The sequence below is a fragment of the Nocardia sp. CDC160 genome (genome assembly GCF_035818795.1).
Taxonomy (GTDB): domain Bacteria; phylum Actinomycetota; class Actinomycetes; order Mycobacteriales; family Mycobacteriaceae; genus Nocardia.
The window spans coordinates 344,760-399,830 of the sequence record NZ_JAYKYT010000003.1 but is presented as its reverse complement, the minus strand read 5'-3'; the positions used below and the strand labels follow the sequence as shown (position 1 = coordinate 399,830).

59 protein-coding genes (2 of these 59 running past the window's edge) are annotated in these 55,071 nt (G+C 68.5%); 35 read left to right on the top strand and 24 right to left on the bottom strand.

Translation table 11 applies throughout. From position 1 onward, the window contains the following. A protein-coding gene (locus VMT40_RS16465) for an SAM-dependent methyltransferase (protein WP_326359067.1) crosses the window boundary here: on the bottom strand, positions 1-392 show its start. 400 nt of this gene lie to the left of the window's left edge; 392 of the gene's 792 nt are visible here — the first part of the coding sequence; its start codon is at positions 390-392; the stop codon falls past the left edge of the window. A gap of 121 nt (positions 393-513) precedes the next feature. Beyond that, a complete protein-coding gene (locus VMT40_RS16460; protein WP_326359066.1) occupies positions 514-1,356 on the bottom strand; it encodes an IclR family transcriptional regulator in 843 nt (280 codons plus the stop codon). A 74-nt stretch (positions 1,357-1,430) separates the two neighbouring features. On the opposite strand from VMT40_RS16460, the gene hutH reads away from it, so the two are divergent. Genes hutH through hutI form a run of 5 tightly spaced genes read left to right on the top strand, consistent with a single transcriptional unit; the run spans position 1,431 to position 8,313 of the window. After that, entirely contained in the window at positions 1,431-2,975 is a 1,545-nt protein-coding gene (gene hutH / locus VMT40_RS16455) for a histidine ammonia-lyase (RefSeq protein WP_326359065.1), read from the top strand. After that, positions 2,972-4,621 carry a urocanate hydratase gene (gene hutU / locus VMT40_RS16450; protein ID WP_326359063.1) on the top strand — a complete coding sequence of 550 codons (1,650 nt, stop codon included), beginning with the start codon at positions 2,972-2,974 and terminating at the stop codon, positions 4,619-4,621. The genes hutH and hutU overlap by 4 nt, the downstream gene beginning before the upstream one ends. 4 nt (positions 4,622-4,625) lie before the next feature. Beyond that, positions 4,626-5,840: an allantoate amidohydrolase gene (locus VMT40_RS16445; RefSeq protein WP_326359062.1), complete on the top strand. Its 1,215-nt coding sequence runs from the start codon at positions 4,626-4,628 to the stop codon at positions 5,838-5,840. Further along, positions 5,837-7,132 (top strand): formimidoylglutamate deiminase, encoded by a 1,296-nt coding sequence (locus VMT40_RS16440; protein ID WP_326359061.1) that lies wholly within the window; start codon positions 5,837-5,839, stop codon positions 7,130-7,132. The genes VMT40_RS16445 and VMT40_RS16440 overlap by 4 nt, the downstream gene beginning before the upstream one ends. Further along, a complete protein-coding gene (gene hutI / locus VMT40_RS16435) occupies positions 7,123-8,313 on the top strand; it encodes an imidazolonepropionase (RefSeq protein ID WP_326359059.1) in 1,191 nt (396 codons plus the stop codon). The genes VMT40_RS16440 and hutI overlap by 10 nt, the downstream gene beginning before the upstream one ends. A gap of 14 nt (positions 8,314-8,327) precedes the next feature. Here the strand turns inward: hutI and VMT40_RS16430 are convergent, their stop codons facing one another. Continuing rightward, complete coding sequence (locus tag VMT40_RS16430; protein ID WP_326359057.1) at positions 8,328-9,221, bottom strand: NAD(P)H-binding protein; 894 nt, start codon at positions 9,219-9,221, stop codon at positions 8,328-8,330. 67 nt (positions 9,222-9,288) lie between these two features. Here VMT40_RS16430 and VMT40_RS16425 point away from each other — a divergent pair, with 67 nt between their 5' ends. Beyond that, complete coding sequence (locus VMT40_RS16425; RefSeq protein WP_326359055.1) at positions 9,289-10,095, top strand: LysR family transcriptional regulator; 807 nt, start codon at positions 9,289-9,291, stop codon at positions 10,093-10,095. 21 nt (positions 10,096-10,116) lie between these two features. Here VMT40_RS16425 and VMT40_RS16420 read toward each other — a convergent pair whose 3' ends face one another. From VMT40_RS16420 to VMT40_RS16410, 3 genes are read right to left on the bottom strand one after another with little or no spacing between them, the layout of a single operon-like run. Continuing rightward, complete coding sequence (locus tag VMT40_RS16420; RefSeq protein WP_326359054.1) at positions 10,117-11,274, bottom strand: alpha/beta hydrolase family protein; 1,158 nt, start codon at positions 11,272-11,274, stop codon at positions 10,117-10,119. A 44-nt stretch (positions 11,275-11,318) separates the two neighbouring features. Beyond that, positions 11,319-12,743, bottom strand: a complete 1,425-nt coding sequence (locus VMT40_RS16415) for a HEAT repeat domain-containing protein (RefSeq protein ID WP_326359053.1) — start codon at positions 12,741-12,743, stop codon at positions 11,319-11,321. Continuing rightward, positions 12,740-13,174 carry a T6SS immunity protein Tdi1 domain-containing protein gene (locus tag VMT40_RS16410; protein ID WP_326359052.1) on the bottom strand — a complete coding sequence of 145 codons (435 nt, stop codon included), beginning with the start codon at positions 13,172-13,174 and terminating at the stop codon, positions 12,740-12,742. The genes VMT40_RS16415 and VMT40_RS16410 overlap by 4 nt, the downstream gene beginning before the upstream one ends. Positions 13,175-13,282: 108 nt before the next feature. Between VMT40_RS16410 and VMT40_RS16405 the strand changes: the two genes are divergently transcribed. Next, entirely contained in the window at positions 13,283-14,266 is a 984-nt protein-coding gene (locus VMT40_RS16405) for a cyclase family protein (protein ID WP_326359050.1), read from the top strand. A 42-nt stretch (positions 14,267-14,308) separates the two neighbouring features. On the opposite strand, the gene VMT40_RS16400 is transcribed toward VMT40_RS16405, so the two are convergent. After that, positions 14,309-14,743, bottom strand: coding sequence for a DoxX family protein (locus VMT40_RS16400; RefSeq protein WP_326359048.1), 435 nt, complete (start codon positions 14,741-14,743; stop codon positions 14,309-14,311). A gap of 94 nt (positions 14,744-14,837) precedes the next feature. Here VMT40_RS16400 and VMT40_RS16395 point away from each other — a divergent pair, with 94 nt between their 5' ends. Next, the gene (locus VMT40_RS16395; RefSeq protein WP_326359047.1) at positions 14,838-15,410 is read left to right on the top strand and encodes a TetR/AcrR family transcriptional regulator; all 573 of its coding nucleotides are present in this window, start codon (positions 14,838-14,840) and stop codon (positions 15,408-15,410) included. Here the strand turns inward: VMT40_RS16395 and VMT40_RS16390 are convergent. Further along, a complete protein-coding gene (locus tag VMT40_RS16390; protein ID WP_326359045.1) occupies positions 15,388-16,194 on the bottom strand; it encodes an alpha/beta fold hydrolase in 807 nt (268 codons plus the stop codon). The genes VMT40_RS16395 and VMT40_RS16390 overlap by 23 nt on opposite strands. A 55-nt stretch (positions 16,195-16,249) precedes the next feature. On the opposite strand from VMT40_RS16390, the gene VMT40_RS16385 reads away from it, so the two are divergent. Next, positions 16,250-17,101 (top strand): helix-turn-helix domain-containing protein, encoded by an 852-nt coding sequence (locus VMT40_RS16385; protein ID WP_326359043.1) that lies wholly within the window; start codon positions 16,250-16,252, stop codon positions 17,099-17,101. On the opposite strand, the gene VMT40_RS16380 is transcribed toward VMT40_RS16385, so the two are convergent. Then, positions 17,069-17,728 carry a TMEM175 family protein gene (locus tag VMT40_RS16380; protein ID WP_326359041.1) on the bottom strand — a complete coding sequence of 220 codons (660 nt, stop codon included), beginning with the start codon at positions 17,726-17,728 and terminating at the stop codon, positions 17,069-17,071. The two genes, VMT40_RS16385 and VMT40_RS16380, sit on opposite strands and share 33 nt — an antisense overlap. 40 nt (positions 17,729-17,768) lie before the next feature. Next, a complete protein-coding gene (locus tag VMT40_RS16375) occupies positions 17,769-18,089 on the bottom strand; it encodes a hypothetical protein (RefSeq protein ID WP_326359040.1) in 321 nt (106 codons plus the stop codon). 210 nt (positions 18,090-18,299) lie between these two features. Here VMT40_RS16375 and VMT40_RS16370 point away from each other — a divergent pair, with 210 nt between their 5' ends. The 3 genes from VMT40_RS16370 (at position 18,300) to VMT40_RS16360 (ending at position 20,706) form a co-directional block, all read left to right on the top strand. Continuing rightward, a complete protein-coding gene (locus tag VMT40_RS16370; RefSeq protein WP_326359039.1) occupies positions 18,300-19,130 on the top strand; it encodes a GNAT family N-acetyltransferase in 831 nt (276 codons plus the stop codon). Positions 19,131-19,233: 103 nt separating this feature from the next. Then, complete coding sequence (locus VMT40_RS16365; protein WP_326359037.1) at positions 19,234-20,112, top strand: alpha/beta hydrolase family esterase; 879 nt, start codon at positions 19,234-19,236, stop codon at positions 20,110-20,112. 27 nt (positions 20,113-20,139) lie between these two features. Continuing rightward, positions 20,140-20,706, top strand: coding sequence for a YbhB/YbcL family Raf kinase inhibitor-like protein (locus tag VMT40_RS16360; RefSeq protein ID WP_326359036.1), 567 nt, complete (start codon positions 20,140-20,142; stop codon positions 20,704-20,706). A gap of 59 nt (positions 20,707-20,765) precedes the next feature. Here the strand turns inward: VMT40_RS16360 and VMT40_RS16355 are convergent, their stop codons facing one another. Continuing rightward, on the bottom strand, positions 20,766-21,560 hold the full coding sequence (locus VMT40_RS16355; RefSeq protein ID WP_326359035.1) for a hypothetical protein: 795 nt from the start codon (positions 21,558-21,560) through the stop codon (positions 20,766-20,768). Between the two features lie 79 nt (positions 21,561-21,639). Next, the gene (locus VMT40_RS16350) at positions 21,640-22,203 is read right to left on the bottom strand and encodes a lipoprotein LpqH (protein ID WP_326359034.1); all 564 of its coding nucleotides are present in this window, start codon (positions 22,201-22,203) and stop codon (positions 21,640-21,642) included. Positions 22,204-22,332: 129 nt separating this feature from the next. On the opposite strand from VMT40_RS16350, the gene VMT40_RS16345 reads away from it, so the two are divergent. From VMT40_RS16345 to VMT40_RS16325, 5 genes are all read left to right on the top strand, one after another. Continuing rightward, the gene (locus VMT40_RS16345) at positions 22,333-23,979 is read left to right on the top strand and encodes a hypothetical protein (protein WP_442789992.1); all 1,647 of its coding nucleotides are present in this window, start codon (positions 22,333-22,335) and stop codon (positions 23,977-23,979) included. Continuing rightward, positions 23,976-25,046 (top strand): hypothetical protein, encoded by a 1,071-nt coding sequence (locus VMT40_RS16340; RefSeq protein ID WP_326359033.1) that lies wholly within the window; start codon positions 23,976-23,978, stop codon positions 25,044-25,046. The genes VMT40_RS16345 and VMT40_RS16340 overlap by 4 nt, the downstream gene beginning before the upstream one ends. 1 nt (position 25,047) lies before the next feature. Further along, positions 25,048-26,724 (top strand): tetratricopeptide repeat protein, encoded by a 1,677-nt coding sequence (locus tag VMT40_RS16335; protein WP_326359031.1) that lies wholly within the window; start codon positions 25,048-25,050, stop codon positions 26,722-26,724. Positions 26,725-26,771: 47 nt separating this feature from the next. Further along, positions 26,772-28,055 carry a hypothetical protein gene (locus tag VMT40_RS16330; RefSeq protein ID WP_326360210.1) on the top strand — a complete coding sequence of 428 codons (1,284 nt, stop codon included), beginning with the start codon at positions 26,772-26,774 and terminating at the stop codon, positions 28,053-28,055. 93 nt (positions 28,056-28,148) lie between these two features. Continuing rightward, complete coding sequence (locus VMT40_RS16325) at positions 28,149-29,471, top strand: serine hydrolase domain-containing protein (protein ID WP_326359030.1); 1,323 nt, start codon at positions 28,149-28,151, stop codon at positions 29,469-29,471. Positions 29,472-29,474: 3 nt separating this feature from the next. Here the strand turns inward: VMT40_RS16325 and VMT40_RS16320 are convergent, their stop codons facing one another. Next, on the bottom strand, positions 29,475-30,125 hold the full coding sequence (locus VMT40_RS16320; RefSeq protein WP_326359029.1) for a double zinc ribbon domain-containing protein: 651 nt from the start codon (positions 30,123-30,125) through the stop codon (positions 29,475-29,477). Between the two features lie 132 nt (positions 30,126-30,257). Then, positions 30,258-30,980, bottom strand: coding sequence for an SDR family NAD(P)-dependent oxidoreductase (locus VMT40_RS16315; RefSeq protein WP_326359028.1), 723 nt, complete (start codon positions 30,978-30,980; stop codon positions 30,258-30,260). Between the two features lie 108 nt (positions 30,981-31,088). On the opposite strand from VMT40_RS16315, the gene VMT40_RS16310 reads away from it, so the two are divergent. From VMT40_RS16310 to VMT40_RS16290, 5 genes are all read left to right on the top strand, one after another. After that, positions 31,089-31,730: a TetR/AcrR family transcriptional regulator gene (locus VMT40_RS16310; RefSeq protein ID WP_326359027.1), complete on the top strand. Its 642-nt coding sequence runs from the start codon at positions 31,089-31,091 to the stop codon at positions 31,728-31,730. 82 nt (positions 31,731-31,812) lie between these two features. After that, on the top strand, positions 31,813-32,124 hold the full coding sequence (locus tag VMT40_RS16305) for a hypothetical protein (protein WP_326359025.1): 312 nt from the start codon (positions 31,813-31,815) through the stop codon (positions 32,122-32,124). Between the two features lie 46 nt (positions 32,125-32,170). Next, complete coding sequence (locus VMT40_RS16300) at positions 32,171-32,638, top strand: hypothetical protein (protein WP_326359024.1); 468 nt, start codon at positions 32,171-32,173, stop codon at positions 32,636-32,638. A 91-nt stretch (positions 32,639-32,729) separates the two neighbouring features. Continuing rightward, on the top strand, positions 32,730-33,074 hold the full coding sequence (locus VMT40_RS16295; protein ID WP_326359023.1) for a hypothetical protein: 345 nt from the start codon (positions 32,730-32,732) through the stop codon (positions 33,072-33,074). A 67-nt stretch (positions 33,075-33,141) separates the two neighbouring features. Next, positions 33,142-34,074 (top strand): DMT family transporter, encoded by a 933-nt coding sequence (locus VMT40_RS16290; protein ID WP_326359022.1) that lies wholly within the window; start codon positions 33,142-33,144, stop codon positions 34,072-34,074. Here the strand turns inward: VMT40_RS16290 and VMT40_RS16285 are convergent. Continuing rightward, the gene (locus tag VMT40_RS16285) at positions 34,060-34,707 is read right to left on the bottom strand and encodes a TetR family transcriptional regulator (protein WP_326359021.1); all 648 of its coding nucleotides are present in this window, start codon (positions 34,705-34,707) and stop codon (positions 34,060-34,062) included. The genes VMT40_RS16290 and VMT40_RS16285 overlap by 15 nt on opposite strands. A gap of 98 nt (positions 34,708-34,805) precedes the next feature. On the opposite strand from VMT40_RS16285, the gene VMT40_RS16280 reads away from it, so the two are divergent. Further along, on the top strand, positions 34,806-36,251 hold the full coding sequence (locus VMT40_RS16280) for an MDR family MFS transporter (protein WP_326359020.1): 1,446 nt from the start codon (positions 34,806-34,808) through the stop codon (positions 36,249-36,251). Here VMT40_RS16280 and VMT40_RS16275 read toward each other — a convergent pair. Both VMT40_RS16275 and VMT40_RS16270 read right to left on the bottom strand, forming a co-directional pair. Next, positions 36,220-37,455, bottom strand: coding sequence for an RNA polymerase sigma factor (locus VMT40_RS16275; protein WP_326359019.1), 1,236 nt, complete (start codon positions 37,453-37,455; stop codon positions 36,220-36,222). The two genes, VMT40_RS16280 and VMT40_RS16275, sit on opposite strands and share 32 nt — an antisense overlap. After that, positions 37,452-37,805 carry a YciI family protein gene (locus VMT40_RS16270; protein WP_326359018.1) on the bottom strand — a complete coding sequence of 118 codons (354 nt, stop codon included), beginning with the start codon at positions 37,803-37,805 and terminating at the stop codon, positions 37,452-37,454. The genes VMT40_RS16275 and VMT40_RS16270 overlap by 4 nt, the downstream gene beginning before the upstream one ends. Positions 37,806-38,012: 207 nt before the next feature. On the opposite strand from VMT40_RS16270, the gene VMT40_RS16265 reads away from it, so the two are divergent. Next, complete coding sequence (locus VMT40_RS16265; protein ID WP_326359017.1) at positions 38,013-38,303, top strand: hypothetical protein; 291 nt, start codon at positions 38,013-38,015, stop codon at positions 38,301-38,303. Between the two features lie 381 nt (positions 38,304-38,684). Next, the gene (locus tag VMT40_RS16260; protein ID WP_326359016.1) at positions 38,685-39,809 is read left to right on the top strand and encodes an alkaline phosphatase family protein; all 1,125 of its coding nucleotides are present in this window, start codon (positions 38,685-38,687) and stop codon (positions 39,807-39,809) included. A gap of 12 nt (positions 39,810-39,821) precedes the next feature. On the opposite strand, the gene VMT40_RS16255 is transcribed toward VMT40_RS16260, so the two are convergent. Next, a complete protein-coding gene (locus VMT40_RS16255; protein ID WP_326359015.1) occupies positions 39,822-40,406 on the bottom strand; it encodes a QsdR family transcriptional regulator in 585 nt (194 codons plus the stop codon). Continuing rightward, entirely contained in the window at positions 40,403-41,356 is a 954-nt protein-coding gene (locus tag VMT40_RS16250) for a patatin-like phospholipase family protein (protein ID WP_326359013.1), read from the bottom strand. The genes VMT40_RS16255 and VMT40_RS16250 overlap by 4 nt, the downstream gene beginning before the upstream one ends. A gap of 116 nt (positions 41,357-41,472) precedes the next feature. On the opposite strand from VMT40_RS16250, the gene VMT40_RS16245 reads away from it, so the two are divergent. The 5 genes from VMT40_RS16245 to VMT40_RS16225 all read left to right on the top strand — a co-directional run bounded on the left by VMT40_RS16245 (position 41,473) and on the right by VMT40_RS16225 (position 46,647). After that, positions 41,473-42,639 (top strand): acyl-CoA dehydrogenase family protein, encoded by a 1,167-nt coding sequence (locus VMT40_RS16245; RefSeq protein WP_326359011.1) that lies wholly within the window; start codon positions 41,473-41,475, stop codon positions 42,637-42,639. 9 nt (positions 42,640-42,648) lie between these two features. Further along, complete coding sequence (locus VMT40_RS16240; protein ID WP_326359010.1) at positions 42,649-43,773, top strand: acyl-CoA dehydrogenase family protein; 1,125 nt, start codon at positions 42,649-42,651, stop codon at positions 43,771-43,773. A 122-nt stretch (positions 43,774-43,895) separates the two neighbouring features. Beyond that, positions 43,896-45,413, top strand: a complete 1,518-nt coding sequence (locus VMT40_RS16235) for a hypothetical protein (protein ID WP_326359009.1) — start codon at positions 43,896-43,898, stop codon at positions 45,411-45,413. Continuing rightward, entirely contained in the window at positions 45,410-45,703 is a 294-nt protein-coding gene (locus VMT40_RS16230) for a hypothetical protein (protein ID WP_326359008.1), read from the top strand. The genes VMT40_RS16235 and VMT40_RS16230 overlap by 4 nt, the downstream gene beginning before the upstream one ends. After that, entirely contained in the window at positions 45,700-46,647 is a 948-nt protein-coding gene (locus VMT40_RS16225; protein ID WP_326359007.1) for an ARPP-1 family domain-containing protein, read from the top strand. The genes VMT40_RS16230 and VMT40_RS16225 overlap by 4 nt, the downstream gene beginning before the upstream one ends. A gap of 209 nt (positions 46,648-46,856) precedes the next feature. On the opposite strand, the gene VMT40_RS16220 is transcribed toward VMT40_RS16225, so the two are convergent. Together VMT40_RS16220 and VMT40_RS16215 are read right to left on the bottom strand one after the other, a co-directional pair. Continuing rightward, positions 46,857-47,462, bottom strand: coding sequence for a maleylpyruvate isomerase family mycothiol-dependent enzyme (locus VMT40_RS16220; RefSeq protein WP_326359005.1), 606 nt, complete (start codon positions 47,460-47,462; stop codon positions 46,857-46,859). Positions 47,463-47,585: 123 nt separating this feature from the next. Then, complete coding sequence (locus tag VMT40_RS16215; RefSeq protein ID WP_326359004.1) at positions 47,586-47,948, bottom strand: hypothetical protein; 363 nt, start codon at positions 47,946-47,948, stop codon at positions 47,586-47,588. 306 nt (positions 47,949-48,254) lie between these two features. On the opposite strand from VMT40_RS16215, the gene VMT40_RS16210 reads away from it, so the two are divergent. The 4 genes from VMT40_RS16210 (at position 48,255) to VMT40_RS16195 (ending at position 52,575) form a co-directional block, all read left to right on the top strand. Beyond that, positions 48,255-49,388, top strand: coding sequence for an LLM class flavin-dependent oxidoreductase (locus VMT40_RS16210; protein WP_326359002.1), 1,134 nt, complete (start codon positions 48,255-48,257; stop codon positions 49,386-49,388). 8 nt (positions 49,389-49,396) lie between these two features. After that, positions 49,397-50,050: an FMN reductase gene (locus VMT40_RS16205; RefSeq protein WP_326359001.1), complete on the top strand. Its 654-nt coding sequence runs from the start codon at positions 49,397-49,399 to the stop codon at positions 50,048-50,050. Between the two features lie 29 nt (positions 50,051-50,079). Continuing rightward, positions 50,080-51,066, top strand: a complete 987-nt coding sequence (locus tag VMT40_RS16200) for a DUF5996 family protein (RefSeq protein WP_326359000.1) — start codon at positions 50,080-50,082, stop codon at positions 51,064-51,066. A gap of 135 nt (positions 51,067-51,201) precedes the next feature. Then, positions 51,202-52,575 (top strand): bifunctional lysylphosphatidylglycerol flippase/synthetase MprF, encoded by a 1,374-nt coding sequence (locus VMT40_RS16195; protein ID WP_326358999.1) that lies wholly within the window; start codon positions 51,202-51,204, stop codon positions 52,573-52,575. 22 nt (positions 52,576-52,597) lie between these two features. Here the strand turns inward: VMT40_RS16195 and VMT40_RS16190 are convergent, their stop codons facing one another. Genes VMT40_RS16190 through VMT40_RS16180 form a run of 3 tightly spaced genes read right to left on the bottom strand, consistent with a single transcriptional unit; the run spans position 52,598 to position 54,548 of the window. Beyond that, complete coding sequence (locus VMT40_RS16190; protein ID WP_326358998.1) at positions 52,598-53,350, bottom strand: alpha/beta fold hydrolase; 753 nt, start codon at positions 53,348-53,350, stop codon at positions 52,598-52,600. A gap of 21 nt (positions 53,351-53,371) precedes the next feature. After that, the gene (locus tag VMT40_RS16185) at positions 53,372-54,121 is read right to left on the bottom strand and encodes an SDR family oxidoreductase (RefSeq protein ID WP_326358996.1); all 750 of its coding nucleotides are present in this window, start codon (positions 54,119-54,121) and stop codon (positions 53,372-53,374) included. Between the two features lie 46 nt (positions 54,122-54,167). Further along, positions 54,168-54,548 carry a hypothetical protein gene (locus tag VMT40_RS16180; RefSeq protein WP_326358995.1) on the bottom strand — a complete coding sequence of 127 codons (381 nt, stop codon included), beginning with the start codon at positions 54,546-54,548 and terminating at the stop codon, positions 54,168-54,170. A 206-nt stretch (positions 54,549-54,754) separates the two neighbouring features. On the opposite strand from VMT40_RS16180, the gene VMT40_RS16175 reads away from it, so the two are divergent. Continuing rightward, on the top strand, positions 54,755-55,071 hold the 5' portion of the coding sequence (locus VMT40_RS16175; RefSeq protein WP_326358994.1) for a sigma-70 family RNA polymerase sigma factor. It continues 244 nt past the right edge of the window; the window shows 317 of its 561 coding nt (coding positions 1-317); it begins with the start codon at positions 54,755-54,757; its stop codon lies off the right edge, out of view.

The following is a 55,071-nucleotide window of genomic DNA, read 5'->3' as shown; positions in this document are numbered from 1 at the left end:
ATGTCGGCCAGGATGGGCGTGACCCCCGGCGCGCTGGACAGCAGCGCGTTGCTGTGCGCGAAGACCACCGGATCGAAATCGATGGAGGCCACGATCGCCGAGGGCTCGATCGACTGTGCGATCTCGTGCACATTGGGTGAGAAGGGGATGCCCGCACCGATATCGACGAACTGGCGGATACCGGCCTCGGCCGCGATGCGCACCGCCTCCATCAGGAAACGCCGACTGTGCCAGGCGGTGTCCTTGGTATCCGGGGCGACCTGAAGCATCCGATCGCCGACCAGACGATCCGCGTCGTAATTGTCCTTGCCGCCGAGCATGTAGTTGTACACACGAGCAGGGTTGGGCCGGAACGGGTCCACGCCAACCGGTGCTCGATTGCCTTCAGACACCGCACCTCCTCGACATCCCCGCCGATCGTAACAATCCGGGGCGCTCGCCAGAGGAAAACGCGCAGCTTGACGGCAACCTCCCAGGGATTGCCGCGCTACACAATTCGACCGTTCGGTCGCCTCAGGTGATTCGGCGCGGCCGACCGGTCGGGATGGGTGGACGCCCGCCGAGGGTGGCGGTGAGCGCCGCGGCCGTCGCCCGAACCGGCACCGCCAGCTCCGACCAGATCCGCCCGCATTCGGCGGGTTCGTCGCTCGATTGGCGAGGATCTCTGCCCGGGTCGGGGCAGTGGTGGCGAATGGTGACGCCGATGGCGGCGATCGGGCGGCTGCCGTGATCGAAGACCGGGGCGGCGACGGTGGCGAAACCGGCTGTGACATAGCCGTCTTCGACCGCCCAGCCGCGCTCGCGCTCGGTCTTCAGGAGCCGTCGCAGGTGACGCAGGTCGCGGGGGCCGCGGGCGGTGCGCATGGGGAACGCGGCCGGGCCGGGGAACAGGGCGCGCACGTGCGTCGGTTCCAGCCGGGCCAGCATGGCGCGGCCGGTGGCGGTCAGATGCGCGGGCAGCCGCACCCCGACATCGGTGACCAGCGTCTGCGGGCGCGCGGGACGCTGTTCGATCAGGTACAGCGACTCGTTGCCGTGCAGGATCCCCAGATGCCCGGTGCCGCCGACGGTGTCGACGAGTCCGCGCAGCAGCGGCGCGGCCACCCGTTCGAGAGGATCGCCCCGCCGATACGCCGCGCCGAGTTCGAAGGCGGCCAGACCGAGTCCGTACTTGCGTTCGGCGGCCAGATAGGTCACGTATCCGGCGGCGCGCAGCTCGCCCAGCAGCTGGTAGGTGGAGGATCGGGGCAGGTCCAGTTCGCGGGCGATGAGCGCGGCGGGGACCGGGTGCGGACGCTGGGCCAGCAGGTCCAGCACCCGCAGACCGCGCCGCAACGCGGGAATGTCACCACCCATACTGTCTGAAATACCAGACGAAACCCGGCCGTGGGTGCTCGATCCGGACGGCCCGAGGCGCTGGAATGGTGCCCATGACGCGAATCGGAACCGAGCGGGTGCCGGTCGGCACGGGACCGCTGAGCCGCGCGGCGGTGGTGGCGGTGGCCCGCTTCGGCGCGGGGGTGGAACTGGCCCCGGACGCGCTGGCCGAACTGGCCCGGGTGCGGCGGCATATCGACGAGCTCGCCCACAGCGACCGACCGGTATATGGAGTGTCGACCGGCTTCGGCGCGCTGGCCCTGCGCCACATCCCGCCGGATCGGCGAATCGACCTGCAGCGCTCCCTGATTCGCTCGCACGCCGCCGGGTCGGGCGCGCCGGTGGAGCCCGAGGTGGTGCGCGCCATGATGCTGCTGCGCCTGCGCACCCTGATGTCCGGGTACACCGGGGTGCGGCCCGAGACCGCGCGGGCGCTGGCCGGACTGCTGGACAGCGGGCTGATTCCGGTTGTGCCGGAATACGGTTCGCTGGGTTGCTCGGGTGATCTGGCCCCGCTCGCCGCGGTGGCGCTGGCGCTCATGGGGGAGGGCTCGGTGCTCGGGCCGAACGGTCCGCGACCCATCGCGCCGCTGCTGGCCGAGCACGGGCTCACGCCGATCACCCTGGCGGAGAAGGAGGGGCTGGCGCTCACCAATGGCACCGACGGCATGCTCGGCATGCTGGTGCTGGCTCTCGAGGATCTGCGCAGGCTCTTCGATCTGGCCGATCTCACCGCCGCCATGAGCGTGGAGGCGCAGTTGGGCACCGATCGGGTGTTCGCGGCGGACCTGCAGGAGCTGCGGCCGCATCCCGGGCAGGCGGCGGCCGCAGCGCGCATGCGGGCGGCGCTGGCCGGATCGGAGATCGTGGCCAGCCATCGCGGGGACGACTGCCCGCGCGTGCAGGACGCGTATTCGCTGCGGTGCGCGCCGCAGGTGCACGGGGCGGCCCGGGACACGCTGGCGTACGCCGAAACCGTCGCGGAGCGTGAATTGTGCTCGGCCATCGACAATCCCGTGGTGCTGTCGGACGGTCGGGTGGAGTCCAACGGCAACTTCCACGGCGCGCCCGTGGGATACGTGCTGGACTTCCTGGCCATTGCCATCGCGGATGTGGCCAGCATTGCCGAGCGGCGCACCGATCGCATGCTGGACGTGCACCGCTCGCACGGGCTGCCCGCGTTCCTGGCCGCCGATCCGGGCGTGGACTCCGGGTACATGATCGCGCAGTACACGCAGGCCGGGGTGGTGTCGGAGCTGAAGCGGTGCGCGGTACCGGCCTCGGTGGATTCGATTCCGTCCAGTGCCATGCAGGAGGACCACGTGTCCATGGGCTGGGCGGCGGCCCGCAAGCTGCGACGCGCGGTGGACGGGCTGACGACCGTGCTGGCCATCGAATTGCTCACCGCGGCACGGGCATTGGATTTCCGGGCACCGCTGCGGCCCGCCGCGGCGACGGGCGCGCTGCGGGATCTGGTGCGCGAGCGGGTGCCCGGGCCCGAACCGGATCGGCATCTCGCGCCCGATATCGCCGCCGTCGTCGACCTGGTGCGGTCGGGGGCGGCGGATCACCTTCTCGAACTGGGGGTTTCGTCATGACTCGAACCGTCCGCGCCGCACGGGGCACCGTGCTCACCGCGCGCAACTGGCAGACCGAGGCGGCCTGGCGGATGCTGCACAACAATCTGGATCCCGAGGTCGCCGAGCGGCCCGAGGATCTGGTCGTCTACGGCGGCACCGGCAAGGCGGCCCGCGACTGGCCCAGCTTCGACGCCATCTCCCGCACCCTGCTGGACCTGCGGGAGGACGAGACGATGCTGGTGCAGTCCGGCAGACCGGTCGGGGTGCTGCGCACCCACGAGTGGGCTCCGCGCGTGCTGTTGGCGAACTCGAATCTCGTTCCGGACTGGGCGAATTGGCCGGAGTTCCGGCGGCTGGAGGCGGCCGGGCTCACCATGTACGGGCAGATGACCGCCGGATCTTGGATCTATATCGGGACGCAGGGGATTCTGCAGGGGACCTACGAGACGTTCGCGGCGGTGGCGGCCAAGCGATTCGGCGGCAGTCTGGCCGGAACCCTCACGGTCACAGCGGGTCTCGGCGGAATGGGCGGGGCGCAGCCGCTGGCCGTCACTATGAACGGCGGTGTGGCGCTGTGCATCGAATGCAATCCGCGGCATGCGCGCAGGCGGGTCGAGACGCGGTATCTGGACGAGATCGCCGACGATCTCGACGACGCGCTGCGGCGTGTGCTCGCGGCCAGGGCGGAGCAGCGGGCGTTGTCGGTGGGATTGATCGGCAATGCCGCCGAGGTGCTGCCGGAGCTCCTGCGCCGCGAGGTCGAGGTCGATATCGTCACCGACCAGACCTCGGCCCACGATCCGCTGACGTACCTGCCGATCGGCGTGGCGCTCGAGGATTGGGACGACTACGCGAGCAAGAAGCCGGACGAATTCACCCGGCGGGCACGGGATTCCATGGCCATCCACGTCGGGGCCATGGTGGGATTCATGGATCGCGGGGCCGAGGTCTTCGACTACGGGAATTCCCTGCGCGGTGAGGCGAAGCTCGCGGGCTACGAGCGCGCCTTCGACTTCCCCGGCTTCGTCCCCGCCTACATTCGCCCGCTCTTCTGCGAGGGCAAAGGGCCGTTCCGCTGGGTCGCGCTCTCCGGAGACCCCGCCGATATCGCCGCCACCGACCGCGCCATGCTCGACCTGTTCCCCGAGAACGAATCCCTCGCCCGCTGGATTCGATTGGCGGGCGAGCGCGTCGCCTTCCAGGGCCTGCCCGCGCGCATCTGCTGGCTCGGCTACGGCGAACGACAGGCGGCCGGACTGCGCTTCAACGAAATGGTCTCCCGCGGTGAGATTTCCGCCCCGATCGTGATCGGCCGTGACCACCTCGACTGCGGCTCGGTCGCCTCGCCCTACCGCGAAACCGAGTCCATGGCAGACGGTTCCGACGCCATCGCCGACTGGCCACTGCTCAATGCCCTCGTCAACACCGCGTCGGGAGCCAGCTGGGTATCCATCCACCACGGTGGCGGCGTGGGCATGGGACGTTCCATCCACGCCGGTCAGGTCACCGTAGCCGACGGCACACCGCTGGCCGCCCAGAAGATCGAACGCGTCCTCACCAACGACCCGGCCATGGGCGTGCTGCGCCACGTCGACGCCGGGTACCCCGAGGCGGAGTCCGTCGCACGGGATACCGGTGTCCGTATACCACTGTGGGAGGGGTGAATTCATGATCGATGGGCCGACAAGCGCCAATGCGCTGTTGGACGAGCTTGCGCGGGTGGGGGTGGATCGGGCGCGCGGGGGATATTCGCGGCATGTGTTCACTTCCGCCGAAGGGGAATTGCGGGAGTGGTTCGCGGCGGCGGCGCGGGCGCGGGGGCTCGAGGTGCAGGTGGATCGGAATGCCAATGTGTGGGCGTGGTTCGGTCGGCCGGGGCCGGATGCCGTGGTGACCGGGAGTCATCTGGATTCGGTGCCCGGTGGTGGGGCCTATGACGGGCCGTTGGGGGTGGTGAGTGCGCTGGCGGCGTTCGATCTGTTGCGGGCGCAAGGGTTTACGCCTCGGCGGCCGCTGGCGATCGTGGTTTTCGCCGAGGAGGAGGGTGGGCGGTTCGGGGTGCCGTGTCTGGGGTCGCGGCTGCTGACCGGGACGATCGCGCCGGAGCGGGTGCTCGCGCTACGGGACGGGAACGGGGACACCTTCGCCGAGGTCGCGGGCGCGGCCGGATATGACCCCGGGTATTTCGGGCGGGACGACGAAACTCTGGATCGGATAGGGACTTTCGTCGAGTTGCATGTCGAGCAGGGGCGGGGACTGGTGCACTTGGACGCGCCGCTGGCCGTGGGCAGCGGGATCATTCCGCACGGCCGCTGGCGGTTCACCTTTGCCGGGCAGGGCAATCACGCGGGCACGACGCTCATGGCGGATCGGCGCGATCCGATGGTGCCCGCGGCCGAAATGATCGGTGCGGTCCGGCGTGCGGCCATGGCACTGCCGGAGGCGCGCGCCACGGTGGGGCGGCTGGTACCGACGCCGGGGGGCACGAATGTGATCGCCTCGCAAGTCGATGTATGGCTCGACGCGCGGCTCCCCGAACCCGGGGACGTGCGAGAACTGGTCGCCGAAATCACCGAAAGGGCGGGCGTGGCAGCGGAACTCGAGGGATGCACGGTCGAGGTTCGGGAGGAGTCCTACGAGGGGGCGGCGGCGTTCGACGCCGCCCTGCGCGATCGACTCGTCGCGCTGCTCGGCAATGCGCCGGTGCTGCCCACCGGGGCCGGGCACGACGCGGCCGTGCTGGCCCGATTCGTACCGACCGCCATGCTCTACGTCCGCAACCCCAGCGGGATCAGCCACGCGCCCGAGGAATTCGCCGAACCGGACGATATCGACCACGGCACCGCGGAATTGGCGCGGGTACTGCGGAGCCTCGCCGCATGAGCACCTACTGGTGCGCGCGGGCGTGGCTGCCCGACGGCGTCGCCGAGGGTGTGCGGATCGATATCGCCGAGGGCGTGATCACGGGCGTGATGTCGGGTGAGAAATCCTGCGGAACAATCCTTTCCGGCATGGTGGTGCCGGGCTTCGCCAATGCGCACTCGCATGCCTTCCACCGGGCGTTGCGCGGGCGCACCCATACCGATCGCGGCAGCTTCTGGACCTGGCGGGAGCGCATGTACGCGGCAGCGCGGCGACTGGAGCCGGACTCCTACTATCGGCTGGCCCGGGCGGTGTACGCGGAAATGGTGTCGGCGGGGTACACCAGCGTGGCGGAGTTCCACTACCTGCATCACCCCGGGCACGGGCAGCGGTACGCCGATCCCAACGAGTTCTCCCACGCGCTGGTCGCGGCGGCCGCGGATGCCGGAATCCGGCTGACGCTGCTCGATGTGTGTTATTTGGCCGGGGGCTTTGGGCAGCCCACTTCCGGAGTGCAGGAGCGCTTCGATGACGGAGACGCGGAGGCTTGGGCGCGGCGGGTCGAATCCTTCGATCCGGCAGGTGAATTGGTGATCACCGGTGCGGCCATCCACTCGGTTCGCGCGGTACCCGTCCAGCAGATGCCCGTGGTGGTCCGGGCCGCAGAGGAGCGACCGCTGCACGTGCATGTCTCCGAGCAGCCGCTGGAGAACACGGAATGCCTGGCCGAGCACGGCTGTACACCCACTCAATTGCTCTCGGCGGCAGGCGCTCTCACTCCTCGCACCGTGGCCGTGCACGCGACGCACCTGACCTCCGGTGACATCGCGGAGCTGTCCGGAGGCTGGGTCTGTCTGTGCCCCAGTACCGAAGCCGATCTCGGCGATGGAATCGGCCCGGCCCGGGCTCTCGCCGACGCGGGAACCCGACTGGCCCTGGGCAGTGACGGCCAGTCCATTATCGATCCCTGGTTCGAGGCGCGGGCGTTGGAATTCCACGAACGGCTCGCCAGCGGGCAGCGGGGACGCTTCGAGACCGGCGAACTGCTCACCGCGGCAACGGCTCACGCCGCTTCCGGATGGCCGAACCTGGGTGAGATAGCGCCCGGAAGAGACGCGGATCTGGTGTGTGTGGACACGGATTCCGTGCGCACGGCCGGAGTGGACGGCGCTGGAATCCTCTTCGCGGCAACGGCAGCCGATGTCACCGACGTGATGGTCGCGGGCCGCTGGATCGTCCGTGACCGCACCCACCGCATCATCCCCGAGGTGGCCACCGCCCTCGACACCGAGATCGGAGCGCTATGGCAGTGAATCCAACCGCGACTGTCATCACGGGCATAGGCGAACTCACCACCAACACAGCGGAATTCGGTGTCCTGCATGGCGCCGCACTGGTGCTCGAGGGTGACCGCGTGCGCTGGATCGGCCCGTCCGCATCCGCCCCCGACGCCGACCACCGCATCGATATCGGTGGCCGAGCCGTCCTTCCCGGCTGGGTCGACAGCCATACACACCTGGTATTCGCCGGTGACCGCACCGAGGAGTTCGGGGCCCGCATGAGCGGAAAGCCCTACTCCGCCGGAGGCATTCGTACAACGGTCGACGCCACCCGCGCGGCGACCGACGCCGCCCTCACCACCAATCTCGTGCGTCTTCGCCACGAAGCCCTCCGCCAGGGCACCACGTATCTGGAAACCAAGACCGGGTACGGGCTCACCGTCGCCGACGAAAAGCGCTGCGCCCGCATCGCCTCCGAGGTCGCAGACGAGGTCACCTTCCTGGGTGCCCACATAATCCCGCCCGACTACTCCGCCGACACCTACCTCGACCTGGTCTGCGGCCCCATGCTCGACGCCGTCGCCGACCGCGTCCGCTGGATCGACGTCTTCTGTGAGACAGGCGCTTTCGACGCCGCCCAATCCGCCCGCGTCCTCGAGGCGGGGAAATCCCGAGGACTGGGTCTGCGAGTGCACGGCAATCAACTCGCCCCCGGCCCCGGCGTCCAACTGGCGATCGAGCACGGTGCCGCCAGCGTCGACCACTGCACCTACCTGACCGACGACGACATCGAGGCCCTCGCGGCCGCCACGACCGTCGCCACTCTGCTCCCCGCCTGCGACCTCTCCACCCGCCAGCCCTTGGCCCCCGCCCGCCGCCTACTCGACGCCGGTGCCCGAATAGCGTTGGCCACCAACGCCAACCCCGGCAGCTCCTACACCACCTCCATGGCCTACTGCGTGACCACCGCGGTCCTGCAAATGGGCCTGTCCATCGGCGAGGCCATTCACGCCGCCACCGCCGGGGCCGCCCTCGCCCTCTCCCACGACCTCACCGCCCCGGGTGCGGTGGGAGTCCTGCGCCCCGACGCCACCGCCGACCTCCACATCCTCGACGCCCCCTCCGCCATTCATCTCGCCTACCGGCCGGGCGTCCCCCTGACCTGGTCCGTCTGGCATCGAGGCCGCCCGGTCCACGGACCGATCGAATCCTGACCCGGTGGGCTCGGTTATGCGCGCACGGCCGGAGCGAGGCTTTGTTCGCACCACCGGCGGAAGGTGGTGGGCGTGGAGTTGGCGGGGGTGCGGGGGACGGCGTTGTCGAGCCCGTGGTTCTTGGCGTTCATCATGTCGATGTAGCCGTCTGCGATGGCGGTGGTGACGCCTCGCGCGGTCAGGCTGGCGCGGAGGTCGTCCAGGGACTGGTGCCGGTAGTGGATGGTGCGGCCGAGAACCTCGGACATGATGTGGGCCATCGCGTTCGGCGTGAGGTCCTCCGGGCCGAGCAGGGGGACCTCGGCGGTGCCGGTCCAGGACCGGTCGAGGAGGAGGTGGGCGGCGGCCGCGGTGATGTCCCGGGTGGCGACGGTGGGAGCCGCGTAGTCGGGGGGTGTGGTTCCGGTGAAGACGCCGGTGTCGCGGATCGAGGCCGCCTGCCAGAGCAGGTTGTCCATGAATGTCGGGTTGGTCAGGGCGCGATAGGCGACGCCGGTGCTGGCGATCAGGTCGTCCATGGCCAGCGAGGCCGTGATGTGTCCGGCGCGGGCGGCAACGGGGGTGCCGCGACCCAGGGCGGAGACAGAGACCACGTGGCCGATGCCGCGGTTGGTGAAGGCTTTCGCGGCGGCGCGGGTGAAGCCGGAGTAGGCGGCGTCCAGGCTGGGGGCCTGAAAGTCGGGCGGGACCAGCCAGAAGACTGCGTCCGCGCCGGTGAAGGCACGGTCCACCACATCGGGGTCGCCGTGGGATCCGGTGACGATGTCCACTCGGGAGCGAACCGCATCCGGAAGACGCGCGGGATCGCGCACGATGACGCGCAATTCCTCACTGCGAGTGGAAGTTTCGAGCAGCCGCGCGAGCAGCTGACTGCCGATCTGGCCGGTGGGGGAGGTAATGACGATCATGCTTCGAGTCTCGTGACGGGCGGGCGCGACGTCCAAGACCCTTTCCGACGATTGATACCGTGAAGGTATGGATCTGGATTTGCGCAAGCTCCGCTACTTCGCCGCGGTAGCGGAGCATCGGCACTTCGGGCGGGCGGCGGAGAAGCTCTATATCGCCCAGCCCGTGCTGAGCCGTCAGATCAAGGCGTTCGAGCAGGAGCTGGAGTGCTCGCTGTTCGTGCGAACCACCCGGACCGTGGAGCTGACCGCTGCCGGGCAGCAACTGTACGAGGAGGCGCAGGGGATTCTCGCCGCCATCGACGCGGCCCTGCGGCGCGTGCGCGATGCCGACAGCGGGGCCCGGCGTTTGGTGGTCGCCTTCTCACCCGGACTGCGGGTTTCGGAGGCTATTCGGGAATTCGGGGCACGCCATCCCGAGGTCGAGACCGATGTGATTCCGGCGCAATGGCGGGAGCGGGACACGCCACTGCGTGATGGACGCGCCCAGATCGGTTACCTGCGTAGGCCTTTCGATGACACCGGAATGCGCACCATTCCCGTCGGGTACGAGCCGCGCGTGCTCTGCATGCCGGTGACACACCCGCTGGCGGCGCGCCCGAAGCTCACCCTGGCCGACCTCGAGGGCGAGCCGATACTGGATTTCGCGAACCGGCGCACCGCCACATTGGAAGAGAAGTTCGAGCTCATCGCGTCCGGCCACGGCTTGGCTCTCGTTCCCCTCAGCGTCGCGCGCGCCTACCTGCGCCCCGACGTCGTCCACCTGCCCGTCGTGGATGCTCCGGGGGCCGAGACCTGCCTGGTCGTCGCCGCGGACAATCGCGACAAACTCCTGCGCGAATTCCTCGACATCGCCATGACGACGCTGCGGCAATGACTTTCGCGCCAGGGTCCTCGCTCAGGGCAGATGGGTGTGGAGGAAGTCGAGGGCGTCGGGGAGGGAGGCCAGGAACGCTCCGCTGTGGTCCTTGCCCGTATACGCGGTGACGCTGACGTGCACCCACGGGTTGTGGGACTGCAGCGTCGGACCGTAGGCGGGAGTGTCGGCTGGCGGGACATCGATGTCGGCCGTGCCGTAGCCGATCATGACATCGGCTGGCACGAGGCTTTCCTGGTAGCCGACCAGGGACCTGATGTCCGACTCGAAGGTGGGCGTGGGGTTGTCCGGATCGGCGACCAGCGCAGCGGGGCGGCGACCCTGAGCATCGGCGACCAGGTCCGAAAGGCATTCGGTCGCAGCCTTTTCCACGTACTGCCGACCGAACTCGGACAGGTACGGGGTGACGGACCCGGGGTGCAGCTCCTCCAGCGCGGCGAGGTAGTAACCCGCGTACCCAACCTGGTTGTCGGACCCCGTCGAACTCGCCCGGAACATCTCACGCAAACTCTTCGGCGGATTCGTACGCAACCCCGTGGCGACGACGCCGGTGAGTCCGGCCGCATACCTGGGGTTTTGGGCATACAGCGCGGCGGCACTCATCACCGCGTGCGCACCCTCGGACTGCCCGATCAGCACCCAGTGCCTCGACAGCGGAACCGGAAGTCCCCGAACGGCAGTCACCGCATCGAGCACCGACCGACTCTCCACAGCGGTGTTGTAGTAGCTGAAATTCCCCCCGGTCCCCAACCCCTGGTAGTCGGGAGCCAACACCGCGTACCCATTGTCCAGAATCTGGTTGAAGTAACTGCGATTTCGTTCCGATTGCGGCCGATGCGACGGCGCACAGTCATTCCCGATCCCGATCGTCCCATGCGCCCACACCACCAACGGCCACCCACCGGCCGGAGGCAACCCGGCGGGCAAATAAAGCCCCGCCGTCGCGCGAGCCTGATTGTCCCGCTGATCCGTGGTCGTATACGTAAGCCCGAGCGACACGGCAGCCTTGTCGAAAGACCATGCCCCATTGAGCAATTCGACATTCTCGAGCCGACCGAGATCCGTGCTGTCGGCCACGGCCGGTGTGGCCGTCGCGATGAGAACGGCACACGCGCTCACCGCGCCCGCGGCCAACGCGGCGTGCCGAACGACGGATGCGAACCTGCGACGAACAACCATGGCGTGACCATACCGTCCGCCCGGCGCCGACGCCCGGCGCTTGATCACGATTGGTGAGCCAGGTAATTGGTCACGGACTGCTGCAGATAGAGGTTGTCGACGGCGGCGAGATGCGCCGGGACGGGCACTGCGATACCGAGTTCGCGCGAACCGTCCAGGAGAGCGGAATGGACCACCCAGGTGACCCTGGGAGGCTCGGTCAGCAGGTCGGCGAGGCTCCGAATCTCCTCGACCGCACGCAGCTTCACGAGGTTGCGTACGGCCTCGTGGCGAACATCTTCGCGGCGATCGGACCTGACAAGTTCGACGAGCCGTTCCGTCGCCGCACCGCCCGCGTGGACGACATAGGTCCGCAAGGCCTCCTGCGCCGCCGTCGAGGACTTGGCGGGCAGGCGATGCCAGACCAATTCGGCGATCGCCGGATCGGCGGGGAGGTCGCCCAGGTCATAGATGGCGGACTTGCGGACGGCGAGGTCGGGATCATCGGCCAGCCGTACCAAGTCCGCGGCGCGACCCCAGTCCGCCAGGGGGCGACAGGCGATCTCGCGGATCAACGGGTTCGGATGACCCGTGAACCGGGCGGCCAGTCGTGTCCGAGCCTCGCGCCCATAACAGGTCCAATCGACGCAATTCAGTCTCTGCCTGAGCTCGCCCGGTTCGACTTCGGGATCGTCGATCAGCGCCAGCACGGTGGATTCGGGAACTGCGTCGAGCGCGCCACGTGCGTCGATCGGGTACCGGACGGTGATCGGTGGCGGTGTGCCGGGCGCGATCTCGGCGGGCCACGGCACCAGGTCGTGTACCGGCAGCATCCATTCGCGCAGCCGCACAATCGCTTTCGAATATCCAGAGGTAACCGTCGATTCGAAGTTCTCACGCAGATCCTCGAAAGTGACCGTGGCGGCGGCCCTTCGACGCTCGTCCGGATTTTCCCGAAGCGCCGCGACCTCGCGCAGTACTCGTTGCGTCGGGTAGAACCGCAAGGTATCGAGGGCTCCGGCGGCCACCTCGAATACGTCGTCGTGCGCGGCCGCGAGGAGCCCTTCCTCGGCTGCGACCGGTTCGGCCCAGATCAATACCAGTGCGGCTGTCTCGCGGACCTTGGGATCGCGATGCGTCAGCGCGCGGAGGATTACCGGGACGTACTCGGGCGCATCGAACCCGAAACCCATGACGTTCAAGGCCATTGCCTGCAAGGGGCTCGTATCGTCCTCGGCGACCGGCACGACAATGTCGGCCTCGGAGCGGTGCATGAGGCGCAGCGCATGGCGCATGACCACGGGATCCCCACTGGCCCACCAGGTTCGGCACTGTTCGGCGGTGACAGTGCCATCGATTCCGGCGAGCACATCCGAGGCGCGCTTGCGCACCGACTCGGGCAACTCGGTATCGAACACCATGGCCGTGAGTCGTGGAATGGCCCGGTAGTCCTCCGTCCGTTCCAGCTCGTCGAACTCCTCGGGCGTCATTCGAATTCGTGCTCCTGGGCTACCAGGTCGAAGAAGACCCAGACGCCGCCCTTCTGATAGGCGTCGGGGGTCTCGGAGCCGCCGAGGAAGGGGTAGGGGGTGGCGATGTAGACCTCGTTGTCGCCGAGGGGGCCGAGTCGTTGCCGGATCTCGGCGACATGCTGGGGCTGTAGCACGTAGGTGATGACGTCGGGGTCGAAGAGGACCTGGGTGACGAAGTCGGTGACCTCGGTGAAGACGCCGTAGTCCTTGACGCCCGGACTGTAGGGGTCGAGGATGCCGTACTCGCCGGTGCGGGTGCTCATCAGGAACGCGTGACCGAGGTCCGAGTAGCCGACGACCATGTCGTAGCGGGGGTAGTGGTCGGCCCAGGCGGGCATTACCCGGTCCAGGCGCTGCTCGGGGATCAAACGGAAGGGGGCGCTGGTCACCGAATCATCCAACCAGACCCATGGCGGACCGGCCGGTGGGACTGTGTCTCGACAGCCGTTGGCCGAGCGGGTAAAGATCGAACGGACCTGTCGGAGTGGAGGGGTTCGGTGACCGAGGAATGGCGTAAAGCCGCTGAGCGCGTGCGCAACTGGGGTCGGTGGGGCGAGGACGATCAGCTCGGGACGCTGAACCTGCTGACCCCGGATCGGATTGCCCACGCGGCCACGCGCGCTCGCCAGGGGCGCAGCATCTCGCTCGGGGTGCCGTTCGATGCGGACGGGCCGCAGGGCTCCAGCGGTTTCCGGCGCAATCCCATTCACCTGATGGCCGTCGACGGCGGCGACGCCGATCTCGCGGCCAATCTGTCCGGGTGGGGCGGTTCGGCCGAGACCCAGGTCACGGGCATGTATGCCGGCGGCCCGATGCGCTTCAACGACGACTACCTCATGATGCCGCTGCAGGCCGCGACGCAGTGGGACGCGCTCTCGCACGTGTATTACGACGGGCTGCTGTACAACGGCTATCCGGCCGCCGCGGTGACCAGCCGTGGCGCGAGCAAGCTCGGCATCGAGCACGTCGCCGAGCGCGGCGGCGTGGTGGGGCGGGGCGTGCTGGTGGATGTGGCACGACACCGCAATGTGGCGCGACTCGACGCCGGTACCGTCATCGGGCCGCATGACCTGGACGCGGTCATCCAGGCACAGGGCGTCGACCTCGAACCCGGCGATGTCCTGGTGGTGCGCATCGGCTGGTGGACCCGCTTCCTCGAGACCCGAAAATCCAGCGAATGGTTCGGCGGCAGTCCGGGATTGAGCTGGCGGTGCGCGGAATGGCTGCACGCGCACGACATCTCGGCGGTGGCGGTGGACAATCCGGCCGTCGAGGTGATGCGGCCCGAGGACGGGGTGATGCTGCCGCTGCACATGCTCGCGCTGCGCGATATGGGTATGCCGCTCGGCGAGATCTGGGATCTGGAGGCGCTGGGGCGCGACTGCGCCGAGGACGGCGTGTACGACTTCCTGCTGTGCGCGCCCGCCCTGCGAATACCCGGCGCGGTCGGCACCCCGATCAGCCCGGTGGCGATCAAGTAATCACGCGGGGCCGAGGGCACTTCCCTTGGCCCCGAGCGCTTTTCAGAATGCCGCCAGCACGCAGGCGGCGATGAACAGTACCTGGACCAGTCCGCGCGCGGGCAGCGGCATTGTCTGGATATCGCTGCCCGTGCGCGCGGCTCGGACATTCGCCGGGAACAGGAAGACCAGCATGACCGCCAGGCAGATCGCGGCCAGCGGCGCCGCCCACGGGATGAGAAGGCCGATGGCTCCGGCCAATTCGAGAAACCCGGTCAGGGTGACGAGTGCCGCCGGGTTGGGCAGGCGCGGCGGGACCATGGCGATCAGGCCGTCGCGTCGGGGCTGGAGGAAATGCGCCGAAGCGGTCAGGGCGAACATGGCGGCCAGGCCGATGCGCACCGCGTGTGGCCAGGAATCGAGCCAATCGGTGGCGTGGAGCCAACCGGCGATTCTCGCCAGGCCGGTGACGACTATGAGAACGATGAGCGGTGCCATCGCGGACTCCTCTGAGTGAGCAATCTAGACAGTGACAAGATATGCGCGAGCTGCGGAACTTGTCAATGTCTAGATTCTGGGTGACGATCGAGGAGTGACGAAGAGCGCGTATCACCACGGAGACCTGCGAGCCACGCTGCTGCACGCCGCCGCCGAGCAGATCGCCGCCGAGGGGGTCGATTCGGTGTCGCTGCGGGCGCTGGCGCAGCGGGCGGGGGTGTCGCACGCGGCACCCGCGCATCACTTCGGGAATCGGCAGGGGCTGCTGACCGCCCTGGCCATCGAGGGTTTCGAGCTGCTCGACGCCGCATTACGCGCCGCTTCGGGCGATTTCCGGGAGGTCGCGGTGGCCTACATACGGTTCGCCCGCAACCATCCCGGGCATTTCGATGTGATGTTCCGGCACGATCTGCTGCGTGCGGACGACGAGCGACTCATCGCCGCCCGCAACCGGTCCGGGCACGAATTGCGGTCCGGGATAGCGGAACTGGGGATTCCCGCGGCGGATGGCTCGGCCGCCGAACTGGCGGCCTGGTCCCTGGTGCACGGGTTCGCCACCCTGTGGCGCGAAGGCGCACTGAACGACTCACCGCTCGGCGACGATCCGGAGCGCCTGGCCCGCGCCACGGTCGCCGCCATCGACTTCACCGGGGCAGCGGGGAGATAGGCGTCAGCTCGGCGAGCGCGACACGAACGGCCTCGGCCAGCGCACCCGGATTCTCCAGCGGCGAAAGATGTCCCGTGTCCGGAACGACCCGCATGGTCGCGGTCGGGACATGGGGCAGCAGATGGTCCGCGAGCAGCTGCGGCGGCTCGACCAGATCGTGTTCACCCGCCAACACCACCACCGGGACCTCGATCCGCGGTGTGACCGCGGAGATGTCGCGGGCGATCGAATCCAGGGCCCAGGCCTCGTGGGTGGCCGTCGAACCCGCGAGACTGTCCTGAATCACCTGCTCACGCAGGGCATCCGAAAGACGACGATGCGTGAGCACGTGCTCGAGCGCCCCGGCCACGGTCTCGGCGGAATCGTAGGCGTGCACGAGCTGGCGCTGAGCTTCCGGGGTGACGGCCGGGCGCGCGGGTGCCGGGCCGATGAGCACCACGCCCGCCAACCCGGGCAGGCGGCGCGCGGCGAGCAACTGCGCGACCTTGCCGCCCATCGAGTGCCCGATCAGCACGAAACGCTCCGGCGCGAGCTCGGTGAGCACGGCGTGGGCGTCGGCGGCCAGCTGGGTGATGTCGTACGGTCCGGGCAGGCCGCGGGATTCGCCCCATCCGCGATGGTCATAAGTGACCACCGTTCCCGGGTACTCGAGCTGCTCGAGCAATGGCGTGAACGTCCGGTGCGACCCGCCCCAGTAGTGCAGGAAGACCAGCATTGGTGCGTCGGAGTCTGCTTCGTGCAGGTGAATCGGCAGTGAGCCGCCCGCCACGGCGATTTTTCTCATACCTGAACGGTACGGTGACCGAACCCCTCGCGGCCAGGTAGATTCGAGACCGCTCATGGTAAAAAATGGACAACCGATTCGAACCCTGCGGTACGCGCTGAAGACCGGGTCCGCCACCGGTCTCGAAGTGCTGAGCTTCGAGCAACTGCGGCCCATGCCGGTCGCCGGACGCGAGGTGATTCGCGGCGACTTCCACGTCCTCGCCCGCTGCCGCAGCGGAACCGGCAGCATGACGGTCGATTTCGTCAGCCATCGGCTCACCGCGGGCTCGATCGCCTGGATTCGTCCCGGCTGGACCCACCGCTGGGACGACATCACCGGCATGGACGGCTGCGTGATCCTCTGTCGCTCCGAACTCATTCCGGCCGCCGCCCTCGGCCATCCACCGTCGCCGTCCACGCCGCCGGTGCTGTCCGGTACCTCGCTCACCGACGCCGCCTTCGACCACCTGACGACCGAATATGCCGCCGCCCCACCCGATCCGGCCATCCTCCGCCACCTGCTCAGCGCCCTCACCCTGCGCCTGAGCACCGCCCTCCCCGCCCTCCCGGACCCCACCGACCTGTTCGATCGCTTCGCCCGCCTGGCCGAGCGTCACCACGCCGAGACTCGCGAAGTCTCCTGGTACGCAGCCCAACTCGGCTACTCCCCGCGCACGCTCTCACGGGCCGTGCAAGCCGCCACGGGCACCACGGCCAAGCAGTACCTCAACGCCCGCGTCACCCTCGAAGCCAAACGCCTGCTCGCCCACGAACCCATCACCACCGCGGAATGCGCCCGCCGCCTGGGTTTCGACGATCCGGCGAACTTCACGAAGTTCTTCCGCACCCAGACGGCCACCACTCCTACCCGCTTCCGTCTGGATCTGTTCCCGTCAGAAGCGATTCAAGGGCCGAATCTGGGGTGACACAGCGGAATTCACCTGCAACGCGATGATCAGGGCAATACTCAGATAGGTGCTGAGCGGGCACAGCGCGACACTGACCGCGTACAGCACCTGCACCACGACGATCCGCTGCCGAATCGCCCGAACATCCTGCGGCGTAGTGTTTTCCGCCAACAGACCCGCGCGTCGGGCGTACCGCAGGCTCGCGAGCTGGATCAGCCCCAGGTACAACAGGTCGACCCAGTAGACCAGCAGCGCCAGCCGCGACTGCGGGAAGGCCGCCAGCAGTGCCGTGGCGAAGGGGACCATGGCCACGCCGAACAGGAACATCAGGTGAATCCACGCCAGGGACCGGTCGGCCCGGGCCAGGAGATTCAGCTGGGTCTGCTGGCCGATCCAGAACATTCCGAGGGTCAGGAAACCCAGGAAACAGATGAGGAATTGGGGTCCGACGTGGGTGAGGGCATGCCAGACCGGTGCCTCGGCGGACACCGAGCCATCCGACCACAGCAGCCGCTCGTGCCAGGCCTCGGCAGCCGGGACATGCAGTTCCAGCACGAGCAGCGTCATGGCGACGGCGAAGATGCCGTCGCTCAACGCGCCCAGGCGGCCGAGATCCTGTGCGGCGATGCGGTGATAACGCGTCATGAGGCGCAACCCTAACGGCGTTGCGCCCCATGGTGTCCGGTCAGGCCGGTGGCGGGTTGGGCTGCCAACAGGCCAAAGGCGGGCCGGGCGGGTAGAGCAGTGACCATCCGATCAGCGCGCCGATACCCGCGCCGATCGCAGCGCCCGGCAGCGCGCTCAAGGTGCCGCCGATGAGGCCGCCGGTGAGCGCACCGAGAATGGCATTGCACTGATGCATGGTGACGTCCGGCTGCTCCTCGACCTGCTGCGGGGCCGCCGGTGCCGTGGCACTCGGCGCGGGATCGACATCGATCCCGGAGGGCTGAGCCTGATCCGCTGCGGCCACACCGGCCGACAGCGCCGTGATACCTACCGCTAGCACAGCGGTTGCTGCCAATCGTTGGACTAACATCGCTCCTTCTTCCGTACTGGTAGAAGTGCTATCGCGAAGGGAACTGGGCAACCATGTAGCCAATTCATCCGTACCACCCGGCGCTAGGGTTATGCGTGTTTCCCATAATTTGTAACCGCCGAGCTATCCAGTCGTGATCATGGAGTCGCCCTTTCACTCGATCGCCCATACCGTGGGCTCATGAGGATCGACATCACCGATGATCCGGTCGCGTTCCGGGGGCGGGTGGCAGGGTTTCTGAACCGAGAGCCGTTGCGTCACACCATCATGTGCACCGTCGTGGAGAATCTGATCGGCGGCCTCGCGCCCAGCGAGCAGCCCTCGTACTTCGCGTCGGTACATGAGACAGAGGTGGTCGGCGTGGCCATGTGCACCGCCGGGCGCGGCGTCTGGCTGGGCGAGCTGCCCGACGAGGTCGTGCCGGAACTGGCCGGGCGGTTCGCCGAGGTTCTGCCCGATATACCCGATGTCGTCGGCTCCGCGTCGTCGGCGGCCGCTTTCGCGGCGGAGTGGGACAAGCTACGCGGCACCACGGCGCGCAACGGCCCGGTGGTGGAGCGGCTCTACCGGCTCGGGCGTCTGCACAATCCACCCGCGCCCGGTGCTCCGCGCCCGGCCACCGAGGCCGATATCGAGCTCTGCCGACGGTGGACCGCCGCCATGAGTCGTGAAATACGGGAACCCACCGTGGAATTGAGCGAATCGGCGCTGCGCGCCCGAATTGCCAAGGGGCGCTGGTGGTTATGGAAGATCGAGGATCGACCGGTGAGCCTGACCGCCCACCAGGTCCCCGCATACGGCTGGACTCGAATCGGCCCGGTCTACACACCGCCCGAACACCGAGCCCACGGATATGCCTCCGCCCTGGTCGCCCACGTATCGCGGATCTTGCTCGACACCGGAACGGGCGTCTGCCTCTACGCGGACCTCGCCAATCCGACGTCCAACAAGGTGTACCGCGCCCTCGGCTTCGAGCCCGTCTTCGACCAGGTCCACTACGTTTTCGGCTGATTTCATCCTGTTCGCGCCGCAAAACCGCAGCATATGCGCGGACGGTTCGCGCTGCCTACAGTGGGTGCGGTTTCGGGAAGTGACCTGCGAGGAGGGAAGGTTCGTGACCGTTGACCTGGTCGAGGCGGAAGTGGCGATCGATGGGCTGGAGCGACGCTTCGCGGTGCGGCCGCCCAATCGAACGGGCGCGCCGATCGTGCTGGTGTTGCACGGAAATCAGAGTGGAATGGCGGAGACTCCGACGGAACCGCTGATGTACGGGTGGACCAGTTTCGCGCGGCATGCCGACGAGTGGGGTATCGGGATCGCGTATCCGCACGGTGTCGGCGGATGTTGGGCGGACGGGCGGGGTGTGACGACCGCCGATGCGGACCGCGTGGACGACGTGTCGTTCCTGAGCGCGGTGATCGACTGGTGCGCAGCACGATTCGAGACGCCCGGTGATCGCGCCGTGGTGGCGGGGATCTCCAATGGGGCGTTCATGGCGCATCGAATGGCGGTGGAGGCCGGGGACCGGGTAGCGGTGATCGCGGCCGTGGCCGGGGGATTTCCGGAGGCACTGGCCGGAATTCGGCCCGGGTACGCGGTGTCGGCCCTGCTCATGAACGGCGATGCGGATCCCGTGGTGCCGATCACGGGCGGGTACTCGCGGCACCGTGGTCCGAATGGCGAACTACGCGGTAGCACTCGGGGTTTGGCGGAGTCCGCGCGGTACTGGCGGGACATCGACGGGTGTACCGGGCCGGGCGAGACGGTCGAGACCGCCGGATCGACCCGCACCACCGTGAGCCACGGGACCGGCGGCACCGTGGTCTCGGCGTGGACGGTTTTCGGTGGTGGTCACACCTGGCCCGGGACGCCGGTGCCGGAGCAGTGGGCCGGGTCGCCGGGATCGGCCGTGTCACTGGAATTCGATGCCGCCGAGGAGATCTGGCGGTTCGCTGAGCCGCTGCTCATCCCGGCGGACGCACGCAAGCTCTGAAAAGCACTACCGGCCAAGGAGAATGGAATGGCGATCATCGGCAAGCTGCTGCGGAACCGACGGGCCGCCGCCGCGGATCTGGCCTGGTACCGGCCGAATCTGGGTGAGGGCGGGGTGTTCGAGGTGACCAGTGCCGACTTCGACCATGAAGCGCGACTGGACATCCGCCACGCCAACAAGCGGGCCGGAGGCTCGGACGTGTCACCGGCGCTGGCCTGGTCCGGAGTGCCCGCGGGGACCGCGCAGCAGATGCTGATCGTGGAGGATCAGGACGCGCCCTTCGGCGGTCCGTTCGTGCACGCGCTGGCCCTGCTCGACGCCGACCTGCGGGAATTGCCCAGCGGCGCACTGGCTTCGGATTCCGCGCGGGAGGGGGTCACGGTGCTGCGATCGAGCTGGGGCCGCGGCTATATGGGCCCGGCTCCGGTGCGGGGACACGGCCCGCACCGCTATGTGTTCCAGGTGTTCGCGCTGACCGAACCGGTCGCGCTGACCGGGGGCCGGTCGCTCACCTCGGCCAAGCCGCGGGAGGTGCTCGCCGCCGCCCGGGCGCATGGGCGCGGCCGCATCGACGGCTTCTACGAACGCGACTGACCCGACCATGACGAAGAGCCGCGGGCGGAATCTGCCTGCGGCTCTGAGTTTCTCGGAGATCACGACTGGTTGGCGGAATTGACCGGCAGCGACAGCACCACCTCCTGCTCGTTCTCCGGCAGGTAGTGCACCGCCACCACGCGGCCGACCTGGACCAGCGAGACCATGGCCGGGGCCAGGAACTTCTCGGTGCGGGTCTCGAAGGTGCTGCCGTCGGGGCGGGTCACCACCAGCACCAGGTCCAGGCGCGAGTGGCCGTCGCGGATCTCACCCGGCACGCTCAGCGAGCGCACCACCGCCTGGGCCGCGATGCCGCGCCGGGCAATATCGATCTTGGCCGGGGTGGTGAAACCCTTGCGAATCATGGCCGCGTTCATGGCATCCTGCGCGGCGGCGGTATCGCCGGACAGATCCACTTCGACCTTGTCGAGGCGGTCCGGCAGGTAGCGGACCGGCAGCACCACGCCGGGGCGCAACAGCGCCAGCTGGGTCAGCGGCACGATCATCTTGGCGTGCGAGGGAAAGACCTTCCCATCGGAGCCCTCGACGCGGAAGTCGATGCGCACCTGCGGCTGTTCGTTGAGGTAGACGCCGGTCTGCCGGACACCCTCGACGGTGCCCAGGCCCACCAGGCCATGGCGGAACTCGGAGCTGTTGTTGCCGGTGAGAGCCGACAGGATCCCGTCGCCGGTGAAGGCGAAGGCGATGGGGACGACGGTCAGGGCGATGATCGGCAGCGCCATCTGCGGGCCGACCCAGCCGAAGACATCGTGGGAGGTGAGGCCGTGCCACAGGTAGTAGCCGATGGCGAGGACGCCGAAAGCGAGAGCGGCGTAACGGATCTGGTTCTTCATGTACTTTCCCGATCTTGGAGACGTGAGTGATGAACCCGCTCATGCCCGATGGCACGAGCGGGGTGAAACAGGGGGTTGGTCAGCCGCCGACGACGGTCGAGCAGGCGAAGACGATCTCGAACTTCTCGGTCTTGGGTCCGGCCATCGGGTTGGACATGTCTACGCCGCCGACGCCCTCGCCGGTGACGGTGTAGGTGTTGCCGCTCTTGGTCACCTTTGCCGAACCGCCCGGCATGCCATTGCCGAAGCCCAGCGCGTACGGCTGGCCGTTCGCGCCGCCCTTGGTGCCCGCGATGCCGACGGCCTGCACGGTGTCGGTGCCGGTGATGGTGGCGCTCGCGGTCAGCGTGCCGTAGGTGGCGTTGCCCTGGTCGGTGAGGGCCAGGGCCAGGTTGCCGCCCTGCTTGGCGCAGGTGGTGTCGAACTTGGCCGAGATGGCCTTGCCGTCGACCGAGGCCGACGAGGAGCCACCGGCGGTGTTGCCGGGGGCGGAGGTCTGCGGGCCCGCCGGGGCGGCATTGGTGGCCTTGGTCGTCGTGGAGCCGGAGGTGCCGGAGTTGCTGCTGCATCCGGTGACCAGCAGGGCGGTGGCCGCGGCGGCGGCGAAAAGGGCGGTGGTCAGGCGGATCGGCTTGCCGTTCATGGTCTTTCCTCGTTCTCGTGAAGCTGGCTCCGGGGTGGAACCGATGACGCAACGGTAGGAATCCGAACCCGCCTACCGATCCCAACTTCCGTCGCTTGCGGGGCTCCAAAACTGGGATAACCTGGGCGAATGCGACGACCGCGGGCCATGGTGCTGGATGAGGTGTGGCGCCGCCTCGACGGTGTCGAACCCTTGAGCGGACCGCACGGCGGACCCCTGCGGCGCACCGTCAAACTCATCCTCGACCCGCTGGTCATCCGCCCGGTTCAGCATCCGCAGTGCGCGGGGTCGATGCTGTCCGCCGACGGCGCGGTCCTGCTCGCCACCCGCGTGCACGCCGCCGCGGATGTCCTGCGCGCCACCGCCGCCTGGTTCACGCTGCTCAAGCAGACCCGGCGCGGCCTGCGCATCACCGAGGGCAATGCCCAGGACCTGTACTTCCAGCGCTGCTTCGAACTGGCCACCACCCAGGGCATGCCGGACGCCGCCCGCGACCGGGTGGCCGCCGAGGCCGCGCTGCGCGAGATCCACGGGCTCAGCGCGGGCCGCACCACCCAGGCCCTCAGGGACTACCTTGCCGATCCGGCCCGCGCGGGCGAGCTGACCGACCTCATCCAGACCGCCTGGCGTCGCCGCCCGCTCACCGACGTCCCCGACCACTCCGCCGCCCTGGCCGATCTCCTGAACGCCTGCGCCGCAACCAGATTCGATGATTCCGCCGAATCCATCGACCTCGATACCATGATCGACGCCCTGGTCGGCACGCACACCGGAATTCGGCTGTGGCGCAGAGAGATCGGCGATTCAGCCCACGGCGAAAGGATTGACCCGGTCGCGGAGCGGAGCCAAGGCACCGCGCAGGAGTTGGGCTTGACCCTGCATCCGCTGCCGCAGCCACCCCTGATCGGCGCCTCGGCCTCCACCGCGACCCTCGGCCTCCCCTTCGATCGCACCATTCACGAGCGCATATTCACCGTCCTGCAAGCCTCCAGCGAACGCGCCGACCTCCCCCCGATTTCCGAACTTGTCGACGCCGAAATCGCCCGCGCCTGCGCCCCCTGGGCCCTACTGGACGAGTCGCTGCGCTTGGCAGCTGCCGCAGGGGCTGCCCTGGCGGTCGATCTGCGCCCGCTCGGCGATTCCGCCCACATAGGCCCATCGATGGTTGCCAGTGCCTCGGCGGTTCAGGCACGTCCCGTTGGGCTGGCAGGCATCGCCGATGGACTCCGCGGAGCCGCGGTCGGTCCGACCGGCACGACTGTCGGTCCACTCGGCACGGCGGCCGGGGTGTTGAGCACCACGAATGGCCGTCCGGCCGAGGCTCTGATGGCCGGATTGACCAGCGCCGCAACCGGATTGCGGACCGGTAGTGCACCGGCTGGCGGTGGTGACTCCGTCATCGGGCTGCCAAGTGCTGGAGAGATCGCCACGGGCGGTGGGGGTGTCGCGGCACGGTTGATCAATGCGCGGTGGCAGCGCGAGGCGTATGTGTTGCAGGCGCGGCGGATGGTAGTGCGGGGAGATGCGGTCGAGGGGCCGTTGGGGGCGATCGCGGCGGAGTTGCGGGTGCCGTGGCGGCCCTATGTGCGGAGGTTGTGGGCTCGGCTGCATGGGCGGGATGTGCGGGAGTTCCCGGTGTACGCGGCGGATGAGCTGTGGGATCTGCTGGACGGGGTGGCGCGGTCGGTGATGCTGGACCACCGGACGCGGGTGAAGCGGGCGTTGGCCGCGAGTGCGGCGGTCGAGTTCGATGAGCGGGAATCGAGGGCGGGATGACGAACTCGGTGATTCAGCGCTATTCCGATGGGCTGTTCGGCATTGTGCCCGACGACGATCCCGGCGCACTGGAGGTGGCGGCCGGTCCGGACGTCATGGTGCTCGAGGTGCTCGGCGGTCACCTGATCTGGAATGTGCTTGCCGCGCGGGAAGTTCCGGCCGCGCTCATCGACAATATCGACTTGGCGCAGGAGTGGGTCTGGGCGCTCTACGGTGAGCCGGTCGCCTTGGCTCTGGATGGAATCGGCGCGGACGGAGCCGTGGGGGATTCCGTCGCAGTGACAGCCGCCCCCGCGAGATCCGATCTCGCCGTGAGTGCGCGGCGGCTCGCGTACGCGCACTGGGCGGCACGCTGGTGGCCAGCCTCCACCCTGGACGGCATCGCGGCCCTCGATCAGGCGCTGCTCGACCGCGATATCGCGGTGCTGACCGAGGAATGCGAGTCCCTGGTGGACGGCGCGGACGCCCTCGCTCCGCCGACCCCGGCCTCCATCGAAAGAACCCGGCGCGCTTCGGATTACGCACTGGCGGCGGGTGAGGAATCGCGAGCGGGCACCATGGTCCTGGCGCGCGGTACCGGCGGCTGGGACTGGCGGCGCTGCCCGCCCGGACTCGTCGACGCCTCCGAATCGGCGGTGTCCTGGCAACTGATCCGCGCCGCGAGCGAAACCACCGTCGCCATCACCGTGGCCGCCCACCCCGATCTGCCCCCGGACCTACCGCCCCACCTGCGACCCCACGCCCACATCGACACCGGCCGTGGCGAACTGGACGCCGAGCTTCACCAGGCCGACGACACCTGGGTCGGCGAATCGACCCTCGCCGCGCCGACCTCCGGCGTCCGCGTCGGCATCCACGTTCCGGGTTTCGGGCCGCTGCCCGAATCGTCTGACTCGCGCGCCCACGATGCCGATTCGGCGGGTGCCGCCGCGTCCGCCCTACGCGACCGAATTCGCGAGTTCGCCGCATCCCGCCTGCGATTGGCTGCGACACCGGCCGATGACCGCGATCCCTTCGCGCCGCTGCTCGCCGAAATCGCGGCCGCCGCCGGAGATTCGGACTTCTGACGTGCCCGAACCCACCGACCGTGCCCCCGAACCGCCGGAAAGATCAACCCCGGTCACATCGGCGGGGGTCGATCCCAAGATCGCCGCATTCGCTGATCGGCCTGCGGTTTCGCCGGACCCGGCCGACGCGGGTGGCGACGACGGTCGCCCTCCGGGCGGGGACGAATCGGCGGCGGGAGCGGGCTCCGAGGCGGAAAGTCCGCTCTTGCGGGCGGGGGCCGAGGCGGTGGGGCGCGGGGAGTTGTGGGAGGCGCTGCGAATCTTCGAGCGGGCCGCGGCGGTCGAGGACGGGGATTTGCGGCTGTGCGCGCTCGTCGATGTCGCGGTGGTGACCGATCAGCTGGGTGATCATGCCGGGGCGGTGGAGCGGTTTCGGGAAGCGTTGGGGGAGATGCGGGTTGATGCTCCCCGGATGTATCCGGGGGCGTTGATCGGGTTGTCGCAGGCTCTGCAGAATCTGGGGGATCTGGACGGGGCGCAGGAGGCGTTGGAGCGGGCCCGGGCGGCGCTGGCGGGGGAGGATGCGCCGGGGGATTTGCGATTCGCGTGCCTGGTGTCTTCCACGGCCGTGGCATTGCATCGGCAGCAGTGGTGGCGGGCACTGGATTTGGCGGGGGAATCATTGGAGGCGGCACGGCGGTTCGGGCCGGAGCAGGTCGGCCATCCGCTGATGAATCTGGCGGCGGCGCACTTCGAGACCGGGCGATGGGAGCTCGCACAGGACTTCGCGGGACAGGCGCTGGCGGCATTCGAGGCCGTTCAGGATCGGGCCGGGATGGCGGAGACTCGACAGAATCTGGCGCTGATGTACACGCGCTCCGGGTGTTTCGATGATGCGGAACCGCTGCTGGCCGCCGCGCAGGAGCACTTCGACGCGGCGGGGGTGGCGCATCGGGCGGGCATCGGTTTGAAGGTCATGGGCTTCATTGCCGAGCACCGGGGTGAGCTCGAGGTCGCCAATGCCCGGTATCGCGCGGCCCTGCACCGGTTCGAGGAGTCACGAGCGGTCATCGACGCCGCCGACGTGCGACTTCGCCTGGCCGCCACCGCCTTTGCCGCAGGGCGATATGACGAGGGCGAAGCCGAGCTGTCGGCGGCACGAGCCACCTACGCCGTCCGTGGCCTAGGCCTGCACTGCGCCCAGCTCGACTACTGGCATGCGGGCCTGCTGGAACCCCTCGTCGCGCAGGTCCCCGGATTGCTCGCGCGGGCCGTCGATCTCGCGGTCCCGGCTGCCCTGGCTCTGGACGCCGTGCGCTTCGAACTCCCCGACGGATCGCAACGCGACACCTGGAACCGCCGCATCGTGAACCCGGCACTACGCCTCGCCTTCCGCTACGCCTACCTCGCCGGTGACGCCCGCCTGGTCGCCGACCTCATTGAAAACCAGTGCGCGGGAACAATAGTGGACATCGATCGCGTCACCTCCGAACCGCCCGCGCCCCTGGACCTCCTCGAACCCTTCGACCCACCCGCCGATTCCGCCTCCCCGCTGCGAGACGCCCTGGAACTCGGCACCGCCCTCGCGGCCGTAGCGGCGGGTGCGGGCCTGCCGGTCACTCCGCCACCCCGCGTCGCCGTGCCACCCGACGGCCACGTCGCCTTGGCCGCCTGGCTCGACGCGGCCGAACAGCGCTACGGCCGCCGCCTCCGCACCGACCGGGTGATCTCGGCGTGACGGCCGAAACCGGTGTGGCGGAAGCTCGGCCGACCGCGTTCGTTCGGATGGCGGATGCCGGAGATCTGTACGTGACCTGGCGGTGGGCCGGAGAGAGTGCGCCCGGTGGGGTCGGGGTGGTGCCGGAGGCGCAGGTCGATGCGGCGATGCGGAGGTTCGCGGCGGCTCTGCCCGCGCCGGGGAGGGCCGGTGGGCTCGAGTCAGCGCTCACGACCGGCGAATTGGCGTCGTTCGAGTCGGAAAACGCGCTGGCGCAGTATTTGTCGGCGGCGTTTCTGCCCTATAACCTCGCGGTGGCCCTGCATGAGCTCTACGTCCAGGGAGTTCGGCCGCACATCCGCATCCAACCCTCGCCGCGGACAGCGCAATTGCCGTGGGAGTTGATCGCACCCGACGCGGACGTGCGGCTGGTGGAGATCGCGGATGTGAGTGTGCTCGCCGCGCCCGGCGTCGTCCACGCGCCCGCGCGGGTGGCTCGGTCGTGGGCGGACAGCCGGGAGCGACCCGTCATCGCGATTCTCGATCCCCGGGTTCCCGGTTTCCGGGCCGATTCGGCACTGGGATCGGTACTGGGGCGGATGGATTCGGCCGCACCGCTGGCGGAGCGGGTGGCCGCGCATGCCGAAGCCGGTCGGCTCGTCCCCGCGGTCGACAATGCCCTGGAGGCGTTCCGGCGCACCGATCTCGACCGTGCCTGGCTGAGCGGCGCGCTGCACGCGGGTGCGGCCCGGCTGCTGTACGTCGGGCATGTGACGGCCGCCGCGCCCGAGTCCGGTCGCAGCGAATCGGCCACGCTGCACCTGTCGTGTACGGCCGCCAGTCCGGGTTGCGCCCCGGCGTACCGCGACCATCGGCCGCTGTCGGCTCGGGATCTGCTGCTCGGCACCCACGCGCTGCCCGTCGGCCATGAGCACGCCGCCCACTCGGGTAATGGGCAGGGAGACAAGGAGATTCCCCGCATCGGCCCCGAGATCTGGCCCATTCCCAGCCGCGTCGCGCTCGTCGCCTGTGAGAGCGGTGGCGATCTGCGCTTCGCCGAACCCCTCGGCCTGGTCGCCGCCATGCTGACCGGCGGTGCCGAACTGGTCACGGCGGGGCGCTGGCCCTTGCCCACGGACCTGGCCTTCCATCGGCTCGCGGGTACACCGGGCACCACGCATCCGTTCCAGCAGGCGGTCTGCGCCATCGACGCCGCCCACGAATCCGAGGACCCGGTGGTCGCACTCAATGCCTGGCAGCGCACCCAGCTGACCGCCTGGCGCGAGACCGGCGCGATCGAGCACTCCCCGCTGGTCTGGGCGGCCTTCGCGACCGTCGACACCCGCCCCTGAAACCACCGCCCCCAGAAGTCAGGGGTCACGAAAAGATAACGGCCGCAACGCCGCTCCGATGAGCTGAACGGATGTTCAGGAAACGGAGGGCGAGTGGCACGATTCGTGACGGGCATAGTCGTGGCGACCATGGCGATCGCCTGGGCCTTGATCGCGGGCCCGATGGGTACCGCCGCACCGGATGGGTTGCGGCACTGTGAAGTCAGCGACGGCCGTCAGCCCGAGACGGCGACACCCGAAGAGGTGGGCCTGGATTCGGCCGGGGTGCGGCAGGCGGTCGCCTTCGCCTCCAATCCCACCCGCTTCACCGTCCAGGTCTTCCGCAACAACTGTCTGATCGCGGGCGGACCCACCAATCAGCGCGCGGGCGGCGTCGCCTGGAATCTGTGGAGTGGCACCAAGAGCGTGGTGTCGCTGGTCGCGGGGATCGCGGTCGACGAACACAAACTGCGCGTGGACGATCCGATCGGCAACTATCTGCCCGCCGGGCTCGGCGATGACGAGCACCGCGCGATCACCGTGCGCAGTCTGTTGACCGAGACCTCCGGCATGGAGATCGCCATCGCCTCCGAGGGGGTCACCGGCCTGTTCCGGCTCGACCCGAATGTGGTGGCCCAGGCGCTGGCCATGCCGATCGTGCACCCGCAGGGCGAGACCTGGCAGTACAGTCAGCGCGCCGTCGACCTGCTGGTGTATGTGATCCAGCAGGCCGTCGGCGAGGATTTTCAGGCGTACGCGCAGCGAAACCTCTTCGACCCCTTGGGTATTCGTACCTCCGACTACCTTTGGGTACGCGATCGCAGCGGCAACACCTACGGTCACGCCCACCTGGTGCTGCCCCCGGACGACTACGCCAAGCTGGGACTGCTGCTGGTGAATCGCGGCAATTGGCATGGCCGCCAACTGATCTCGACCGATTACCTGGCGCAGGCCACCACGCCCGGCGGTGTCAATCCGTGCTATGGCTTCCTGATCACCGTCAACGGCCCCGACTGCGAGGACCTCTTTCCGGGACTGCCCAAGGACGCGATCGAGATGTCGGGCATGCTGCGCCAGGACAACTACATCGTGCCCAGCCTCGGGCTATTGGTGAGTTGGACGGGCGTCACGGTTCCCGGTGGCGCGGTGAGCTTCCCGCACGATTTCCTGCGGGGCCTCACCGGCGCGTTCCGAAACCCGACCCTCCCGGATCCGGGGCCGTATGTCGACCATCCCGACACCAGTCTCACCGATCCGATGTTCATCAATCCCGACGCCACCCTGGCCGCCCTGGGGCTCGGGCCGATGTCCTATCCCGGCTGCGGCATCCTGGCGTGCCTGGGCAAACCGCTCTACCCACCCTTCGGCGGCTGGCCGCCGGGCTGCTTCATCCTCGGTTGTGTCGGCACCGATCCCGCCACACCCGGCATCCGATGACCGCTATTGCGGCTGACCGCAATTCGAGCAGAAGGCCGCCCCCACCTGGACCTGGTGGCCGCAACCCCGGCAGTTCGACTGCAGGGCTAGTGCACCGCCGCAGGTGGAGCAGAAGCGGCCGCCGGTGGTGTTCGCACCGCAGGTGGGGCAGGAGACGCGGGCGGGGGTGGCCACATCGTGCTGGGAGGCCCAGTCCTGCTGGTAGGCCGCCTCACGGATCTGATACCCGCGCGCGTCGGCCTGCGCCTGCGCGATCTGGTGCTGCACCTGCGGGGAGCAGTTCGTGCACTGGCCGACCTGCTCGTTCCAGCAGACGCTGTGACACACCCAGCGGCCGCAGCCGCCGCACAGCCGGAAGTCGTTGCGCACCTGCTCGACCGCGCGGGCGAAGGCCTTGTCCTTGGTGCTCGAGGAGGAGCCGCCCCAGTGGTTGGAGTAGCTCTCCGCGGCATTGGAGATCTTGTCGATGGCCTTCACCTGATCGCCGAACAGATCGCGCAGCACACGCAGCGCACCGCGACCCCGGGAGAAGTAGTTCTGCTCGAACGGCGACTTGAAGGTGGTGCTGCAGCGATCGCAGCGGAACTCCCACTGGAATCCGTCGTCATTGGATTCGTCGTGGTAGTAGCTGGTGAAAACGACCGGACCCGTCATGGTCGAGTTATTCCTTTACGGCTGAGCGGAACTGCGTGAACCGACGTGCCCGGAACCCCCCGGACCGTGTTTCGTCAGGTTCTTATCGTAAGACTCGCTCCGGCCGCAACACATCCCACGAATCGGCCGCGCTCAGTCGGTGAAGCCGACCTCCACCTCGGTGGATTCGCGTCGGGCGTACATTTCCCAATAGTGCTCGCCCAGTTCGTCATTGGTCATGCGGGGGATGCTGACGCCGGGCGGGACCACCTCGGGATGCGCGTCCACGACCCGCTCGGCCTCGCTGCCGCCGATCAGCACACCGATGTTCAGCAGGCCGACGTACACGCCGGTGCCGCGCAACTCCTCGGCCAGTTGCAGGAGGTAGCCGCGCTGGGCCGCGAGCGCGACACCGATATTGGCCAGGTACGGATGCACCAGGCGCGGTGTGGATCCGGAGGAGAACAGGAGTGCGCCCTCGCCGCGGTCGAGCATTCCCGGCAGCAGGGCGCGGGTCATCAGCAAGGGGGAGTGCAGCTTCAGCGCCATGGGAAGCCGCAGGTCGGGCACGTCCACGGCCAGCGTGGAGGAGACGCGATCCGACATGTCGGCCGCGGCGCCGTGCAAGGCCACGTCGATCTCGCCGAAGGTCGTGCGGATGGCCGCGATGGCGCCGTCAATCTGCGTCGCGTCGGTGACGTCGGCGGGGAAGGCGGCCGCCTCGATGCCCTCGGCCTTCAGATCGGTGACGTGTTGTTCGGCCTTGTCGGGTTTGCGGCCGATGACGGCCACCCGGAAGCCCTCTCGGCCGAAGCGGCGGGCGACGCCCATGCCCAGTCCGGGCCCGAATCCGAAGATGGCGATGGTCTTGCTCATGGTCTGCCTCACTAAGTTGAGCTGTGGTTCAAGTTATGAAAGCGACGCTAGCATTAAGTTGAACCTATGCTCAACTTGAATTCGACGCCCGATTTGTAGGATCGGCGAATGCCCGCGCAGAAACCCCTCCGCCTCGACGCCCGCCGCAATCGCGACGCGCTGGTGACCGCGGCGCGCGAGGTCTTCGCCGAACGCGGACTCGACGCGCCCCTCAAGGAGATCGCCGCCCGGGCGGGGGTGGCCATCGGGACGCTCTACAACCGCTTCCCCACTCGCGACGACCTCATCGCGGCGGCCGTCGAGGATCGGATCGAGGCGGGCGGGCGAATCGCGGAAGAAGCACTGGCCCTTGATGATCCGTGGGAATCGTTCGTCTACCTGGTCGAAAAGATCTGTGAGCTACAGGCTTACGATCGACTGCTCAACGAGCTCGCACTGCGGGCCGCGCCCAGCCCGGAGATCGCGGCGCAACGCGATCGCGGGCATGCCATCATGCGCGAAATCATCACGCGCGCACAGGATGCCGGGGTGCTGCGGGCGGATTGGGCGCTCGAGGATATTGCCTTCATCACCTGGTCGCACACCCGGGTGGTCGAGCAGACCGCGCACATCGCACCGGATGCCTGGCGGCGCAATCTCGCCCTGATGCTCGATGGTCTACGGGCGGAAGCCGCTCACCCGCTGCCGGTTCCGCCGATCAGCGAGGAGCAGCTGAATCGTTCGCTGCTGACCGACCCGCAACGATCCTGACCCCGCCCCGGCGAAGCGGCGGAATGAACTCCGGTTAACGTCGAGGTGTTCATTCGTTCGTTCGTGCGTTGGAGGTAGTGAAATGGCAGGCATTCCCGCGGTACCGACGTCGTTGCTCGCGGCCGGTGGGCTCACCGGTGGTTTCGCCCTCGCCCAGGCCACCAAGCAGCGGCAGCTCGGCGGCGCGGTCTTCGCGGCGGGCACGGCGGCGGCGTTTCCGCGCTGGCGCAAGACGGTCGGGACCGGTGGGGCCGCCGCGCTGACCGGGCTCGCCATTGGCGCGATGGGCGCCTCGCATCCGCTGGCCAAGAAGATCGGCGCGTGGCCGTCGGTCGCGGTCGTGTCGGGCGTGGTGGCGGCGGCCGCCTACCTCGCGGTGGATCGGCGCTCCTGATCGCCTGTCGCATGGCGCGTCGCGAATGGCGGCCATACCGTGGAGTATGCGCACTTTCGTCCATCTGCTGCTGTTCGCGGCCGCCATCGCGATGGCGGCCGGGGTTTTCGGTCCGCTCGTCGGCTCGGTCGACGCGCGGAATGTGCAATTCGACGATCTCCGCAACGGTTTCGCGTCGGGCCGGACCCTGGATCAGATCGGGTCGCATTCCGGATCGTTCGTCACCTCGCTGGCCATCGGGCTGCTCGGCGTCGCGGCGGTGGTGCTGTTGGCCGCGCTGTTCGGGTCCCGGATCCTCGGCTGGGTCGGCGTGCTCGTCGGACTGGCCGGGCTCGGGCTGCTGGCCTGGCGGCTGGACGACCGATTCGACCATGAGCTGCGCAATGACTGGCGGCACCTGTTCAGCGGGACCTGGGGACTGTACCTGGTGGGCGGCGCACTCGTGCTGTCGCTGCTCCTGCTGCTGATTCCGCGTGAGCGCCGGTTGCCGCCGCCGCCCGGACCCGGTTTCTGATCTCGTATTCATCTGCCGGAGTTCGTGATTCGATCTTCGGCCGAACCGCCACGTAACCCGATGACGTATCTAGGGCGAACGAGGAGGTTCGATGAATACCCACTTTGCCCCGACCGCCATCCGGAAACCGTTGACCGGCTTGATGATTGCCGGAACTCTGTTCGCGTCCGCCGCCGGGATCGCCGCGGCCGAACCCGCCGTGACCGGGCCGGAGCCTTCCGGGGCCAGCGGATCGTCGCATGTGGTCGTCACCTACGGCTACGACGGATACCCGCAATACGACTATGTGTACATCGATCCCGCGCCACAGCCCGACGCCGTGGCGGGTGCCAACCGGATCGGCAGCGGTGGAACGGACCGGACCTGGGTGCCCGTGGCCCGGCCCGACGGCTCGGGCTGGACCATATGCCGCCCCGCCGTCTCGCAATGCTGGTGATTCCAGCGGAAATTCGACGTCCGAAAACCGCGTGAATCTTGTCGGCCCGGTGGTCTACGGTCGGGGAATGGCGCAGCAGATCGAATCCGCGAATCGGCGAGCAATGGCGGCCGCGGCCGCCACGGTCATTCTGTGGGCCTCGGCCTTCGTCTTCATTCGCAGTGCGGGACACGCCTTTTCGCCCGGCGCGCTGGCCCTGGGTCGCCTGCTCTCCGGCTCGATCGCCCTGATCGTCATCATGCTGATCACCGGGGAGCGCTTCCCCGCCCGCCCCGCCTGGCGCGGCATCCTGATCTCCGGGATCCTCTGGTTCGGCGTCTACATGGTCGCCCTCAACTGGGGTGAAAGGCATCTGGATGCCGGTACCGCGGCCATGGTCATCAATATCGGCCCGGTCCTCATCGCCCTGCTGAGTGGATTCTTTCTCTCGGAGGGCTTTCCGCCTCGCCTCATGGCGGGCATCTCGGTGGCCTTCACCGGCGCGGTGGTGGTGGGACTGTCCAACTCCAATGGTGGCTCGGCGGCGGCCCTCGGCGTCATCCTGTGCGTCATCGCCGCCGTCTGCTGGGCCATTTCGGTCGTCGTGCAGAAACCCGCCCTGGCCCACGCCTCCGCACTGCAAATGACGACCGGCGGCTGTGTCGTGGGAACCATTGCGTGCCTACCCTTTTCGGGGCAGCTCGTCACCCAGGCCGCCGCGGCTCCCGCCACCTCCACGCTCAGCCTGGTCTACCTGGGCGTCTTCCCCACCGCCCTGGCCTTCACCACCTGGGCCTACGCCCTGGCCCGCACCACGGCGGGCAAACTGGGCGCCACCACCTATGCCGTCCCCGCCCTGGTGATTCTCATGTCCTGGCTGGCCCTCGGCGAGGTCCCGGCTCCGTTGGCGTGGCTCGGCGGCCTGCTGTGCCTGTCCGGCGTGGCCATCGCCCGCTCCGGCTCGGCCCGCCCGGCCATGACGGTGACCAGTCCCGCCCCGGAATCCTCACCGGCCGAGTAGTCGGATCAGCGCCCGCAGCTGCGCGGCGTAGTACTGCTCGAATTCCGGTGAGCCGGGCTCTTTTCCGGTCGCCTGCAGCGCGGTCTCGGGCAGCATGACCGGGGCCAGGATCATGCCCATGAGCGCCATGCGGACGAAGGCCGGATCCAGTTCGGCGGCGATCTCCCCGCGCCCCTGCGCGCGAGCCAGATTGGCGAGATCGGCCTCGACCGTGCTCGCCCCCGCCAAATAGTCGGTGTCCGTACCGCTTCCGGTGAGGCCGCGCCACACCAGCAGTCGCGCCGGGCGCGGATCCTCGAGCACCGCCGCCAGATAGCGCGCGGCGACCTCATCGAGCGGCAGCTCCGGGTCCGCGCGCTCGGCCTCGGCGGCGGGCCAGCCGCGTTGAATCTCTTGGTAGAGGCCCTCTTTGCCACCGAAGTAGTAGGCGATGAGCTGCTTGTTGACTCCGGCCCGATCGGCGATCTCCTGTACGCGCGCGCCGTCGAAACCCTTGGCGGCGAACTCGTCCAGGGCCGCGTCGAGCAGGGCCTGGCGGGAGCGCTCGGCATCGCGTCGGCGTTCGGCGGCGGTGGGTGCGCGGCGGGGACGCCGTCCCGGTGCCTGGTCCCCGGTGTCGGGCTCGGTTGCCATCCGGCCATCGTACTGCGACGGATGACTGGGTCATCCATCCGGATGCTTTGTCATCCAACTGGTTGACACTTTTATCCGAACGGATGACACTGTGTGGGGTGAGCATCTCGAATCCCCCGGAAACGGCCGTCGACCGGCCAACTCTCACCCCGCAGGCGCGCCGGGCCGTCGTGGTCGTGCTGATCGGTGCGATCCTCGCCTTCCTCGATGCGACCGTCGTGAACGTCGCCCTCAAATCCCTGGCCACCGACCTGGGCGGCACCCTCGACGCGATCGGGTGGGTCGTCACCGTCTACCTGCTGGTGCAGGCCGCGGTCCTGCCGGTGACCGGGTGGGCCGCACGGAAAGTGGGGCCGAAGCGGCTGTATCTCGGCTCGCTGTCGCTGTTCACGCTCGCCTCGGTGGCCTGTGCGGCCGCCGGTACCGTCGGCGAACTCGTCGCCGCGCGGGTCGCGCAGGGGCTCGGCGCGGGGGTCATGATTCCGGTCGGGCAGATGATCCTGGTGACCGCGGCGGGACGGCAGGGCATGGCCAGGGCCATGGTGGCGGCGGGCATTCCGATGGTGCTGACCCCGGTGATCGGGCCCACGATCGGTGGGCTGCTGCTCGATTACGCGGGCTGGCAGTGGATCTTCCTGATCAACGCGCCGATCGGTGCGCTCGGCCTGGTGCTCGCGGTCCGACTGCTGCCGAACGACGTACGGGACGAATCGGCCGGGGCGCTCGACGTTTTCGGGTTGACGCTGGTCTCGGCCGGAATGGTGGGCATCACCTACGGACTGTCCGAGGCCGCCTCGCGCGGGCTGGCGGACCCGCGTGTGCTCGTATCACTGTGTGGCGGAACGGCTCTGGTCGTGCTGTTCGTCGTGCATTCGCTGCGCACCCGGAACCCCGTGCTCGATCTGCGCCTGTGGCGGGACGGTTTCTTCGCCACCGGGACCATCTCGACCTTCGTCATCGGCGCGGTGACCTTCGGTGCGATGGTGCTGCTGCCCTTGTACTTTCAGATCGTCCGCCATCAGGACGCCGCCCACACCGGCTTGCTGATGGCACCCCAGGGCATTGGCGCGGCGCTGGCCATGGTCGTCTCCGCCCGCCTCTACGAGCGCATCGGCACCCTCACCTGCCTGGTCGGCACCCTCATCGGCTGCGCCGCCACGGTCCCGTTCATGCTCATTACCGACGACACCCCCTACTGGTTCCTCGGCTGCGCCATGGTGTTTCGCGGTCTGGGTATCGGCCTGGCCGCCATGCCCGCCATGACCGCCGCCCTGCGCGAGCTGACCCCGTCCCAAATCATCGACGCCACACCGCAATTGACCGTCATGCAGCGCGTGGGCGGGTCGATCGGCACCGCCACCTTCGTCGTGGTCCTGCAGCGACACCTGCCGACCTCCGGCGACGCCGCCGGTGCGGGCTCCGCCTTCGCGCTGACCTTCACCTGGGTGCTCGCCGTCTCCGTGCTGGCCGTGGTGCCGCCGCTGGTGATGGCGGGACTGGAACGCCGGGGCGTCAAGAGTCGAGTTCGTGCAGGCGGGCGGTGAGGTGGGCGGCTTCCACGGTGTTGTCGGCGAGCAGCAGGGCCTCCTGGTAGGCGAGGCGGGCCTCGTCGAATCTGCCGAGGCGAGTGAGGAATTCGGCGCGGGCGCTCGGGAGGTAGTGGTAGGCGGAGAGCTGCGGTTCGACGCCCAGTTCGTCGAGTGCGTCCAGGCCGCGTTGCGGGCCGTACGCGTGGCCCAGGGCGATGGCGCGATTGAGGGCGACGACGGGGGAGGGCCACACCGCGATGAGATGGTCGTAGAGGCCAGCGATTTCGTGCCAGTCGGTGGCGTCGAAGGCGGGTGCCTCGGCGTGGACGGCCGCAATGGCCGCCATGAGGGGGAACCGGCCGGGGGAGCGGCCGCGTAAGGACTTGCGCACCAAGGCGATTCCCTCGCTGATCGCCCGCCGATCCCAGTGCGCGCGGTCCTGATCGGCCAGGAGCAGCAGGTTGCCCGCGGCGTCGGTGCGGGTGGCGCGGCGGGCGTCGCTCAGCAGGAACAGGGCGTAGAGCCCCGCCACGTCGGAGTCATTGGGCAGCAGCAGGCGCAGCATGCGGGCCAGGTCCATGGCCCGCTCCAGCAATTCCGGCCGCACCAGTTCATCGCCGACAGGTGCGGTGTGGCCGGTGGTGAACAGCAGGTGCAGGACGGTGAGGACGGCGTCCACCCGGTCGGGGAGCTCCTCGTCGGACGGGACGCGATAGGGGATGTGCGCCTGCGCGATCTTCTTCTTGGCCCGCGTGATTCGGGCCGCCATGGTCGGTTCCGGGATCAGGAAGGCCCGCGCGATCTCCGGGGTGGACAGCCCGCACAGCAGGCGCAGGGTCAGCGCCACCCGGGCCTCCATGGACAGGGCGGGGTGGCAGCAGATGAAGATCAGCCGCAGCCGATCGTCCGCGACCGGATCCACCTCGGTGGCATCGGCGGTGGGCGCGTCGTCCACCAGCAGCGGGATCGAGCGTTCGAAGGCGATGTCGCGCCGCAGCGCGTCGAGGGCGCGTCGCCTGGCCACCGTGGTGAGCCACGCGCCCGGCCGCTCCGGAATGCCCTCGTTCTCCCAGGACCGCAGTGCCTGTGTGAACGCCTCCTGCACGGCCTCTTCGGCGAGATCGATATCGCGGGTCACCCGGACCGTCGCCGCCAGCACGTATCCCCACTCGCGCCGGTGGGCGTCGGCGACCGCGGCGGCCACCTGCGCGGCGATCACGGTTCGCCCTCCGGATGGACCGGTCGCACCTCGATGCCGCCGAACGGCGAGGGCACCGCCGCGGCGATCCGGATGGCCTCGTCCAGGTCGGCGGCCTCGATCAGGTAGTAGCCGCCGAGCACCTCCTTCGACTCGGCGAAGACGCCGTCGGTGATCACCGGCCGCCCCTGCTCGTCGTGCCGGACCATGGTCGCGGTCGAGACCGGCCGCAGCCGATTGCCGCCGCGCAATCGATCGGCATGGGCGGCGATGAACTCCCGATGCTCGCGCAGGGTCCGCTCCTGCACCGAGGGATCGGCGGCCAGCCAGCTCTGTTCGTCCTGATGGATCAGCAGCAGGTACTCGGGCATGTGACTGTGCTCCTTTCGCGGGACGGTTCGCACGGCCTCGCTGCCGTGTCACTCGACGCCGTTGTCGCTCAGTACGTCGTACCGGGGCGTCGAGAAATCGACACAGCTCGGAAAAAGAATCTGGATCCGATTGTCGATTCCCGGTCGCCGCCGCGCGACGGATTCACGAGTCGGCCGACCGGGCCGTCCAACCGACAGGAGAAGATAATGTCCGCCTACATCCTCACCTTCCGCAGCGACCCCACCCACACGCCCACCGCCGAGCAGGAGCAGCTGTGGGTGACCTGGTTCAACGAAATCGGGGAGCACATTGCCGATTTCGGTCAGCGGGTCGGGAACGCCGTCATGCTCGGTGACGAGCCCGCCGCCCCGGACCGGCTCTCCGGCTACATCACCGTCAATGCCGACGATCTCGACTCCGCCGTGAAAATCGCCTCCGGCTGCCCCGGCCTGACCTACGGCGGGCGGGTGGAGGTGGGCGAACCCGTCGCCATGTGACCACCTGCCGCGAGACTCCGGGCCCGGTGCCGCCGGGCCCGGAGCCGCCTGTCCTCGGATTGTGTTCTGGGCTACACCCGGACCGAGGGGTGAGTGGATTCATGATGCCGCGGATCGACCCACGCTAATACAGCCGAACTGCATTATGTTCCCGGCTCGAAGGACAGAAACTCATGCCCCTGATCGATCTCGGTTCCTCCGCTATCAATCTTGCCAACACCCTCACCGGCATCGCCGCCAACATCACCTACCTGTTGAAGGCCTGGGGCTTGGCCTGATCCGCCCCGCTCTTTGACGGAAGCCGCCTCCTCGGAGGCGGTTTCCGTGTTTCCGGGCCGCGATGCGGTGAATTCCCGCGCGAAGATCAATACAGTCGATGCAATGGCCACCCTCGCCGATGTCCTGCCTTCCGTCGCCGCGTCTTTCGGGCTGGACGTGCCCAATCCCCTGGGGATCGCACCGAATCGCGATGTGGTCGTCCTGCTGATCGACGGCCTGGGCTCCGAACTGCTGGCGCGGCACGCGGATATCGCGCCGACCCTGACCGCGCACGTCACCGCGACCCTGACCGCCGGTTTTCCCGCCACCACCGCGACCAGTCTCACCAGCCTCGCGCTGGGCGCACCGTGTGCGACGCACGGCATCATCGGCTACAGCTTCGCCCTGCCCGGCGGTGGCGGCCCGCGGTTGTTGAATTCCCTGCGCTGGAAACTGGACAGCGCCACCGGCGACGACGCCTGCGAGGAGTTCCCGCCGGAATCGGTGCAGCCGCACCGCAGTCGTCTCGAGGATCTGGCCGCGCACGGGGTGGAAGTGCACTATGTGATCCCGGCCTACCAATACGGGTCCGGCCTGACCCGGGCCGCCTTCCGCGCCCCGGGCACCCTGCATCCGGCCGCGACCCTCGATGAGCTGCGCGCCGGAATCCTTTCCGTCGCACGTCATTCCGACGCCACGAAGCGTGTCGCCTACGCGTACTACCCCGACCTCGACGCCAATGGGCATCTGTACGGCCCCGAATCTCCGCAGTGGCTGGCGGTTTTGCGGAATATCGACGCGTTCGTGGGCGACCTGCTCACCGAGCTGCCGCCCACGTGCACGCTGCTCATTACCGGCGATCACGGAATGGTCCAGGCGGACACCATCATCGACCTCGACACCCTCCCGCGTCTGCACGCCGACGTCCGCTTGATCGGCGGTGAGGCCCGCGTCCGGCACGTGTATCTCGAACGCCCCGAGGCTCTTTCCGACGCACTCGCCACCTGGACCGCCGAGCTGGGCTCGCACGCCTCGGTTGTCACCCGCGAACAAGCTCTGGACGATCACTGGTTCGGCCCGACACCGCCCAGCGCCGTCATCGCCACTCGAATCGGCGATCTGGTCGCGGTCGCCGAGGGCGGTACCGTCCTGATCCGCCCGGCCCTCGAACCACTCGAATCCGCTTTGGTCGGTCACCACGGCGCTCGCACCCCCGCCGAGCAACTCGTCCCCCTCATCACCGCCTGATCTCGATTGCGCTCACGCGCGCAGGAGGGCGGTCTGCACCTTGCGCAGGCGTTCCACATCGCCGCGGAAACCGGCGACGGCGTCGTTGTAGAGGAAGGCCTCCCACAGGCGGACCAGGGCGTAGGCGAGGGTGTCGCGCTCGATGGGCGGATGGTAGCCCTCGGTCTCGGCGCGCTCGATGAATCGCTCCACCAGGGCGACCGCGGCCTGGTGGACGATGCCGTCACCGCGGGTGATCAGGCGCAGGGCCGCGGTGGACTCATTGTCGAAATACGAACGCAGGGCATTGTTTTCGACGAGCAGGTCGATGGTGCGATTGAGCACCGCGGTGAGCCGCTCGCCCCCGGTGCCGCGACTGCGCCGATCGGCGTGGGCCACCACCCTCTCCAGTTGCCGCGCCACCGCCGCCCCCAGCAGCCCGTCCCGGGAACCGAACCAGCGGTAGATGCTGGCCCGACCCACCCCGAGTTGTGCGGCAATGGCATTCACATCGACCCGTTTGCCGTCGAGGAACACGGCGATGGCGGCCTCGAGCACATCGTCCCGACTGGCCGCCGCCGGTCGACCCGGCGCTCTGGTTTCCTCCGTGCGCGTCACGCCGTCAGCTTAGGGGCCAGGTAGGCCGACAGGGTGCGCGCGGTGACCGCGCGTCCGAGCGTCAGCGCCTCCCGCAGAACCGCAGGATCACGGGCAATGCGGCCGATGTCGGGCGCGCTGTGCGGCGGGCGGATCTGCAGGATCGCCGGATCGGAGTCGAACTCGCGCTCGGCGCTGTGGTGTCGCCGCACGCGGTCCAGCCACGGGGCGACCGTGCCGGGCGCGTGCTTGGCCAGGAAGCGCGCCACCACCCGGCTCTCCAGAGTCGAAGGCGGGCGCATGGTTTCGTCGTCGCGGCGGGTGCGCAGCACCAGGACCCGGGTCGCGCCCTGCGTCAAAGCCGTTCGCACCGGGACGGATTCGGAGAGACCCGCATCGACATACCGGTGCGCGCCGATCCGCACGGGCCGCCCGGCCAGAATCGGCAGGCAGGTCGAGGCCTTCAAGGCCAGCTGCACCGAGCGCGGATCGCTCAGCCCGGGATGCAGATCGACGGCCGCGCCGGTGTCGGCGTCGGTGGCGATCGGGTGGAAGGTGACCGGATTGGCCAGGATCGCGGGGAAATCCATGGGCACGAGCCGTTCGTACACGGTGTGCACCAGGTATTCGGTGTCCACCACCCGGCCGCCGCGCAGGGCCCGGGTCGGATTGATCACCCGATTGATCACCTCGGGGTTCCAGGCGCGGCGCGCGTCCACGGCCCGCCCGCACAGCAGCCACGCCGCGTTCAACGCGCCCGCCGAGGCCCCGTACACCGCGTCGAAGCACGGCAGCACACCCAATTCCTCGATGGCCATGGCCATTCCGTGCGAGTACGCGCCGCGGGACGACCCGCCCTCGATGACCAAGGCCAGCCGATGCGAGTCCGACCGCGCTCCGGGCGTGCTGCCCTCGCGGTGCCGCCGGGCGATGAGTTCGCCGACGCCGAGTGTGCGGTCGTGGTCGGACACGAATGCTCCCTTCGAGGCTGGTGTCGTTCGAGTATACGACCCTATTTGAGACATTCGAGTGTCTGTGTATCATATCGGTCGATGGCGGGGATAGCCCTGAAACTGGAGGTCAACGCATGCGACTAGCGCTCACCGACGCCGAGCTCGCCTTCCGCGACGAGCTGCGCGCGTTCTATCGGAGCGAAATCCCGGCCGATATTCGCAATCGGCACCGGCACGGTCAGGAGCTGAGCCGCGACGACATCGTCACCACCCAGCGCATCCTCAATGCGCACGGGCTGGCCACCCCGAACTGGCCGGTGGAATGGGGCGGCAAGGACTGGAGCCCGATTCAGCGGCATATCTGGCACGACGAGATGCAGCTGGCCTCGGTGCCCGAACCGCTCACCTTCAACACCAATATGATCGGCCCGGTCATCGCCCACTTCGGCTCCCAGGAGCTCAAGGAGCGGTTTCTGCCGCCGACCGCCAACCTCGACATCTGGTGGTGCCAGGGCTTTTCCGAGCCCGAGGCCGGATCGGATCTGGCGGGTCTGCGCACCGTGGCGGTGCGCGACGGCGACGAGTACGTGATCAATGGCCAGAAGACCTGGACCACGGCCGCGCAGTCCGCCGACTGGATGTTCTGCCTCGCGCGCACCAATCCGGACGCGCCCAAGAAGCAGGCCGGAATCTCCATGCTGCTGTTCCCGCTCGACACCCCGGGCGTGACCGTGCGGCCGATCAAGCTCATCGACGGCGGCTACGAGGTCAACGAGGTCTTCCTGGAGAATGTCCGGGTGCCCGCGAATCAGCTTGTCGGCGACGAGAATCAGGGCTGGACCTACGCCAAGTTCCTGCTCGGCAACGAGCGCACCGGCATTGCCGCGGTCGGGCAGACCAAGGTGAAGCTGTGGCTGGCCAAGGAACACGCCAGGCAGACCCGGCTGGGGGAGAAGACGCTGCTCGACGATCAGCTGTTCGCCACTCGCCTGGCCGAACTCGAAAACGAGCTGCTCGCATTGGAATTGGTGCAGTTGCGGGTAGCGTCCGGCTCGGCGGACGGCAAGCCCAACCCGGTGTCGTCGATTCTCAAACTGCGCGGCACCGAGCTGCAGCAGGCGGTCACCGACCTGCTCGTGGATATCGCCGGACCGGATTCGGTTGCGCGCGAGGACGAATCGCAGCCCGACTGGGCCCGCCGCAGCACCGCCACCTACCTGAACTACCGCAAGACATCGATCTACGGAGGATCCAACGAGGTGCAGCGCGGCATCATCGCCTCGACGATCCTCGGACTGTGAGGCAGCGCAATGGATTTCGATCTCACCCCCGAACAGGAAATGCTGCGCGACACCGTGCGTGACGTGCTGTCCCGCGGCTACACCCCCGAGCGCCGCAACGAGGTGGTCGGCACCGAACTCGGCTGGGACCCCAAGATCTGGGCCACCTTCGCCGAAATCGGGCTGCTCGGACTGACTTTCGCCGAGGAGGACGGCGGCATGGGCGCGGGTCCCATCGAGGCCATGCTGGTCATGACCGAGATCGGGCGCAGCCTCGCCCCGGAACCGGTTTTGGATTGCGCCCTGCTGCCCGGCTGGCTCATCGCGAATGTCGGTGCGGACGCGCAGCGCAAGGAATTGCTGCCGCGCATTGCGGAGGGGGAGTTGAAGCTCGCCTTCGCGCACGGTGAGCCGGGCCTGCGGTGGCCTGCCGCCGTGACGGCTACCCAGGCGGTGCGACAGATGGAAGGTTGGCGTCTGACCGGACGCAAACACCCTGTCGCCCACGGTGATTGCGCGGATCTGCTGATCGTGAGCGCGGCCGTCGAGGACGGTGTCGGGCTGTTCCTGGTGGATCCCGCCGACCCGGGCGTGCGTCGGGCCGCGTACCGCACCCACGACGGGCTGCGCGGTGCGGATATCTCCTTCGACGGGGTCGCCGCCGAACCGCTCGGCGCGGGCGGCGACGCCTCCACCGCCATCCAGGCCGCTCTCGCCGGAGCGCAGGCCGCGCTGTGCGCCGAGGCCATCGGGGCCATGGAGGAGGCGCTGCGGCTCACCTCCGAATACCTGAAGACGCGCAAGCAGTTCGGTGTGCCGCTGCGGACGTTCCAGACACTCACCCAACGCGCCGCCGATATGTACGTCTCCCTCGAATTGGCGCGCGGCATGAGCATGTACGCGTCCATGTCGCTGGCCGACGGCATTGTCGACCCGGTCGTGGCATCGCGCGCGAAGCTGCGAATCGGGCGCTCCGCCAAGCATATTGGGCAGGAGGCCATTCAGATGCACGGCGGCATCGGCATGACCGACGAATATCCGGTTGGCCATTACACTGCGCGCCTGACCGCCATTGAGCACACCCTCGGTGATTCCACCGACCACCTGCGCTATCTCGGCGGGCTCGTTGCCGATCATCAGATGGTGGAAATCTGACGCATATGCTCGGATGATAACGCCGTTCGTCAAATCGTTTCTTTGGCGTATTCGCGCCGAGAATGGCTGCGCCGCACCGAAAATCAATGGATTATCCGGTGCGGCGCTTTCATACTCGCAGGGTGAACACCGCAGTCATTCTCGACCACTTCCGCACCCACGGCGCGCCCCTGACGCTGTCCCGGGCCGGTGTCGTGGCGTGGGACGATGCGGAATTCCACCGAACCGCTTACGCCGCCGATCCGGAGCACTACCTACTGCTCGCCCTGGTCCCCGGCGTGACGGAACACCAGCGTGCCCGCGCCCTGCTCCAGACCTTGCTGAACTCGCGCGCCGACCTACCCGAGCCCACCCGGGTCGTGCTCGACAAGGCCACGCGCGCGCTGCTTTTCGGCCTGCCGCCCGCCCAGGTGATCACCGTGCTGCTGGCCGCCCGCCGCCTGCGCGCCAATCACAAGCACGTCACCCGCGCGATCCTCACCTTCGTGCTCGATCACCCGGACGCCGAACTACTCATTGCCGCACGGCGACCCGCCCTGGTGGACTGCTTCGAGCACGCACTCGGCAAGAACACCGCGCGCGGCTGCCTGCGCCAACTCGAGACGGGCAACACCGACTCCCCCGAGCTGCATCGAAAGCTGCAGCGATTCACCACGAATCCGGCCCAGGCAATCGAGCGCGTGCGCCAGCTGTACGCCCCCGGCACCCACGGTGTCCCCGTACTCACCGACCCGGTCACCCCGCTGAATCCCACGCGCGAGCGCGAGCCCATCGTCACCGTCACCAACCGCGGCGACATCGCCGCCACCCTGGTCCACCTCTACCGAGGCGGCTCGGCGGCCGAATTGGGTTCGGCGCTCGCCGCATACACCGGAGCGGTGACCGACACCCTCCCGCGACTGGACAGCCACATCGCCGTGGTCCTGGACACCTCGGAGTCCATGCGTGGCTACGGTGACCGCGAATGGGCGCTGCTCTCCCAGGCCGAGGCCCTGCGCCTGATCCTGACCCGAGTGTGCGCCCAGCTCACGGTGATCGAGGTCGGCGGCGGCCAGTCGGCTCCCACCGACCTGGCCCACGGCGTCCTCGACGCCCTGGTCGCCCGCACCACGGTCGCCCGCACGGGCGCGACGGTGACCGGGATGGGCGGACATGGTGCCGCCTCCTTCACCTATGCGAGTGCGACGCGAGCCGGGACGGGTGGAATTGATGCCGCGTCGTTCGCCGACGCGGGCGCGACGGCGTCCGACGTGACCCAGGTCGGCGGCGTCACGGCGGAGGGCCGCGAGGGGAGCGAGCCGGTCGCCGCGAGCGGTGACCTCGGCGCGCCAGATCTGGTGGTTGTCGTGACCGACGGGTATGAGAACCGGCTACCCGGTGATCTGGCGCGCGTCGCGGCGACCCTGCCCGCGATCGGCATCAGCACGCCGATCGTGGTGTGTCAGGCCATGTTCACCGGCAGCGACGACCGCACCCTGCGCGATCCTGCCCCGGCCCTGCCCAGCATCGGCTTCTGGCATCAGGACGATTTCGCGGCTCTTCTGCCGTGGCTGTTCGCACGCACACCGGCGGGCGCGGAATGGATCCGCGCTACCGCCCGCCGTTTCCTCGACACCACTCCGGAAGGAGTTGCCCGATGACCAGACTCGGCACCGACCTGCGCGCTGTTCGCCCGGACGTGTTCGGGACGCGCTCCGCCGCGGCCGACCGAGCACCCGTACTCGCCGAAGCGCGCGGAACCCTCGCGAGTCCGCCGATGGAAAGCGTTGTGCGCGTGCGGAAGTCATCGTCTCGCGGCGGACTCGCCTCGGCTCTCGAGACCGTCGTCCGCCTCGGTGGACCGCTCTGGTTCGAGAGCGGCCTCATCACCCAACTCGACGCCTTCACGCAGTCGGCCGGTCCGGCCGACCGGATCGGAGCGACACCATGACTCGTCTGGACACGCTCCTACGCGCGCCGGTGGATCTGGCCGGATACCGGCTGGGTGTGCCGCAGGTCGCGGGGGCACTCACGATGGTGCCGGTTCATGGGCCGGAGCGGCCCGGGATCGTGCCGCCGCGGTCGGGGTTGAAGCTGAATCGCGTGGTGGGATACGGCAGTGTGGAGCTGCACAATGGGGCCGCTTCGGGGGTTGCCATCGTGCCGTTGCACATTGGGTACATCCAGGAGGGCGCGCAGAATCACGCGCTGTGCTCGGCCGCGCTCATGGGCGCGGGCGAGACCCGGCTCTTCGAGGACGCGTGCTGTGTGCAGGCGGCGCAGGGCGGGTATCTGCAGGGCCGCGATCAGTGGTTCTTCGTGCTGCCGGTGGAGCTGCGTGCCAAGGCGTTGGCGTTGCGCGGGCAGCCGGGGTACTCCAAGCTGTGGCAGGACATTTCGGCGGTGAACAGCCGCTACGGGCTGCCCGCCCGCGGGCACCTGGAGCAGATCCTCACCCGCAAGCGGGCGGTGCTCACCCAGTTCCGCAGCCGCCTCGAGCTGCTGCCCGGACAGCTGGGCGCGGTGTTCTTCATCGGCGACAAGTTCGCGGGCCTGGAGATCGCGCCGGACCCGCGCTACTTCGCCGAAATGTGGATGCCCCTGGTGTGTTTCGCCTACGGCGTCGCCGCCTGGCAAGCCGAGCCGCCCCGCCCGGACGCCGACCCGTTCCAGGCGACCGACCTCGCCACCCTGCGCGCCGAACTGAACCGCAGCCGCGACCAACACGCGGAAAGCCTGCGCGACCGCATGCCCACCGACACCGAAATGTACAGCGTCGAACAGGAGCGCTACCTGAACCTGCGCCTGCACACCCTCACCGGTACCCAACTGGCCGGACAGGTAGTCACCAAAAACGACCGCCCCATCTACGCCTCACTATTCGCGATCCATTAAATAGGTTGCACCACAACCGAATACGGTCTTGAATATCGAGTACGGGAACTGAGCCGGGCACGGCGGGATCCACCGTCATTCCAGATGATGAATCCGCCTGAAAGCGAGAACGCCCCGCCACCGCGTCGGCCACCTGTCCCGTCCTTACTCCGAAATGCCCGGCGAGCCGAAACTCGCCGGGCATTTCCTATTTCGCGTTCACCGACGGCCTACAGGCGACTCCGCAGAGTGGGCAGGCCGGGGCCGGTGAGGTCGTCGCAGTAGTCGGCGCGTCCGGCCATGGCCATGGTGAGGGCGATGGTTGGGCCCGTGACGAGGGGGCCCGTTCCGGTGGTGAAGGGGCCGTCGGTGGCCGCGAGTCGGAGGCCCTTGATCGCGGTGTGGCTGGCGACGGTGAAGTTTCGGGAGGCGTAGAAGCGGGCGACTTCGGTGGCGGCCTCGATCGAGGGGGTGCGGGGGAGGGACAGGGGGCGGCGGATGTCTTGGGCGTGGACCACCACTTCGCCGAGCCAGGCCGGGGTTTGGCGGGCGGAGGGGGAGGTGGTGCTGGAGATGATGGCGCGGAAGCGGTCCAAGGTTTCCGCGGGGGTTGTGCCGCGGTGTGCGGCGACCTGGCGGGCGTTGTGCTCATCGAAATCGAAGCGCGCGCCGAGCACGCTGAGCAGCCAGCGCAACCGGCCGTTGCTCGCCGCGGCGGTCAGATGGGCGACGACCTCTTCCACGGTCCACTTCCCGCACAACGAGGGCGCGGCCCACTGGTCATCGGTCAGTCCGGCGAGATCGTCGGCCAGCGCGGCCCGTTCGGCATGCGCCATCGCCCACAACTCATTACGAGAAACAGCATTCGACACCCGAGGAACCTCTCAGCTCGGCGGCACGGCCGCAGATCGTCTTCGATCTACAGACGCCGCGATTCGATCGAATTCATCGGTCCCACTTCAGTGCGCCGTGGACAACGCGGGCGTTCGCTGACGCGTTTCGTCCTCGGCACACGTGGTGGCCAGGGCGCGACGGCGATTGGTGCGGACCGCCGCGCTGAAGAGCTGATACTCGGCCGAGGGCACGCAGACCTCGCGGTACGGGTGGCGGGTCGCGACGCGGCGGTGCGAGCCGGGAATGACGACGCCGCGCCGGGCGCCGGGACCGGATTCCTGGGCGCGCACCCACCGCTGCATGCTCCGGGAGTCGATACTGGGCAGGTATTCCACCGCTCGATCCCATTCCAGGCCCTCCACCTGCCTCGGATCGGCGACCGCGGTCACGACAACGGCGTATGCCGTACCGACGGTGTTGTCCGCCATTGGAACTACCCCCTGTCCATGCTCGTGATCTCCGGCGTTGCGCGGGGAAAATTCAGGATACGTCGAAAGATCTTGCACTACTGGGTGTTTCGCTGTACCCACAGGTAGTTTGCGGGTACTGCGCAGTCTCCGGCAGACCGAATGCGGCAGGTGCCGCCCGGATTTCGCACCCGTGACGCGGGTTGCCCGCGATGCGCGGGAGTGGCGCGAATCACGCCCCGATCCGGCCCCGGAATACCCCGGAAACCCCCTATGTTCAAGTGGTTGCCATATCCACCAAACGTGGATGCGACCCGAGGAGGACCCGTGCAGTTCGGAATTTTCAGCGTCGGCGACGTGACGATGGACCCCACCAACGGGCGCACCCCGAGCGAGGCCGAGCGCATCCAGGCCATGGTGCGGATCGCGCTCAAGGCCGAGGAAGTCGGCCTCGACGTCTTCGCGACCGGCGAGCACCACAACCCGCCGTTCGTGCCGTCCTCGCCCACGACCATGCTCGGCTACATCGCGGCGAAGACCGACCGTCTGGCCCTGTCCACCGCGACCACCCTCATCACCACCAACGACCCGGTCAAGATCGCCGAGGACTTCGCCATGCTGCAGCACCTCGCGGGCGGCCGAGTGGACCTCATGATGGGCCGCGGCAATACCGGACCGGTGTATCCCTGGTTCGGCAAGGACATTCGCGAGGGCGTCCCGCTCGCGGTGGAGAACTACCACCTGCTGCGTCGCCTGTGGCGCGAGCGGAACATCAACTGGGAGGGCAAGTTCCGCACCCCGCTGCAGGGCTTCACCGCCACCCCCGCGCCGCTGGACGACACCCCGCCGTTCGTGTGGCACGGCTCCATCCGCTCGCCCGAAATCGCCGAGCAGGCCGCCTATTACGGCGACGGGTTCTTCCACAACAACATCTTCTGGAACGCCGAGCACACCAGGCAGATGGTGACCCTCTACCGCCGCCGCTTCGAGCACTACGGGCACGGCGCGGCCGAGCAGGCCATCGTCGGGCTGGGCGGGCAGGTCTTCATGGCCGAGACCGAGGCCGAGGCCAAGCGAATCTTCCGCCCCTACTTCGACAATGCGCCGGTGTACGGGCACGGCCCCTCGCTCGAGGACTTCACCGAGCTGACCCCGCTCACCGTGGGCACCCCCGAGCAGGTCATCGAGCGCACCCTGGGCTTCGCCGACAACGTGGGTGACTACCAGCGACAGCTGTTCCTGATGGACCACGCGGGCCTGCCACTGGAGCTGGTGCTCGAGCAGATCGAGATCCTCGGCACCCAGGTTGTTCCGGTGCTGCGCAAGGAATTCGAGGCGCGCCGCCCCGCGCACGTGCCCAGCGATCCGCCCACCCACACCTCGCTGGTCGCCGCCGGACCCGACGACCCGCACCGCCTGGTCGAGCCCGCCCGTGCGCGCATGCTCGCCGAAAAGAATTGAGGAACACCGTGAGTCGCACACTGGTAGTACTGACCGCCGGACTCTCGCAGCCCTCCTCCACCCGGTTGCTCGCCGACCAGCTCGCCGCCGCGGTCACCGCGGCGGTGGGCGGTCGCGGGGAGGCCCTCGACGTGGAGGTGATCGAATTGCGAGAGCTGGCAAGCGATCTCGCCACCACCATGACCACCGGGGTACCCACGCCCGCCGTGGCCGCGGCCCGGCAGCGAGTCTCGGACGCGGACGGCCTCATCGCGGTGACCCCGGTGTTCACCGCCAGCTACAGCGGCCTGTTCAAGATGTTCGTCGACATCCTCGACACCGACGCGCTCAATGCCATGCCGGTCCTGATCGCCGCCACCGCGGGCACCGCCCGGCATTCGATGGTGCTCGATTTCGCCCTGCGCCCGCTGTTCAGCTATCTGCGGGCAGTCGTCGTACCGACCGGCGTCTTCGCCGCCACCGAGGACTTCGGCTCCACCGGACTGTCCGAGCGCGTGCACCGCGCGGCCGCGGAACTGGCCCAGCTCATCGTCGCCGAACCCAGCGGCGTGCAGGGCTTCCTGCAGGACGAGCCGGTCCGGCACCGGACCTCGGGCAATGGCGTCGGCGCGGTGCGTCCGTTCAGCGAGCTGCTGGCCGGGCACACCGGCGACGGCAGGTAACCAATTGATAGCTGGGTAGCATGACCGCCATGGCCGATTCCCCAGGGACCACCTACTCCGGCGATATCCTGCCCGCCATTCCGCTCGATTCCTGGCGGCCGACCAAGGAAACCCTGCACCGCTTCGCCCAGATCATCGGCAAGGTGGCCCTCGCGAAGGGCATCAGGCGCAATCACTGGTGGCACATGACCTACCGCCTGACCGCCCGCGGCTGGACCACCGTGCCCCTGGGCACCGCATCCCAAGGGCCCGTATTCACCTGCGCCTTCGACTTCTTCGACCACGTGCTGCGGTTGTCCAACGACCGCGGCACGCAGGAAGAGATCCCCCTGACCGACCAGTCGGTGGCCAGCTTCTACATCGAGGCCATGAACGGCCTGCGCAACCTCGGCGTGGAGGTGGAACTGGCCCATCCCACCCCCTTCGACCTGCCCGACCACGGGCGGCCGTTCGACGAGGACGAGGAACACCACACCTACGACCCCGGGGCCGTGCGCCGCGCCTTCCACGTGCAGAGCCAGGTGGGCCGCATCCTGGAGCAGTTCAGCGCCACCTACTCGGGCAAGATCTCCCCGGTCCAAGTGTTCTGGCACACCTTCGATCTGGCGGTACAGCGCTTCTCCGACCGCAAGATCGACATGCCCGACAGTGTGGATCCGGTGACGCGCGAAGCCTATTCCCGCGAGGTGATCAGCGCCGGATTCTGGTTCGGCGACGACAAGGTGCCCGAACCCACCTTCTACTCCTACACCGCGCCCGAACCGGCCGGACTCGCCGATCAGCCGCTGCGCCCCGCCGCGGCCCACTGGGTGGCCTCGGGTTCGGGGCACAGCGCCTACCTGCCTTACGACGACGTCCGCGCGGCCTCCGACCCGGTCGCGACGGCGCTGGACTTCTTCCAGTCCGCCTACGACGCGGGCGCGCGTCTCGCGGGTTGGGATGCTGTCGGTCTGGCCTGCCACAATGGCATCACCGATCCCGTGTTGACCTCACCGAGTCTGGGGTGGCCGCAATAGCTCCGCCCGGCGCGCCCGGAATAACCACATGCCCCGAATCGCTGCTCCGGCATAGTGTGTCGAAGAGGAGATGCGGGAGGATCACCATGGGGAGAGAGCCCATGAGGCTTTCGCGCGCGCAGGAGAGGGGTCCACATGCGTGAGGAACGCATACCGAATCCGACGCTGACCGCGTATCGGGAGACCACCTTCACCGCCGGTCCGAACACCCGGGTCGGCCTGATGGGTGCGCTGGTGCTGGGCAGCGTCATTCTGGTGTGGGCGGCCGAACGCGCCTCGCGGGAGGGCAATGATCACGGCTGGTTCGTGGCGGTGTCCTTCGCCGGACTGTTCGTGGCCCGCGGGTTGTACCTGCGTCGGCCCGTCACCCTGCCGCATCTGACCGTCGCGGCCATGACGCTGGTGATCTCCAATTTCAGCTACCGCACCGATCATCCGGTCGTCGGGTTCGTCTTCCTGGCGGCCAGCGGTGCGATCCTGGTGCTGCCGCAGGGCAGCAAACCGCAGCCCGAACAGCTGCCGCGGGTGGCCGATCTGGTGCGGCGCAGCCAGGGGGATCCCTTGGCTCCCTTCGCACTCCACTCGTCCAAGAGCTACTTCTTCAATGCCGACGGCTCGGCCGCCATCGCCTATCGCGCCCGCCTCGGAATCGCCGTCGTCTCCGGCGATCCCATCGGGGAGGCCGACCGCTTCCCCGAATTGCTCACCGAATTCTCGCTTTTCGCGGGTAGCCACGGCTGGAAGATCGCGGTGCTGGGCGCGAGCCCGGAGGTCACCCAGGCCTGGCAACGGCGCGCGGTCGACCATCGCGGGCTGCGGTCCATCGCCATCGGCCGCGACGTGGTCATCGAGGTCGGCCATTTCGACCTGGTGGGCCGCAAGTTCCGCAATCTGCGCCAGGCGGTGAGCCGTACCAAGAACTTCGGCGTCACCACCGAGATCCTGCCCGAGGTCGCGCTCACCGAACCGCAGCGCGAGACACTGCTCTCGATCGTCGACGAATGGGGACACGGGCGGCAGACCCGCGGCTTCTCCATGATCCTCGACCACCTGCTCGACGGCCGACACCCGGGAATGCTGGTGGTCACGGCCAGCGACGCCGACGGGCGCGTGGTCGGATTCCAGCGCTACGGCGTCTCCGGCAATGGCCAGGAACTCAGTCTGGACGTGCCGTGGCGACGGCACGACGCCCCGAACGGGCTCGACGAGCGCATGATCGTGGATCTGGTCGAGTACGCGCGCGAACACGGGATCAAACGAATCTCGCTGGCGTTCGCGGCGTTTCCGGAGATCTTCGCCGACAAGCAGCGGTCGCGAACCATGCAGGCGGTGTATCTGGCGGTGCGGCTGGGCGATCCGCTCATCAGGCTCGAATCGCTGTACCGATTCCTGCGGAAGTTCAACTCCTTCGGCAATCAGCGCTACGTGCTGCTGCGCTGGCGCGAGATAGTGATCGTGGCGCTGGCGCTGCTCAGCCTGGAGTTCGTCCCGCATCGCAAGCAGTACTGAGGTTCTCACTTCGCCGAAGTTCTCACTTCAGGAAGTCGACCAGGGTTTCGGAAAAGCGGGGGTCGGCGACGGCCGCGAGGTGATCGCCGGAGACGACCACGCACCGGGCATCGGGCAGGGCGGCGGCGAGACGTTCGGGTTCGGCGGCGAACGGATCGCGGTCGCCCGCCAGCACCAGGGTGGGAATCGTAATGCCGGAGAGGCTTTCGATCGGTGCCTCGTTGAGACCGGTCGCCACCATGGCGATGGCCTCGCGATCCACGCCGAGCGCATCGGCCAGAATGCGGAACATGCGCGCGTTGGGCGCGATGCGCGCGAGGTCGGCGGTCATGGCGTCGACGATGTCGGAGGAATTGATGACGCGCCAGTCGATTCCGCCGCAGTCCACCACACCGCAGCCGATGCCGCCGATGACCAGCCGCTCCACCCGCTGGTCGGCGTCGGCGACCAGCAGCGAGATGATGCCACCCATCGAGTAGCCCACCAGCGCAACCCGATCCAGGCCGAGCTCATCGAAGAGCGCCCGGACATCATCGGCCATGGCCCGCCACGAGTACCGGGCCGCGTCGTGCGGCTTCTCCGAGCGTCCGTGCCCGCGCGCGTCCAGCGAAATGACGTGTCGTCCGGCCCGCCGCAGCGCCGCCACCACACCGACGCTCATCCAATTGGCATTGGTATCGGCCACAATCCCGTGCTGCAACACCACCGGAACGCCCTCGCCCTCCCAGACGGTGTAGTTGAGCTCCAACCCGTCCCAGGTGGTGAACTTCGCCATGGCGGCGATGCTAGCGGGAGATCAGCCCATGCGGGCCATGATCGCGCGAGGAAGCAGCGGCATCGCCAAACCGAGCACCCGCCAAGGCCATTCGGGCACCGAGGCGCGGACCGCCTCGCGCTCGATGGCCGCGACCATGGAATCGACGCCCTTGTCCAAGGGGACGACCAGCTTGGCGTCCCCGGCCTTCGCGGACATGTCGGTGGCGATGAAGCCGGGCTGGACCGTAGTGACTTTCATCGGGGTGCCGCGCAATTCGATGGCCAGCCCCTCGCCCAATGCCGTCACGCCCGCCTTGCTGGCCGCGTAGGCCGCCTTCTTGCCGGGCAGTCCGCGCACCGCGCTCATGGAGGAGATGAGCACCAGGTGCCCGGCGTTCTGCTGCCGGAAGATGCCCATGGCCGCCTCGGCCTGCGCCAGGGCGCTCACGAAATTGGTGGTGGCGGTGGCGAGATTGGCGTCCGCGCGCCCGGTGCCGATGCGCGCGCCCTTGCCGATCCCGGCATTGACGATGATCCGGTCCAGGCCGCCGAGTTCGGCGCGCAATTCCTCGAAGACCTTCGGAATCGCGGCGTGGTCGTCGACGTCGAGCCCGCGCACCGCGACGGTGATCCCCGGATGGGCGGCCAGCAGCTCCGCGCGCAGCTCCTCCAGGTTCGAGACCCGTCGGGCACACAGCGCGAGATCGCGCCCGCGCCGCGCGAACTCGCGGGCCATGCCCGCGCCCAAACCCGAGCTGGCACCGGTGATGAGAATCTTGCGCCTGGTCATGCCGTCACCCTAGCGGTGTCGCGGCGATTCCTTCACCGGAGAAGGGTTATCCGGCCGAGCCGGTATTGGGCCGGGCGGGCGCGAGGTGCCAGGCGCCGCAGTTCTCGGTGGAGAACCCCACGTCGGTCGCCTTGATCTCCACGGTGATCGGCTTCACGCGGGTGAAATCGCTGGCGATGATGTAGTAGTTCGGGTCCGGATAATCCTGGGCGGTCTGGATTTTCCACAGTCGCCGCCAGAAGCACGCGCCCGTGGCGGGATCCGGTGTCCCATCACCGATATAGATCCCAGGTTTGATATCCACATTGACCACATAGGTGCCGTCCACCGTGATATCGGTGGCCGGTTCGGCGGCCGCGATTCCGGATGCGGCCATTGTCAGCGCGGAAGCGAAGGCTCCCGCGGCCACAAGCGCGCCTGCACGCACGATGTCCTCCCTGAGCAGCTCACTTGCGTCGCACGAGCCTCGCGAACCGGTGGGCACGGTTCCCGGCGTGCGGCGTTGGGTGATCCCCGCGTCTCCCGGGGAGGGGTCTATCAGAAAATGCGGTCTGTTTTCAGGAAATCGGACCGATTCGAGTGAATCCACAATCGTGAGCGATGCCCTTTTGGGCTCGCGAACGATATTCAGGCATGGGAAGTCCTCGCGCGGTCGCGACCGGATGCGCCGCCCCGCACTGCGCCCGGCTGTGCACGGAGGCGGGTCTGGCGGCCGTGCTCGCCGCCGATCGCGGCCTGCTGCACTGGCGGGCCATGAGCCGCCTCGGCGACCCGGGCCTGGCCGAACACGCCGTGCAGGAGACCCTGCTGCGCGCCTGGCGCGCCTGCGCCAGCTACGACCCGAATCGTGGCAGCGTGCGCACCTGGCTGTTGACCATCGAACGCAATGTCCTCACCGACATCGCCCGCTTCCGGGCCTCCCGCCCCGGCGACAGCAGCTGGGACGAAAT

Bases quoted from the DNA above. Each gene is read 5' to 3' on its own strand.
- VMT40_RS16460 (WP_326359066.1), bottom strand. From the start codon at position 1,356: ATGGGTGGTGACATTCCCGCGTTGCGGCGCGGTCTGCGGGTGCTGGAC.
- hutH (WP_326359065.1), top strand. From the start codon at position 1,431: ATGACGCGAATCGGAACCGAGCGGGTGCCGGTCGGCACGGGACCGCTG.
- hutU (WP_326359063.1), top strand. From the start codon at position 2,972: ATGACTCGAACCGTCCGCGCCGCACGGGGCACCGTGCTCACCGCGCGC.
- VMT40_RS16445 (WP_326359062.1), top strand. From the start codon at position 4,626: ATGATCGATGGGCCGACAAGCGCCAATGCGCTGTTGGACGAGCTTGCG.
- VMT40_RS16440 (WP_326359061.1), top strand. From the start codon at position 5,837: ATGAGCACCTACTGGTGCGCGCGGGCGTGGCTGCCCGACGGCGTCGCC.
- hutI (WP_326359059.1), top strand. From the start codon at position 7,123: ATGGCAGTGAATCCAACCGCGACTGTCATCACGGGCATAGGCGAACTC.
- VMT40_RS16430 (WP_326359057.1), bottom strand. From the start codon at position 9,221: ATGATCGTCATTACCTCCCCCACCGGCCAGATCGGCAGTCAGCTGCTC.
- VMT40_RS16425 (WP_326359055.1), top strand. From the start codon at position 9,289: ATGGATCTGGATTTGCGCAAGCTCCGCTACTTCGCCGCGGTAGCGGAG.
- VMT40_RS16420 (WP_326359054.1), bottom strand. From the start codon at position 11,274: ATGGTTGTTCGTCGCAGGTTCGCATCCGTCGTTCGGCACGCCGCGTTG.
- VMT40_RS16415 (WP_326359053.1), bottom strand. From the start codon at position 12,743: ATGACGCCCGAGGAGTTCGACGAGCTGGAACGGACGGAGGACTACCGG.
- VMT40_RS16400 (WP_326359048.1), bottom strand. From the start codon at position 14,743: ATGGCACCGCTCATCGTTCTCATAGTCGTCACCGGCCTGGCGAGAATC.
- VMT40_RS16390 (WP_326359045.1), bottom strand. From the start codon at position 16,194: ATGAGAAAAATCGCCGTGGCGGGCGGCTCACTGCCGATTCACCTGCAC.
- VMT40_RS16385 (WP_326359043.1), top strand. From the start codon at position 16,250: ATGGTAAAAAATGGACAACCGATTCGAACCCTGCGGTACGCGCTGAAG.
- VMT40_RS16380 (WP_326359041.1), bottom strand. From the start codon at position 17,728: ATGACGCGTTATCACCGCATCGCCGCACAGGATCTCGGCCGCCTGGGC.
- VMT40_RS16370 (WP_326359039.1), top strand. From the start codon at position 18,300: ATGAGGATCGACATCACCGATGATCCGGTCGCGTTCCGGGGGCGGGTG.
- VMT40_RS16360 (WP_326359036.1), top strand. From the start codon at position 20,140: ATGGCGATCATCGGCAAGCTGCTGCGGAACCGACGGGCCGCCGCCGCG.
- VMT40_RS16355 (WP_326359035.1), bottom strand. From the start codon at position 21,560: ATGAAGAACCAGATCCGTTACGCCGCTCTCGCTTTCGGCGTCCTCGCC.
- VMT40_RS16350 (WP_326359034.1), bottom strand. From the start codon at position 22,203: ATGAACGGCAAGCCGATCCGCCTGACCACCGCCCTTTTCGCCGCCGCC.
- VMT40_RS16345 (WP_442789992.1), top strand. From the start codon at position 22,333: ATGCGACGACCGCGGGCCATGGTGCTGGATGAGGTGTGGCGCCGCCTC.
- VMT40_RS16340 (WP_326359033.1), top strand. From the start codon at position 23,976: ATGACGAACTCGGTGATTCAGCGCTATTCCGATGGGCTGTTCGGCATT.
- VMT40_RS16330 (WP_326360210.1), top strand. From the start codon at position 26,772: ATGGCGGATGCCGGAGATCTGTACGTGACCTGGCGGTGGGCCGGAGAG.
- VMT40_RS16320 (WP_326359029.1), bottom strand. From the start codon at position 30,125: ATGACGGGTCCGGTCGTTTTCACCAGCTACTACCACGACGAATCCAAT.
- VMT40_RS16315 (WP_326359028.1), bottom strand. From the start codon at position 30,980: ATGAGCAAGACCATCGCCATCTTCGGATTCGGGCCCGGACTGGGCATG.
- VMT40_RS16310 (WP_326359027.1), top strand. From the start codon at position 31,089: ATGCCCGCGCAGAAACCCCTCCGCCTCGACGCCCGCCGCAATCGCGAC.
- VMT40_RS16305 (WP_326359025.1), top strand. From the start codon at position 31,813: ATGGCAGGCATTCCCGCGGTACCGACGTCGTTGCTCGCGGCCGGTGGG.
- VMT40_RS16300 (WP_326359024.1), top strand. From the start codon at position 32,171: ATGCGCACTTTCGTCCATCTGCTGCTGTTCGCGGCCGCCATCGCGATG.
- VMT40_RS16295 (WP_326359023.1), top strand. From the start codon at position 32,730: ATGAATACCCACTTTGCCCCGACCGCCATCCGGAAACCGTTGACCGGC.
- VMT40_RS16290 (WP_326359022.1), top strand. From the start codon at position 33,142: ATGGCGCAGCAGATCGAATCCGCGAATCGGCGAGCAATGGCGGCCGCG.
- VMT40_RS16285 (WP_326359021.1), bottom strand. From the start codon at position 34,707: ATGGCAACCGAGCCCGACACCGGGGACCAGGCACCGGGACGGCGTCCC.
- VMT40_RS16270 (WP_326359018.1), bottom strand. From the start codon at position 37,805: ATGCCCGAGTACCTGCTGCTGATCCATCAGGACGAACAGAGCTGGCTG.
- VMT40_RS16265 (WP_326359017.1), top strand. From the start codon at position 38,013: ATGTCCGCCTACATCCTCACCTTCCGCAGCGACCCCACCCACACGCCC.
- VMT40_RS16260 (WP_326359016.1), top strand. From the start codon at position 38,685: ATGGCCACCCTCGCCGATGTCCTGCCTTCCGTCGCCGCGTCTTTCGGG.
- VMT40_RS16245 (WP_326359011.1), top strand. From the start codon at position 41,473: ATGCGACTAGCGCTCACCGACGCCGAGCTCGCCTTCCGCGACGAGCTG.
- VMT40_RS16240 (WP_326359010.1), top strand. From the start codon at position 42,649: ATGGATTTCGATCTCACCCCCGAACAGGAAATGCTGCGCGACACCGTG.
- VMT40_RS16230 (WP_326359008.1), top strand. From the start codon at position 45,410: ATGACCAGACTCGGCACCGACCTGCGCGCTGTTCGCCCGGACGTGTTC.
- VMT40_RS16225 (WP_326359007.1), top strand. From the start codon at position 45,700: ATGACTCGTCTGGACACGCTCCTACGCGCGCCGGTGGATCTGGCCGGA.
- VMT40_RS16220 (WP_326359005.1), bottom strand. From the start codon at position 47,462: ATGGCGCATGCCGAACGGGCCGCGCTGGCCGACGATCTCGCCGGACTG.
- VMT40_RS16215 (WP_326359004.1), bottom strand. From the start codon at position 47,948: ATGGCGGACAACACCGTCGGTACGGCATACGCCGTTGTCGTGACCGCG.
- VMT40_RS16200 (WP_326359000.1), top strand. From the start codon at position 50,080: ATGGCCGATTCCCCAGGGACCACCTACTCCGGCGATATCCTGCCCGCC.
- VMT40_RS16195 (WP_326358999.1), top strand. From the start codon at position 51,202: ATGCGTGAGGAACGCATACCGAATCCGACGCTGACCGCGTATCGGGAG.
- VMT40_RS16190 (WP_326358998.1), bottom strand. From the start codon at position 53,350: ATGGCGAAGTTCACCACCTGGGACGGGTTGGAGCTCAACTACACCGTC.
- VMT40_RS16185 (WP_326358996.1), bottom strand. From the start codon at position 54,121: ATGACCAGGCGCAAGATTCTCATCACCGGTGCCAGCTCGGGTTTGGGC.